General features: G+C 67.8%; 54 protein-coding genes, 1 tRNA gene and 1 pseudogene (1 of these 56 cut by a window edge). 26 read left to right on the plus strand and 30 right to left on the minus strand.

All coding sequences use genetic code 11. From position 1 onward, the window contains the following. Nucleotides 1–289: 289 nt before the first annotated feature. The gene (locus FMM06_RS14065; protein WP_144334970.1) at nucleotides 290–865 is read left to right on the plus strand and encodes a Uma2 family endonuclease; all 576 of its coding nucleotides are present in this window, start codon (nucleotides 290–292) and stop codon (nucleotides 863–865) included. A 596-nt stretch (nucleotides 866–1,461) separates the two neighbouring features. Further along, the gene (locus tag FMM06_RS14070; protein ID WP_144334971.1) at nucleotides 1,462–1,848 is read left to right on the plus strand and encodes a hypothetical protein; all 387 of its coding nucleotides are present in this window, start codon (nucleotides 1,462–1,464) and stop codon (nucleotides 1,846–1,848) included. Between the two features lie 184 nt (nucleotides 1,849–2,032). On the opposite strand, the gene FMM06_RS14075 is transcribed toward FMM06_RS14070, so the two are convergent. Next, on the minus strand, nucleotides 2,033–2,953 hold the full coding sequence (locus FMM06_RS14075; protein WP_144334972.1) for a DUF5655 domain-containing protein: 921 nt from the start codon (nucleotides 2,951–2,953) through the stop codon (nucleotides 2,033–2,035). Further along, entirely contained in the window at nucleotides 2,950–6,495 is a 3,546-nt protein-coding gene (locus tag FMM06_RS14080; RefSeq protein WP_144334973.1) for a class I SAM-dependent DNA methyltransferase, read from the minus strand. The genes FMM06_RS14075 and FMM06_RS14080 overlap by 4 nt, the downstream gene beginning before the upstream one ends. A gap of 434 nt (nucleotides 6,496–6,929) precedes the next feature. Here FMM06_RS14080 and FMM06_RS14090 point away from each other — a divergent pair, with 434 nt between their 5' ends. Further along, nucleotides 6,930–7,607: a hypothetical protein gene (locus FMM06_RS14090; protein ID WP_185965194.1), complete on the plus strand. Its 678-nt coding sequence runs from the start codon at nucleotides 6,930–6,932 to the stop codon at nucleotides 7,605–7,607. Then, a complete protein-coding gene (locus FMM06_RS14095; protein WP_144334975.1) occupies nucleotides 7,600–8,796 on the plus strand; it encodes a tyrosine-type recombinase/integrase in 1,197 nt (398 codons plus the stop codon). The genes FMM06_RS14090 and FMM06_RS14095 overlap by 8 nt, the downstream gene beginning before the upstream one ends. A 31-nt stretch (nucleotides 8,797–8,827) precedes the next feature. On the opposite strand, the gene FMM06_RS14100 is transcribed toward FMM06_RS14095, so the two are convergent. From FMM06_RS14100 to FMM06_RS14120, 5 genes are all read right to left on the minus strand, one after another. Further along, a tRNA-Phe gene (locus tag FMM06_RS14100) sits at nucleotides 8,828–8,902 on the minus strand. A 24-nt stretch (nucleotides 8,903–8,926) separates the two neighbouring features. Further along, nucleotides 8,927–9,109, minus strand: a complete 183-nt coding sequence (locus tag FMM06_RS14105) for a DNA gyrase inhibitor YacG (RefSeq protein ID WP_144334976.1) — start codon at nucleotides 9,107–9,109, stop codon at nucleotides 8,927–8,929. Beyond that, entirely contained in the window at nucleotides 9,093–10,097 is a 1,005-nt protein-coding gene (locus tag FMM06_RS14110) for a ribonuclease E/G (protein ID WP_144334977.1), read from the minus strand. The genes FMM06_RS14105 and FMM06_RS14110 overlap by 17 nt, the downstream gene beginning before the upstream one ends. Next, the gene (locus tag FMM06_RS14115; RefSeq protein ID WP_144334978.1) at nucleotides 10,090–10,656 is read right to left on the minus strand and encodes a Maf family protein; all 567 of its coding nucleotides are present in this window, start codon (nucleotides 10,654–10,656) and stop codon (nucleotides 10,090–10,092) included. The genes FMM06_RS14110 and FMM06_RS14115 overlap by 8 nt, the downstream gene beginning before the upstream one ends. Then, entirely contained in the window at nucleotides 10,647–11,675 is a 1,029-nt protein-coding gene (locus FMM06_RS14120; RefSeq protein WP_144334979.1) for a DUF2332 domain-containing protein, read from the minus strand. Before FMM06_RS14120 ends, FMM06_RS14115 begins: the two co-directional genes overlap by 10 nt. A 60-nt stretch (nucleotides 11,676–11,735) precedes the next feature. On the opposite strand from FMM06_RS14120, the gene hisG reads away from it, so the two are divergent. Next, the gene (gene hisG / locus FMM06_RS14125) at nucleotides 11,736–12,392 is read left to right on the plus strand and encodes an ATP phosphoribosyltransferase (protein WP_144334980.1); all 657 of its coding nucleotides are present in this window, start codon (nucleotides 11,736–11,738) and stop codon (nucleotides 12,390–12,392) included. Further along, nucleotides 12,379–13,650 (plus strand): histidinol dehydrogenase, encoded by a 1,272-nt coding sequence (gene hisD, locus FMM06_RS14130; protein WP_144334981.1) that lies wholly within the window; start codon nucleotides 12,379–12,381, stop codon nucleotides 13,648–13,650. The genes hisG and hisD overlap by 14 nt, the downstream gene beginning before the upstream one ends. A 96-nt stretch (nucleotides 13,651–13,746) precedes the next feature. Here hisD and secA read toward each other — a convergent pair whose 3' ends face one another. Further along, nucleotides 13,747–16,488 carry a preprotein translocase subunit SecA gene (gene secA, locus FMM06_RS14135; RefSeq protein ID WP_144334982.1) on the minus strand — a complete coding sequence of 914 codons (2,742 nt, stop codon included), beginning with the start codon at nucleotides 16,486–16,488 and terminating at the stop codon, nucleotides 13,747–13,749. 209 nt (nucleotides 16,489–16,697) lie between these two features. On the opposite strand from secA, the gene FMM06_RS14140 reads away from it, so the two are divergent. Continuing rightward, complete coding sequence (locus FMM06_RS14140) at nucleotides 16,698–16,883, plus strand: hypothetical protein (protein WP_144334983.1); 186 nt, start codon at nucleotides 16,698–16,700, stop codon at nucleotides 16,881–16,883. Here the strand turns inward: FMM06_RS14140 and FMM06_RS14145 are convergent. Next, entirely contained in the window at nucleotides 16,875–17,441 is a 567-nt protein-coding gene (locus FMM06_RS14145) for a thymidine kinase (RefSeq protein WP_144334984.1), read from the minus strand. The two genes, FMM06_RS14140 and FMM06_RS14145, sit on opposite strands and share 9 nt — an antisense overlap. Nucleotides 17,442–17,472: 31 nt before the next feature. Further along, on the minus strand, nucleotides 17,473–18,435 hold the full coding sequence (locus FMM06_RS14150) for a YihY/virulence factor BrkB family protein (RefSeq protein ID WP_235889326.1): 963 nt from the start codon (nucleotides 18,433–18,435) through the stop codon (nucleotides 17,473–17,475). A 98-nt stretch (nucleotides 18,436–18,533) separates the two neighbouring features. Between FMM06_RS14150 and argJ the strand changes: the two genes are divergently transcribed. From argJ to FMM06_RS14190, 8 genes are all read left to right on the plus strand, one after another. Then, nucleotides 18,534–19,757: a bifunctional glutamate N-acetyltransferase/amino-acid acetyltransferase ArgJ gene (gene argJ / locus FMM06_RS14155; protein WP_144334985.1), complete on the plus strand. Its 1,224-nt coding sequence runs from the start codon at nucleotides 18,534–18,536 to the stop codon at nucleotides 19,755–19,757. A 3-nt stretch (nucleotides 19,758–19,760) separates the two neighbouring features. Next, entirely contained in the window at nucleotides 19,761–20,675 is a 915-nt protein-coding gene (locus FMM06_RS14160) for a glutathione S-transferase family protein (RefSeq protein ID WP_144334986.1), read from the plus strand. A gap of 56 nt (nucleotides 20,676–20,731) precedes the next feature. Next, complete coding sequence (locus FMM06_RS14165) at nucleotides 20,732–21,481, plus strand: electron transfer flavoprotein subunit beta/FixA family protein (protein ID WP_144334987.1); 750 nt, start codon at nucleotides 20,732–20,734, stop codon at nucleotides 21,479–21,481. Further along, nucleotides 21,478–22,425 (plus strand): electron transfer flavoprotein subunit alpha/FixB family protein, encoded by a 948-nt coding sequence (locus FMM06_RS14170; protein ID WP_144334988.1) that lies wholly within the window; start codon nucleotides 21,478–21,480, stop codon nucleotides 22,423–22,425. The genes FMM06_RS14165 and FMM06_RS14170 overlap by 4 nt, the downstream gene beginning before the upstream one ends. Nucleotides 22,426–22,658: 233 nt before the next feature. Then, on the plus strand, nucleotides 22,659–23,252 hold the full coding sequence (locus FMM06_RS14175; RefSeq protein ID WP_144334989.1) for a LolA family protein: 594 nt from the start codon (nucleotides 22,659–22,661) through the stop codon (nucleotides 23,250–23,252). 230 nt (nucleotides 23,253–23,482) lie between these two features. Further along, nucleotides 23,483–24,274 (plus strand): exodeoxyribonuclease III, encoded by a 792-nt coding sequence (locus FMM06_RS14180; RefSeq protein WP_144334990.1) that lies wholly within the window; start codon nucleotides 23,483–23,485, stop codon nucleotides 24,272–24,274. After that, entirely contained in the window at nucleotides 24,271–25,389 is a 1,119-nt protein-coding gene (ribA, locus tag FMM06_RS14185; RefSeq protein ID WP_144334991.1) for a GTP cyclohydrolase II, read from the plus strand. The genes FMM06_RS14180 and ribA overlap by 4 nt, the downstream gene beginning before the upstream one ends. Next, the gene (locus FMM06_RS14190; protein WP_144334992.1) at nucleotides 25,386–25,883 is read left to right on the plus strand and encodes a L,D-transpeptidase family protein; all 498 of its coding nucleotides are present in this window, start codon (nucleotides 25,386–25,388) and stop codon (nucleotides 25,881–25,883) included. Before ribA ends, FMM06_RS14190 begins: the two co-directional genes overlap by 4 nt. 4 nt (nucleotides 25,884–25,887) lie before the next feature. Here FMM06_RS14190 and FMM06_RS14195 read toward each other — a convergent pair whose 3' ends face one another. The 6 genes from FMM06_RS14195 to argH all read right to left on the minus strand — a co-directional run bounded on the left by FMM06_RS14195 (nucleotide 25,888) and on the right by argH (nucleotide 30,833). Then, nucleotides 25,888–26,631 carry a precorrin-2 dehydrogenase/sirohydrochlorin ferrochelatase family protein gene (locus FMM06_RS14195; RefSeq protein WP_144334993.1) on the minus strand — a complete coding sequence of 248 codons (744 nt, stop codon included), beginning with the start codon at nucleotides 26,629–26,631 and terminating at the stop codon, nucleotides 25,888–25,890. 136 nt (nucleotides 26,632–26,767) lie between these two features. After that, complete coding sequence (locus FMM06_RS14200) at nucleotides 26,768–27,028, minus strand: plasmid stabilization protein (protein ID WP_144334994.1); 261 nt, start codon at nucleotides 27,026–27,028, stop codon at nucleotides 26,768–26,770. A 38-nt stretch (nucleotides 27,029–27,066) separates the two neighbouring features. Further along, on the minus strand, nucleotides 27,067–27,939 hold the full coding sequence (locus FMM06_RS14205; protein WP_144335490.1) for a UTP--glucose-1-phosphate uridylyltransferase: 873 nt from the start codon (nucleotides 27,937–27,939) through the stop codon (nucleotides 27,067–27,069). A 28-nt stretch (nucleotides 27,940–27,967) separates the two neighbouring features. Beyond that, nucleotides 27,968–29,236, minus strand: coding sequence for a diaminopimelate decarboxylase (gene lysA, locus FMM06_RS14210; RefSeq protein WP_144334995.1), 1,269 nt, complete (start codon nucleotides 29,234–29,236; stop codon nucleotides 27,968–27,970). Then, nucleotides 29,236–29,472: a hypothetical protein gene (locus tag FMM06_RS14215; RefSeq protein ID WP_144334996.1), complete on the minus strand. Its 237-nt coding sequence runs from the start codon at nucleotides 29,470–29,472 to the stop codon at nucleotides 29,236–29,238. The genes lysA and FMM06_RS14215 overlap by 1 nt, the downstream gene beginning before the upstream one ends. After that, nucleotides 29,469–30,833, minus strand: a complete 1,365-nt coding sequence (gene argH, locus FMM06_RS14220; RefSeq protein WP_144334997.1) for an argininosuccinate lyase — start codon at nucleotides 30,831–30,833, stop codon at nucleotides 29,469–29,471. Before argH ends, FMM06_RS14215 begins: the two co-directional genes overlap by 4 nt. A 10-nt stretch (nucleotides 30,834–30,843) precedes the next feature. Between argH and FMM06_RS14225 the strand changes: the two genes are divergently transcribed. After that, complete coding sequence (locus FMM06_RS14225) at nucleotides 30,844–31,383, plus strand: TlpA family protein disulfide reductase (protein ID WP_185965195.1); 540 nt, start codon at nucleotides 30,844–30,846, stop codon at nucleotides 31,381–31,383. On the opposite strand, the gene FMM06_RS14230 is transcribed toward FMM06_RS14225, so the two are convergent. From FMM06_RS14230 to FMM06_RS14250, 5 genes are read right to left on the minus strand one after another with little or no spacing between them, the layout of a single operon-like run. Further along, a complete protein-coding gene (locus tag FMM06_RS14230) occupies nucleotides 31,331–32,314 on the minus strand; it encodes a radical SAM protein (RefSeq protein WP_144334999.1) in 984 nt (327 codons plus the stop codon). The genes FMM06_RS14225 and FMM06_RS14230 overlap by 53 nt on opposite strands. 16 nt (nucleotides 32,315–32,330) lie before the next feature. Beyond that, nucleotides 32,331–33,530, minus strand: coding sequence for a c-type cytochrome biogenesis protein CcmI (gene ccmI / locus FMM06_RS14235; RefSeq protein WP_144335000.1), 1,200 nt, complete (start codon nucleotides 33,528–33,530; stop codon nucleotides 32,331–32,333). A 7-nt stretch (nucleotides 33,531–33,537) separates the two neighbouring features. Continuing rightward, a complete protein-coding gene (locus FMM06_RS14240; RefSeq protein WP_144335001.1) occupies nucleotides 33,538–33,987 on the minus strand; it encodes a cytochrome c-type biogenesis protein in 450 nt (149 codons plus the stop codon). Further along, complete coding sequence (locus tag FMM06_RS14245; RefSeq protein ID WP_144335002.1) at nucleotides 33,984–34,517, minus strand: DsbE family thiol:disulfide interchange protein; 534 nt, start codon at nucleotides 34,515–34,517, stop codon at nucleotides 33,984–33,986. The genes FMM06_RS14240 and FMM06_RS14245 overlap by 4 nt, the downstream gene beginning before the upstream one ends. Beyond that, a complete protein-coding gene (locus FMM06_RS14250) occupies nucleotides 34,514–36,481 on the minus strand; it encodes a heme lyase CcmF/NrfE family subunit (protein ID WP_144335003.1) in 1,968 nt (655 codons plus the stop codon). The genes FMM06_RS14245 and FMM06_RS14250 overlap by 4 nt, the downstream gene beginning before the upstream one ends. A gap of 88 nt (nucleotides 36,482–36,569) precedes the next feature. On the opposite strand from FMM06_RS14250, the gene FMM06_RS14255 reads away from it, so the two are divergent. From FMM06_RS14255 to FMM06_RS14265, 3 genes are read left to right on the plus strand one after another with little or no spacing between them, the layout of a single operon-like run. Next, a complete protein-coding gene (locus FMM06_RS14255) occupies nucleotides 36,570–39,017 on the plus strand; it encodes a cyclic nucleotide-binding domain-containing protein (RefSeq protein ID WP_144335004.1) in 2,448 nt (815 codons plus the stop codon). Then, nucleotides 39,017–39,877, plus strand: a complete 861-nt coding sequence (locus FMM06_RS14260; RefSeq protein WP_144335005.1) for a hypothetical protein — start codon at nucleotides 39,017–39,019, stop codon at nucleotides 39,875–39,877. Before FMM06_RS14255 ends, FMM06_RS14260 begins: the two co-directional genes overlap by 1 nt. A gap of 7 nt (nucleotides 39,878–39,884) precedes the next feature. Next, the gene (locus FMM06_RS14265; protein ID WP_144335006.1) at nucleotides 39,885–41,672 is read left to right on the plus strand and encodes a cytochrome c3 family protein; all 1,788 of its coding nucleotides are present in this window, start codon (nucleotides 39,885–39,887) and stop codon (nucleotides 41,670–41,672) included. Between the two features lie 26 nt (nucleotides 41,673–41,698). Here the strand turns inward: FMM06_RS14265 and FMM06_RS17440 are convergent, their stop codons facing one another. From FMM06_RS17440 to FMM06_RS14280, 3 genes are read right to left on the minus strand one after another with little or no spacing between them, the layout of a single operon-like run. Beyond that, nucleotides 41,699–42,091 carry a DUF6527 family protein gene (locus FMM06_RS17440; protein ID WP_144335007.1) on the minus strand — a complete coding sequence of 131 codons (393 nt, stop codon included), beginning with the start codon at nucleotides 42,089–42,091 and terminating at the stop codon, nucleotides 41,699–41,701. Then, complete coding sequence (locus FMM06_RS14275; protein WP_207790292.1) at nucleotides 42,081–43,235, minus strand: ThiF family adenylyltransferase; 1,155 nt, start codon at nucleotides 43,233–43,235, stop codon at nucleotides 42,081–42,083. Before FMM06_RS14275 ends, FMM06_RS17440 begins: the two co-directional genes overlap by 11 nt. A 13-nt stretch (nucleotides 43,236–43,248) precedes the next feature. After that, nucleotides 43,249–43,506, minus strand: coding sequence for a multiubiquitin domain-containing protein (locus FMM06_RS14280; RefSeq protein ID WP_144335009.1), 258 nt, complete (start codon nucleotides 43,504–43,506; stop codon nucleotides 43,249–43,251). Between the two features lie 247 nt (nucleotides 43,507–43,753). On the opposite strand from FMM06_RS14280, the gene FMM06_RS17445 reads away from it, so the two are divergent. The 3 genes from FMM06_RS17445 (at nucleotide 43,754) to FMM06_RS16865 (ending at nucleotide 45,471) form a co-directional block, all read left to right on the plus strand. Then, nucleotides 43,754–44,104: a helix-turn-helix domain-containing protein gene (locus FMM06_RS17445; protein ID WP_144335010.1), complete on the plus strand. Its 351-nt coding sequence runs from the start codon at nucleotides 43,754–43,756 to the stop codon at nucleotides 44,102–44,104. Between the two features lie 215 nt (nucleotides 44,105–44,319). Further along, nucleotides 44,320–44,664: an ImmA/IrrE family metallo-endopeptidase gene (locus FMM06_RS17450; RefSeq protein WP_407925207.1), complete on the plus strand. Its 345-nt coding sequence runs from the start codon at nucleotides 44,320–44,322 to the stop codon at nucleotides 44,662–44,664. Between the two features lie 198 nt (nucleotides 44,665–44,862). Then, nucleotides 44,863–45,471 (plus strand): hypothetical protein, encoded by a 609-nt coding sequence (locus FMM06_RS16865; RefSeq protein ID WP_185965197.1) that lies wholly within the window; start codon nucleotides 44,863–44,865, stop codon nucleotides 45,469–45,471. 22 nt (nucleotides 45,472–45,493) lie between these two features. Here FMM06_RS16865 and FMM06_RS14300 read toward each other — a convergent pair whose 3' ends face one another. From FMM06_RS14300 to FMM06_RS14315, 5 genes and pseudogenes are all read right to left on the minus strand, one after another. Then, on the minus strand, nucleotides 45,494–45,943 hold the full coding sequence (locus FMM06_RS14300; RefSeq protein WP_144335012.1) for a hypothetical protein: 450 nt from the start codon (nucleotides 45,941–45,943) through the stop codon (nucleotides 45,494–45,496). 58 nt (nucleotides 45,944–46,001) lie between these two features. Further along, nucleotides 46,002–46,382 carry a hypothetical protein gene (locus tag FMM06_RS14305; RefSeq protein ID WP_235889327.1) on the minus strand — a complete coding sequence of 127 codons (381 nt, stop codon included), beginning with the start codon at nucleotides 46,380–46,382 and terminating at the stop codon, nucleotides 46,002–46,004. A gap of 3 nt (nucleotides 46,383–46,385) precedes the next feature. After that, nucleotides 46,386–46,514 (minus strand): annotated as a pseudogene (locus FMM06_RS17455) (hypothetical protein); the annotation flags it as partial. After that, complete coding sequence (locus tag FMM06_RS14310) at nucleotides 46,502–47,437, minus strand: FecR family protein (RefSeq protein ID WP_144335014.1); 936 nt, start codon at nucleotides 47,435–47,437, stop codon at nucleotides 46,502–46,504. The gene FMM06_RS14310 and the pseudogene FMM06_RS17455, both read right to left, overlap by 13 nt. Nucleotides 47,438–47,439: 2 nt before the next feature. Continuing rightward, nucleotides 47,440–48,777 (minus strand): surface lipoprotein assembly modifier, encoded by a 1,338-nt coding sequence (locus FMM06_RS14315; protein WP_185965198.1) that lies wholly within the window; start codon nucleotides 48,775–48,777, stop codon nucleotides 47,440–47,442. 183 nt (nucleotides 48,778–48,960) lie between these two features. Between FMM06_RS14315 and FMM06_RS14320 the strand changes: the two genes are divergently transcribed. Further along, nucleotides 48,961–49,917 (plus strand): hypothetical protein, encoded by a 957-nt coding sequence (locus FMM06_RS14320; protein WP_144335016.1) that lies wholly within the window; start codon nucleotides 48,961–48,963, stop codon nucleotides 49,915–49,917. Here the strand turns inward: FMM06_RS14320 and FMM06_RS14325 are convergent. Further along, entirely contained in the window at nucleotides 49,892–50,518 is a 627-nt protein-coding gene (locus tag FMM06_RS14325) for a TetR/AcrR family transcriptional regulator (RefSeq protein WP_144335017.1), read from the minus strand. The genes FMM06_RS14320 and FMM06_RS14325 overlap by 26 nt on opposite strands. A 99-nt stretch (nucleotides 50,519–50,617) precedes the next feature. Between FMM06_RS14325 and FMM06_RS14330 the strand changes: the two genes are divergently transcribed. The 3 genes from FMM06_RS14330 to FMM06_RS14340 form a co-directional block, all read left to right on the plus strand. Next, nucleotides 50,618–52,966, plus strand: a complete 2,349-nt coding sequence (locus FMM06_RS14330) for a TonB-dependent receptor (RefSeq protein WP_144335018.1) — start codon at nucleotides 50,618–50,620, stop codon at nucleotides 52,964–52,966. Nucleotides 52,967–53,092: 126 nt separating this feature from the next. Next, nucleotides 53,093–54,322: a spinster family MFS transporter gene (locus FMM06_RS14335; RefSeq protein WP_144335019.1), complete on the plus strand. Its 1,230-nt coding sequence runs from the start codon at nucleotides 53,093–53,095 to the stop codon at nucleotides 54,320–54,322. Between the two features lie 33 nt (nucleotides 54,323–54,355). Then, on the plus strand, nucleotides 54,356–55,577 hold the 5' portion of the coding sequence (locus FMM06_RS14340) for a CHASE2 domain-containing protein (protein ID WP_144335020.1). 1,025 nt of this gene lie beyond the right edge of the window; only the first 1,222 of its 2,247 coding nucleotides appear in the window; the start codon lies at nucleotides 54,356–54,358; the stop codon falls past the right edge of the window.

Raw genomic sequence — 55,577 nt, forward strand, 5'->3', positions numbered from 1 at the left:
TCGATTTCTACGGCTACGCAGTGAGACGACAGCGCCGGCCAGCAGCGTTGGCTCCGGTTCCCGTGACCCTGAAGCCTGGATTGCATCCACCACCCCCTGGGGTGTCTCTGTCCGAGTGGAACCGTGCAACTGAGCAAGAGCGTAAGAGGTTGGTCGATCGAGCACGGTCATGAGGGTTCGGCATATGACCCGGGCGACGAACCGCAGACCGTGCGGCCTTCGGGCGACTTTCTTCATGATAACGCACGCCCGCCATTGAGCCGAATGCGATGGCGGATCATGATGCAGTATGAACGTCGCAGAGTTCCTGTCGCTTTATGCCGATCGAGACGATCGGGTTGAGCTTCTCGACGGCGTTCCCGTTGCCCTCCCCGTTCACACTGCCAGAATCTCTCGGATAGGCATGAACGTGACCACCCAGATACACAGGCGCCTAGAAGGACGCGGTTGTCAGGTCTTCGGCGAAAGCTTGTATCTTAGGATCGACGACCAGAATCTCTTAGCGCCGGACGCTGCAATCTATTGCAATCGTGCCGAACTCGGGGGGCCTGATGATGTCTATTTTTTCTGCAAGCCCAGCGTCATTTTCGTCATCTTGACGCCGCACGAAGGAGGCCGGGAAGCGACTAGACGCGCAAAATTCCAGGCTATCGAAAGCGTGTACACGATCGTTGTCATCGATCCAGCGGTGAAAACGTTCATTCAATATCAGCGGGATCCGGACGGCTGGAGTGTTGCTGAGAAGCCGTACGGATCGGCATTGGAGTTACAACATCCTGCGATCACGCTGGAGGCCAACGAAATGTTTCGACACACAGGACCGAGGACGCAAATCGACGCACATGCGACAAAAGGCGTTAATTGACGCCGGCAGCGATATTGCTCCCCGGTGTTCGATATCGCTCATAGCGATGCGCTGCCTGTACCTTAGCTCGGCGGATTTCAGCAGTGCCATCGCGCATTTCGCGGGCCCCGCCGCATCCGCAATTGGTAGAGACCAGGCGGGCCGCTTGTAGGCGCTGAAGTTGCAAGCGGCCCATCGTTCAGAATTGGCTGCTGACAGTTACGTCCTCAATTTCCGACGGTGCGATGGGACGGCGCCCTTTTCGAAAAGCTGACTCTTCCCTGCCTGCTCACCAGACACTTGGCGCAGGTAACGATGCTTTGTATCTCATTGAGCGTCGGTGCGTTATGAGACACGATGAGTGGCCCATACCCCTATCTTTGCGACGCGACCCCGGACGAAATTGAAGCTTCGTCCTGCTACAAGATCTCGTAGAGGCGGGTGTCATTAAGGTTATTGGCGGGTAGTATTCCGTTGCCAAATGGTAAGTGGGTCTTCAGTTTTTGATCCGGTAGTTTCCAGGATGTCGAGAAATTTTCTTTGGCTAAACGCGAATCATCCATTTAATGAAATGAATTAGACGTTGATGTAGCTACCATTTTAAATCAGGACTTTTTATGAGTGAAGATATTATTTTGACCGCTTTTGCAAATGCGGTTGGACTTTCAGAATATGACATGATTGAAATGCTTAAGTGCATAAGAGTTCTAGATGATGATCGCGTTCCATCGACTAATGATATTCGTTTGGTGGTCGTTGACGACCTTGAATTCGCAATTACCAATTCGCATAAAATCGTGGAAGATGTAAATACGGTGATCGCAGCGGGCGTGAATATCGAGTTAGGAGATAAATCATACCTCGAACGAGCGTACAAACTTGGCGAACTGCGTGAACGTATAGATTTGTTACCTGATAGTTCGCTAATCGCAATTTGGTCGTTTAGGCAAGGGTTTGAAGGCGGCCGTAGTTTCGAACGAGTAAACAAGAGTCTGGAGTATTAGTTATTCACGTCAAGCGGCGGGTGCTTTCTCCGAAGCAGGCACTCAGTAGAACTCTATGGGCGTCAGACGGCTCGTGGTTTTGTCGCGGTAATGCAGAGGTGAATTATTGGCCGAAGTTGGAACTGATCAAACAGCTTGGGACGCCCGAGATTGGGGCTGAGCGGTTCCAGCTACGATTGATGGCTTATCCATTCTGGTAGGCGGCATCGAACAGTGGCTTCGCCCTTTCGAAATCCGCCATCGACTGAATGGTGATTTCGAGGTCGCCCGTGCCGAAATGATTGATGTCCCGCATGTCTCGCGTGAATCCCGGCTCCATTTCCAAGGTCGCGGGATCGATCCGGACATAGGCCAGGATCTTGCTCAGCTGATTGCGCAGCTCGACGCATGCGAAATTCTTTAAGCGGCGAAACGCGATGTAGAAGTCGGTCGTCTTGACCTGCACATCATCGCCGGCGGCCTGCAGATGGTCCGACACCGCGTGGTACAGATCGAGCAACGCAGGCGATGCCTCAGCGATTTGCTGACTGACTGTCTTGTACTTCTTGCCCGACCCGTTGGGGGACGACAGCGTCGTCGCAGTCGCCGCGCCGACCGAGGGCTTCGCCGTCGTCGCGGTCAACTGCTCCAACAGCAGCAGGTCATCGCCGTAGCGGCGATACCGCACCAGATCGATCGTGCGATTCATCTGCTTGACCGCGTGCTCATCCCATTTCTGGAAGTCCCCGGCGACGCAGATCAGCCGCGAACCCGGCCAGTCGACCTTCTGCGCGACCTCCTTGCCCAGCCGCTCCATCACCAGCCATTCGAAGTCCTTGCGGTGACCCATCAGCCAGTCGAGGTAGAACAGCCCCTGGTTGATGACGTTCTCGTTCGACGCTCGCTTGTATTCGATCACGACCGGCGCGTTGTTCTCATCGATGCCGAGCGAATCCATCCTACCGCCTTCGTTGGTGATGAACTCGGAAGCGAGGAAGCGCACACCCAACAGCGCCTCAAGGTTCGCCTCGAAGAGCGTCTGAAGTGACTTTTCGAGCGCCATAGCGCCGCCGGAAATTTCCGCGACGCCCGAGGCGGTGGTGCGGAAAAGCTTCAGGTCGCTCATGCCGCGTATCTTCCGTCGTTCAGTCGCCGCGCCATGCCGAGACTGGCCAGCGCGTCGAGCACAGGACGCACCGTCGCGGCGCGCTTGCCCTTGAAGTTGCGGGCGATGTCGTTCGGCCCGAGCGGCCGTGGGGCGGCGGCGAGGATCGACTGCACCGCACCGACCTGATCGGGCAGGGCAGTTGGCCAGGGGATGACGTTGCTGACCGGCAGCGCCGCCGCCTCGCCCAGATCGAGCGTGCCCGAGACCGGGGCACGATAGCCTGGGTCCTGGAATTCGGGACGCAGATAGCGAATCAACCCTCGCGCTTCCTCGGTCGCGCGTTCCTTGTTGAGCGCGACAAGACGGGTGAGGATGGTCTCATCGTCGAGCGTCCCCGCGCGATACTCGGCCCCCCAGCCGTAGGCATCGGCCACGCCGTCATCGATCACGTCGTGATGCTGGCGGATCAGCGTGACGAGGCCGCGATCGTGAATGTCGCGCTCGGCGTCTGTGAGCGGCCGTCCGGCGCGGAGCGCTTCGAGCACATTGTAGAGCCTGGTCAGCGTAAGATCGGCATGTTTGGCAAGCACCTGTTTTCGCAAGGCATCAAGCGCCTCAGCTTGGGCACCGATGCGGGCTTTGACGGGTTCGGGTACGTCGGCAGGGAAGGGAAATGGATCGAAGCAGCGGGTTTTACTGTAGCGGGGATCGTCACCCATCCCCATTCTTCCCCCACTTCCGATTGCCCAAGGGCCGTGAATGCAACTCGACAGCACACCAAGGCTGAAGGCGTCTTGCAGTGCGATGCAAACGAGCATGTTATCCGGCAGCGTCGAGATCGGCAGAAACTGAAAAACACGGTGCTTCGCGGTCTCGATGGTAGCGATGTACCGGCGGACACCTGAAAGCGCCTTGCGAATTTCCGGTCGGGTTTTTCCAAACAACCACCATTCCTCGGCATACTGCCGGGCGTCTGCCGTGTTGCTGCGGGCCACCTGTCCGTCTCTCTGCGGCTTCACGACGGAGAGCAGATGTTGGAACACCGCTGGATACCGTGTGCGGACGTCCGTCTCGGACAATCCATACAGGTCGATCGCCATCACCCCTCGTGAGCGCGACGCCAAATCGCGTCCGTTGCGATAATCGAAGATCACTTGCGGCTCGATGCCCATGCCTGTGCGAACGTGCGGCGACTGGTTCGCCGTCTCGCCGCGCGCAATAGACAGCGACGTCGGGTCGAGCTGAGCGGCTTCATCTGGTTTCACGATGAAGCCGTCGCCGTGCAACTTGACGCCGGGCGAGCATATCCGGTCGTTTGCTTTGAGCGGGACAGTCGCGGTCAGGTCGGCGCCGACACGCAGGTCGCTGCCGATGAGGCCGCAGCGCTGAACGAACACGATCCGCTCCGGCGCCTCGTGCTCGTCGGCCACATCCAGCAGCTTTCCTTCCGCCGAGCTCTTCGCCGCCATCGTCATCGCGATGCGCACTGCCGCACCGTCCTTTTCGTCCACCCACGGGTGGTTCGGAATGGCAAAGCGCAGCGACAACCCGTCCTTGGCATCCAGATGCTTGGCGATCACGCGACGGCTGAACAGTTGCGTAATCGAATTGGTCGTGACGAACCCGAACTGCCGTGTGCCGCCCTTGCGCACGGCCACCGCCGCCTTGTCCCACCAGTGCATTACGAAATCGGCGCTTTCAGGAACATCGGTGGTACGGAACAGCGCGTCGAAATAGCCGTCCCCCAGCCGATCGCGGACGTCTTTTCCGCCAATGAAGGGTGGATTCCCAATGATGAAATCCGCCTTTGGCCACGCTGCCGCGCGCGGCTTTACGTAGCGATACACCTCGACCCGCACCGTCTCGTCGGGCACCGGCTTGCCGGTCACCGGATGCAGCTTCATCGTCTCCCCGTTCCAGCGCGTGACGGGCACCCCGCCCTCGTCCCGCTCCAGCACCTTGTCGTCATAAGCGATCAGCGCGTCGCAATTCTCGATCGTGCGGATGTTACGCAGGATCGGTTCGGGCGGGGCACGGTCCATGCCGTTGACGCGAAAATGCCATTGCAGATAGCCGATCCACAGCACGAGCTGCGCGATCTCGGCGGCACGCGGGTTGATCTCGATGCCCAGGAAGTTCTCGGGCGTGATGGTAAGGCCGGTCAGCTCGGCGACATATTGATCGTCGCCGAGGTCGACGAGCAGGTCGAGGACCTCGCCCTCCAGCTCCTTCATCCGCGCCATCGCGACATATAGGAAATTGCCGGTGCCGCAGGCGGGGTCGAGCACCCGCGTCGCGGCGAGCTGGCCATGAAACGTCTCGACGGTGCGGCGCGCCTCCTCCACCTTGCCCTGGTCGATCAGTTCGGCGGCGGCGACGCGCACGCCCGCCCAATCGGCGCGCAGCGGCTCGATGATTGTCGGGCCGACGAGCCGCTCGACATAGGCGCGTGGTGTGTAGTGCGCTCCGAGCTTGGCGCGCTCCTTGGGATTCAGCGCGCGTTCAAGCAAGGTGCCGAAGATGGCGGGCTCGACCTCGGTCCAGTCCTTGTTCGCCGCATCGATCAGCACCTTCAGCTCGTCGAGCTCCAAAGGGATGGCGGCGGTGTCTTTGAACAGATAACCGTTGAAGCGCTTCACCGGAATGCCGAGCGCGGGCGCGAACTCGCCCCGGTCCATCGCGGCCCACAACGCCGACAGTTGATGATGTAGATGCTCCGGGTGGTCGAGTTGCCCGCGCAGCAGCGTCTTGAAGCTGTCCTTGGGCAGCAGCACGCCGGTATCCTCGGCGAACATCGTGAACAGCACGCGCATCAGGAAGCCGCTGACCGCGTCGGCTGAATGGCCCCGCGCCTCGAGCCGGCGCGATACGGTGGCGAGCAGGTCGGCGATCTCGCGCGTGACCCTCGCCGCCTCGGTTGAGGGATCGAGCGTCTTAGGCGCAGTCCAGATCGCCGCAAGCCGCTTGCGCACGGCCTCATCGTGCAGGTCGTCGAGCATGATGCGGTAGCGCGACCGGTCGGGAAATTGCGCATAGGCCTTCCCGGTGCCGGTGAAATCAGCATACACCTCGATGCAGTAGCCAATGTCGGCGATGAGCAGGAACGGCGGCCAGCCGTGATCAACCGGCAAGGCCTTCGCATAGCGCTCGGCTTGCCCCTTGGCCTGCACCATCGCCTTGGCCCAACCGGGCGTACCGCGCCGTGCCGTACCGCGCTTCATCCGCGCGCTCGCGGTCTGGCCGAATAGGTCGAGATCGTCCTCGCCGCGCGTGGCGGCGGCACGGTCGGCATCGCTTCCCTGCTTCGCCTCGAGGATGAAGGAACCGCGCTTGTAGGCGTCGAGCCTCCCAAAGCTCGTCGTGCCGTCGCCGTTGTCCTGAAACACGCGGCGTTCGAACACATAGTCGTTGTGCGCATCGTCGGACCGGCTGCCATCGGGCGGCGCGACGCCGATCAGCGCGCACAGGCCATTGATGAAGCTCTGTGTGTTGGCGAGTTCGGATCCGCCGGTATCACGCCACTGCGCGATGAACGCGTCGACTGCAGTGTCCTCCCCCATGCCCCTTCATCGTTCATGACATCGGCGGTGGCAACGGTCGTCAGTCGCGCTTTTTGCCGCCTGCGAGTCGGATAGAGTGATAGCTGACAGGCTCGGCGAAAAGGGCATCATGCCGGTCTGCGTCACCTTAAGGTTGGCGCGCTCATACTGAAGCGAACTTTTGGATTTCGGCCCATCGATAGAAGATGCGACCTCCGACCTTGACCGGTGTCGGACCGATTTTCAGCCGGGCCCACGCGGACAAGGTTTTTGCACTTCGCCCTAGGGCAGATGCCGCGTTCTTCCGGTCCATCAAGCCGGACGGCAATACCTTAACCTCAACCAGTTTCACGCCGTCCACGACAATCCCTCCCCCGGTCCCAGATTTGGTCTTGTAGCATCCTCTATGTGTGCTATCAAGAGCCGGTCCCAGATTAGGGACTGAATGACAAGAGATGTCGATGCGCGCTCCAGACGGTCAATTGCCGCAGATCAAGGTTCGAGTCAGCGATGAACTGAGGTCGAAACTCGAGGCGTCAGCAAGAGACAAAGGGTGGCCGGTGAACCGCGAAATCAACGCGCGGCTCGAGGCTACATACTCGAACGAAGATAGGTTCGGATCGCGCGCCAACGCTGCGATTTTCCAAGTAATTGGACAGGCAATTCACGAGCTTGAACAGCGCGTCGGTCGGCGCTGGACCGGGGATTACGCTGTGTGGCGGGCTGCCCGCGACGTGGCCATCGCTTACGTCGATCAGCTCAGGCCGCCTCCCGATGAGGCCGCTAGAATTGCTGAACTGCGTCAATCCGAGCTGAATGCCGAAGCAGAACTCAGAAAAGCTGCAGAGGAATATAATCAGGAATATAGCCCTCTATTCGACGACAACTTCCAGCCGATATATCCATGGGATCAACAAATCGTGGCTGGGACATTTGAAAGTCAGCCTGGCGATGAAGGGCATCAGATCCAACGGACAGCCTATCGAAAAGTCTTCGACCTCAATGAGAATTTGATCGCGATTCGTCATCAGATCCAACGGATTACCATTCCTCAAGTAGAACAGCATAGGATGTATTCAAAGATAGCGCATGAGTTACTGGAAAATTTATTGAAGAAATCAGAAGATGGCTAACAAATATAAGACGCTTACTGCCAAACGACTCTCCGAACTTTCTGTCGGGAAGACGCTGATGGAGTCTGGTATCTCGGCAACCAAAACGCGCGATGGCGATGTCAGGTTTACGGTCAACGTCATGGTCGACGGTAACCGCATCCATAGAACCGTCGGGGTGCAGAGTGAAGGTGTAACTCGGAGCGATGCCGAAAGGCTGATTGAGCGACTTCGGACCGAGGCCCGGGAGGGGCGTCTCAAGCTTACGAAAAAGAGGAAGCTCGCGTTCAGTTTCGCAGCGGTGGCGGCGCTCTACGTTGCCCGTATGGAGGAGACTGGCGGTGCCAATCTCACGCGCAAGAAGCAGCATTTGAAAACGCACCTGTTACCGTGGTTTGGTGCCATGCGATCTGATGCGATTACCGAGGCAAAGGTCCTCGCGTTCGTGCATCACCTCACCGCGAAGCTGAAGCTTTCCCCCAAGACTGCAAACCGCTATCTCGCGACTCTGAGCCACATTTTCTCGATCGCGGCTGACGCCAAGACCGGATGGATTTCAAAGGAGGCGGTGCCTAAGATTGATTGGGCCCCTGAGCCACGCAGTCGCAGGGAAATCCTGTCAGGCGACGACCAGGCGCGACTGCTCAGGGCGGCATATCAGGATGTCGATCCGCAGCTCTATCTGTTCGTGCTCATGGGGCTGCAGTCAACAGGTCGACATGGTGAGATGGTTGCCCACAAGTGGGTTAACTTCTTCTCGGACCAACGGCGGATGCATATTCCAAATGCCAAGGCCGGCCCTAGGAGCCAGCCTCTCACCATCGAGTTGACAGCAGCTCTGATCGCCGAACGGGATCGCCAGCGGCTACAAGGTGGTGGTTCAGATGACGACTACGTTTTTCGTCCTGGCCCGGGTAGCAAAAAGCCGCACCGTGCCAGCTTCGCATCGGCCTTCAAACGGGCTGTCATCCGCGCTGGCTTGGATCCGACGCTCGTGACCCCACACGTGATGAGGCATACCTCTATCACCGCGCTGATCACATCGAATGTACCCCTGCCCATAGCCCAGAAGATCAGTGGGCATAAAACGCTGAAGATGCTCTTGCACTATCATCACGACAGCGATCCGAACATCGATGCGGCCGTTGACGTTTTATCGCCGCGAAAATCAGCGATTACACAGGATTTACACCAAGCCCCTGCCAACTGAACGTCAGATCAGCCTAAGCGCTTGAAAACGCTGGTGCCCGGGGGCGGAATCGAACCACCGACACGGGGATTTTCAATCCCCTGCTCTACCCCTGAGCTACCCGGGCGCGACGCGTCGCGAGGGCGGGGGATTAGTCGCGCGCGCTTTCGTTGTCCAGTGCCTCGTCGTCAACCGGGTCGCCGGGGATGGCGTAGCCGTCGCCGAGCCACTTGAGCAGGTCGCGGTCCTTGCAGCGCGGCGAGCAGAACGGCGCGTGCTCGGGCGACGCCGCGCGGCGGCACATCGGACAGGCGGGGCTAGAGAGCGGCGACATGGCCGCCGGATATGGCGAGGCCGGGGTCCGCCCGCAACCGCACCGCGCGGCCGCTGCGGGTGCGCAGGTCGTCGACGAGGTGCGGGCGCGCCTCGAGCCAGGCGACAACGGACGGGGCGGCGGCCAGTTCGCGCGTGCCGGCGCCTGGGGTGCGCACGGCGTGGCGCAATAGGGTCAGCGCGGCAGTCGGCACGGCGTCGAGGCGCAACCGCTCGACGAGTGAGGCGCGCAGGCGCGGGCGGACGATCTGGACGAAGCCGAAGCCGTTGACCGCGGTGCGCTCGAACGGGGCCGCCAGCGCCGCATCGAGCAGCTCGCCGAGCGCCGTCCGCGCCGCCTTGTCGCCCAATGTCGGGAAATCGATGCCGATCGAGCCCGCCAGGTCGAAGCAGCGGATGGCCTGCGCCGCCGCGACCGCCGCGGCTTCGGCAAGTGCGCGCGCCTCGCCCGCGCCGTCGACGTCGATCACCGTCATTGCGGGGGTCGGGCTGATCGTCAGCAGCCCGCCCGCGAAGGCGACATGGCCGCTGGCGGCGGCCTCGGCGACCTCGCCCCAGCCCGCCGGTTCGAGCGGGTCGTCGAGGGAATGGGTGACGTCGCGCACCTTGTGCCCCGCCGCCGACAGCCGCTCGGCGAGATCGGGGCCGTGCGCGATTCGCCCGGGGCCGTGCAGCGCCCCGGGCACCGCGCGGACCTTCGCGAGCTTCGCGCGCCCCGCCTCGGGCAGCGCTTCGCGCACCACCTCGACTCGCACCAGTCCGCCGCTGGTCAGCGCAGATGGCAGCGGTTCGAGCAGCGCTTCATGGCCGCCGCACTCGACGATGCCGCGCCGGCCCGGCACCAGGATGGTGACCAGCCGCGCCGCCCAGACGTCGCCGGCGCGCAGGCCGTCGTCGTCGCGCTCGACATGCGCCTCGACGATTTCACCGTCCTCGATCACGACGGCGCGCGTCTCGCCGATGCCGTGGTCGATGAGGGCTTCAGACATCGAGGCCAGCGCTTCGCAGCAGCGCGCGTGTCTCGAATAGCGGCAGGCCGACGATCCCCGACCACGACCCCGACAGGGCGCGCACGAAGGCCTCGGCGCGGCCCTGGATGGCGTAGCCGCCCGCCTTGCCGCGCCATTCGCCGGTCGCGATGTAGGCTTCGATCTCGGCTGCTTCGAAGCGCTTGAAGGTGACGATGCTCTCCGACAGGCGGTGGCGCCCGAGCCCGCTGGCGACGACCGTCACTCCGGTGAAGATGTGATGCCGCCGTCCCGAGAGCAGCGCGAGGCACGACCGCGCCTCGGCCTCGGTCTCGGCCTTGGGCAGCACGCGCCGCCCGACCGCGACGACGGTGTCGGCGGCGAGCACGATAGCGTCGGGGTGGCGCGACGCAACCGTCGCCGCCTTCAGCGCCGCGAGGCGCGCGGCGTGCGGCCCGGGCAGTTCGCCCGCGGCCCAACTCTCGTCGACTTCCGCCGGATCGACCGCATCGGGCACCACGCCGAGCCGCGCCAGCAGCTCGACCCGGCGCGGGCTGGCGGAGGCGAGGATCAGAGCCATTGCACGCTTGCGCCGTGGGGATGGGCGTGGGCGAGCAGGCGGTCCTCGCCGCCGGGCCAGAGCGTCAGGCGCAGGGTCGGCAGGGCGCCACTGGCGTCTTCGAGCTCGTAGCGCAGCCAGGCGAGGGGTGCCGTGGCAGTGGCGAGCGCGCCTTGCGCCGTCATGTGCGCGGCGATGCGCGCCTTTGTGGTGGCAGGGAAGTACTGGAAAGCGATGCTGTGCAGCACGACCCCGCAGCGGCCGTCCACGGGCGCGACGTGCGCCTCGACCCACGCCGCAGCGTCGCCGGCATCGATGGGGGCCGGGTCGGCAGCAGCGGCGGCCAGCGCAGCCTCGAGGCGGGCGACGCGCGCGGTCTGCTCGGGCCAGACATAGGCGAGCAGGCGGTCGCGCGCGGCGGGGTCGCGCACGTCGATCGGCGCGAGGTCGACGCCCCGGCGCGCGACGATCCGCACATCGGCGGCGGGCGGCGGCGGGCCCTGCCAGTCGGGAGCGAGGCGAACGGGGGCGTCCGCAGGCCCGAAGACGGCGCCGCCGAGATCGTAGCCATAGTGATCGAGGCGCAGGTTCAACCCCGCGCTGGCGCCGAGCTCGAACAACTCAAGCGCCAAGCCGGTAGCAGCCGCGATGGTCAGCAGCCCGGGCATCAGCACCCCCGAGCGGCCGACCTCGTTGGTCTGCGGCGCGCTCTCCAGCCACAGCAGCAGCCGGTCGTCGGAGAGGGCCGCGCGCAGCGCCGCGTCGAGCGCCGCATCGTCGCCCGCCTTGTTCGGCGGGTAGTGCGCCGCCAGCCCCGGCAGCGCGCCCGCCCGGACCAGCGCGTTGAGCCCGCCGGTGAGGCGCAGCATCAGCGCGTCGCCGAACGCGTCACCCGGCCAGCCGAGCACCGCCCGCCCGGTCGCCGAGCCATGGTCGAGCACCACCCCCAGCCGGTCGCACAGCCGCGCGGTGAAGGGCGCGCCGAGGCGGCGGTTCCAGTCGCCCTGCTGCGCGAAGGCAGCGCGGATATCGGCGTGCATGCCGGTCCTGTGACAGCCCGCCGCTGGACGCGCAACGCGCGCGCGGCTACCCCCCGCGCCGTGACCGAGCCATTGATCATCGCATTGCCCAAGGGGCGCATCCTGAAGGAGGCGCTGCCCGTGCTGGCGCGCGCCGGCATCGTGCCCGAGGCGGCGTTCAGCGACGAGGACAGCCGGGCGCTGCGCTTCACCACCAATCTGCCGGGCGTCGACCTGATTCGCGTGCGCGCGTTCGACGTCGCGACCTTCGTGGCGTTCGGCGCGGCGCAGCTCGGCATCGCGGGCAACGACGTGCTGATGGAGTTCGGCTTCACCGAGATCTACGCGCCGGTCGACCTGGGCATCGGGCGCTGCCGCCTGTCGGTCGCGGAGTCCTCGGCGCTTGCATCGGGCGACGATCCGCGCGCGTGGAGCCATGTCCGCGTCGCCACCAAATACCCGAACGTCGCGCGCGCGCACTTCGCGGCTCGCGGCGTGCAGGCCGAGTGCGTCAAGCTCAACGGCGCGATGGAGCTGGCACCGCTGCTCGGCCTCAGCCCCCGCATCGTCGACCTCGTCTCGACCGGGCGGACGCTCGCCGAGAACGGCCTCGTCGAGGTCGAGACGATCGCCGAGGTGAGTTCGCGGCTGATCGTCAACCGCGCGGCGTTCAAGACCGACGGGCGCGTCGTCGACTGGGTCGCGAAGTTCAGGAGTGCCGCCGATGCAGCGGCTTGACGCCCGCGACCCCGGCTTCGCGGCGGCGTTCGCCGCGCTGGTTGCCGACAAGCGCGACGACGATGCCGATGTCGCGGGCGATGTCGCGGCGATCCTGCGCGACGTGCGGGCACGCGGCGATGCGGCGGTCCATGAGCTGACATTGCGCTTCGACCGGGTCGACCTGTCGGCGACCGGCAGCCTGATCGACGCGGACGAGATCGCGGCTGCCCGCGTGCAGGTGCCGGCGGAGACGCTGGCGGCACTCGAGTTCGCCGCCGCGCGCATCCGTGCCTTCCACGCCGGGCAGCGGCCGACCGACCGCGACGCGACCGATGACACCGGTGTCCGCGCCGGGTGGCGCTGGTCGGCGGTCGCGGCCGCCGGGCTGTATGTGCCGGGCGGGCGCGCCTCCTATCCCTCGTCGGTCCTGATGAACGCCATTCCGGCCGCAGTCGCGGGCGTCGAGCGCGTCGTCATGGTGACGCCGGGGCCGACGCCGCTGGTGCTGGCGGCGGCCGCGCTGGCGGGCGTCACCGAGGTCCACCGCATCGGCGGTGCGCAGGCGGTCGCGGCGCTCGCCTATGGCACTGCCAGCATTGCGCCGGTCGACGTCGTCGTCGGTCCCGGCAATGCCTGGGTCGCGGAGGCCAAGCGCCAGCTCTACGGCACCGTCGGGATCGACATGGTCGCGGGGCCGTCGGAGATCGTCGTGGTCAGCGATCACGCCTCGAACCCCGACTGGGTGGCGATCGACCTGCTGAGCCAGGCCGAGCACGACCCCGCCGCGCAGTCGATCCTGATTACCGACGACGCAGGGTTCGGCGATGCGGTGGCGGCGGCCGTCGAGGCGCGGCTGAAGACGCTGGCGACCGAAGCGGCGGCGCGCGCCAGCTGGGACGCGCACGGGGCGATCATCGTCGTCGAGACGCTTGCCGATGCGGTGCCGCTGCTCGACGCACTGGCCGCGGAGCATGTCGAGCTGATGGTCGACGACCCGCACGTGCTGTTCTCGCGGATGCGCCACGCGGGATCGGTGTTCCTGGGCCGCCACACGCCGGAGGCGGCGGGGGATTATGTCGGCGGGCCCAACCATGTCCTGCCGACAGGACGCCGCGCGCGCTTCGCTAGCGGGCTGTCGGTCGCCGACTTCATGAAGCGTACGACGTTTCTGGAGTGCGGCCCGGTCGGGCTGCGCGCAATCGGGCCCGCGGCCGCGACGCTGGCCGACGCCGAGGGCCTGCCTGCCCACGCTGCGTCGGTGCGGGCGCGGCTCTAACTTTCTTATCGTCATCCCGGCGAAAGCCGGGACCCATCACCTGCGTTCGGGAGATGGGTCCCGGCTTTCGCCGGGATGACGACCGGAAGCGAAGACTTAAACCCGCGCCAGGTTTCCGTGGCAGTGCTTGAACTTGTTCCCCGACCCGCACGGGCACGTGGCGTTGCGCGACACGGTGCGGTTCCAGTCGGCCAGTTCTTCGTCCGACACTTCGGTCAGTGCCGCGGTCGCCGAGCCGGCGAAGGCGAGCGCGCCGGCGGGCAGGTTGCCGCGCGGACCGAAGGCATCGTTGCCGCCGGTCAGCGGGTCAATGTGCGTCGTCACGAAGTCGGGCAGCGGCGGATAATCCTCCTCCGCCTGCATGTTGAACTGCGCGTTCGCCAGCATCCGCGTGACGTCCTCGCGCACCGTGCCGAGCATGCGCTCGAACAGCGCGAAGGCCTCCGACTTATACTCGTTGAGCGGCGTCTTCTGCGCGTACGCCCGCAGGTGGATGACCTGACGCAGCGCGTCGAGGGTCGCCAGATGCTCCTTCCAGTGATGGTCGAGCGCCTGGAGCAGGAAGTTCTTCTCGATCTGGATCCACGTCTCGGGCGGCAGCGGCGCGGCCTTGGCGGCCATCGTGTCGTCCGCGGCCGCGATCAGCCGCTCGACGAGGATTTCCTGGTCGATCTTCTCTTCCGCGACCCACTCGGCGATCGGCACATCGACGCCCAGCGTGCCCTGCGTCGCCTCGGTCAGCGCGGCAACGTCCCATTGCTCGGGGTAGGTGCCCTCGGGGCACGACGTCGCGACGATCAAATTGACCGCCTCGTGCCGCATATCGACGACGACGTCGCCGACGGTGTCCGAATCCATGATGTCCTGGCGCTGGTCGTAGATGACCTTGCGCTGATCGTTCATGACGTTGTCGTATTCGAGCAGCTGCTTGCGGACGTCGTAGTTGCGCGCCTCGACCTTCTTCTGGGCGGTCTCGATCGCCTTGGAAATCCAGGGATGGACGATCGCCTCGCCCTCCTCGAGCCCCGAGTTCATCATGCGGCTCAGCATCGACTGCTGGCCGAAGATGCGCAGCAGGTCGTCGTCGAGGCTCAGGTAGAAGCGGCTGAAGCCCGGATCGCCCTGGCGGCCCGAGCGGCCGCGCAGCTGGTTGTCGATGCGCCGGCTCTCGTGGCGCTCGGTGCCCAGCACGAACAGTCCGCCCGCGGCGCGCACCGCCTCGCGCTCGGCCTGCACCTCGGCCTTGATACGTGCGATACCCGCCTCGCGCTCGAAGCCCTCGACGTCGCCCAGCTCGCGCTCGACGCGCGCGTCGAAATTGCCACCGAGCTGAATGTCGGTGCCGCGGCCGGCCATGTTGGTGGCGATCGTGACCGCACCCAGGCGGCCCGCCTGCTCGACGATATGCGCTTCCTGCTCGTGATAGCGCGCGTTCAGGACGACGTGCTCGACCTTCTCGGCCTTCAGGAACTCGCTGAGCATCTCCGACTTTTCGATCGACACGGTGCCGACCAGGATCGGCTGGCCCTTGGCTGAGGCCTCACGAATCGTCCGGACAATCGCCTTGAACTTCTCCTCGGCGTTCTTGTAAAATTCGTCGTCGACGTCGACGCGCTTGACCGGCAGGTTGGTCGGGATCGTCACGACGTTCAGCTTGTAGATGTCGAAGAACTCGGCCGCCTCGGTCGCCGCGGTGCCGGTCATGCCGCCCAGCTTCGGGTACATGCGGAAATAATTCTGGAAGGTGATCGACGCGAGCGTCTGGTTCTCGGGCTGGATCGCCTGGCCTTCCTTGGCCTCGACCGCCTGGTGCAGGCCGTCCGACCAGCGGCGTCCGTCCATCATGCGGCCGGTGAACTCGTCGATGATGATCACCTTGCCGCCGCGGACGATATAGTCGGTGTCGCGGCGGAAGATGACGTTGGCGCGCAGCGCCTGGTTCAGGTGGTGGACGACCTGAGTATTCTCGTAGTCGTAGAGGTTCTCGCCCTCGAGCATGCCCGCCGCCTCGAAGGCGCGCTCGCACTTCTCGGTGCCGTCCTCGGTCAGGATCACCGACTTCTGCTTCTCGTCGATCTCGTAATCCTCAGGGACCAGCGTCTTCACGACCGCGTCGACCTTCAGGTACAGTTCCGACTTGTCCTCGGTCGGGCCCGAGATGATCAGCGGCGTGCGCGCCTCGTCGACGAGCACCGAGTCGACCTCGTCGACGACGGCGAAGTTGAAGGGCCGCTGCACCATCTGCTCGCGGCTGTACTTCATGTTGTCGCGCAGATAGTCGAAGCCGTATTCGTTGTTGGTGCCGTAGGTGATGTCGGCGGCATAGGCCGCGCGGCGCGTGTCGTCGTCGATATTGGGGACGATGACCCCGACGGTCAGCCCCAGAAACTTGTAGACGCGGCCCATCCACTCGGCGTCGCGCGACGCGAGATAGTCGTTGACCGTGACGACGTGGACGCCCTTGCCGCTGAGCGCGTTCAGGTACACCGCGAGCGTCGCGACGAGCGTCTTGCCCTCGCCGGTCCGCATCTCGGCGATCTCGCCGCGGTGGAGGACGATGCCGCCGACCAGCTGCACGTCGTAGTGGCGCTGGCCGAGCGCGCGCTTTGCCGCCTCGCGGACCGTGGCGAACGCCTCGGGCAGCAGGTCGTCGAGCGTTGCGCCTTCGGCCAGCCGCGCGCGGAACTTGACCGTCTGCGCGGCGAGGTCCGCGTCCGACAAGGGTTCGATGGACGGCTCGAACGCGTTGATCTTGGCGACCAGCGGATTGAGACCCTTGACGTAACGGTCGTTCGACGAGCCGAACAGACGCTTGGCGATACCGCCGAATCCGAGCATGAAATTCCTGACGCGCTGAGGAACGGACGCGGTCCAACCTATGTGAATGCGCCCGATCCGAACCGGCGCGATGTAGGTTCGCAGGGGCCTTTAGTCAATTCGCCGCGCTGTTTCGGACTCGCAATCCAATCGTTAAGCGGTTATTAAAGTTACGGGGACGAACAGTGAAAACTGTTTTTCGCAGGCGCTGCGTTATCGAGGGTGTTGCGATGGGTGAGTATCGATTCTTCAAGGTCAATCCGGGTGGGATGATCGATTCGGGAACGCGCGAGCGCTTGCCCGACGACGATGCGGCGATCGCTCGCGCCCGTGCGCTTGCCGACAATGGCGGCGTCGAGGTCTGGGCCGGCAGCCGCCGCATCGCCAAGCTGCCGCCGCAGCGCATGTCAGCCTGAGCGCGCCGCCATGAAATGCTTGCGGCACAGCGCGACGTAAAGCTCGTTGCCGCCGATCGCCGTCTGCGCCCCTTCCGCCACCGCATTGCCAGCCGCATCGACGCGCAGGTTCATCGTCGCCTTGGCGCCGCACTTGCACACCGACTTGATCTCGCTGAGCACATCGGCAAGCGCCAGCAGCCATAACGACCCTTCGAACGGCACCCCCTGGAAGTCGGTCCGCAGCCCGTAGCACAGCACCGGTTTGCCCGCGTCCGCGACCCCCGCCAGCTGCCCGACCTGCGCGCGCGTCAGGAACTGCGCCTCGTCGACCAGCACGCACGCGAGCGGTCCTGCTGCGGCAGTCTCCATGGCAAGGTCGGTCGCGGCGGTGAAGGCGTGCGCCGGGCGGCTGAGCCCGATGCGCGAGGCGATCACCCCGACGCCGGCACGCGTATCGACAGCCGCAGTGAACAGCTTGGTCGCCATGCCGCGCTCGCGGTAGTTGAAGTCGGCCTGGAGCAGCAGCGTCGATTTTCCGGCGTTCATCGACGCGTAGTAGAAATACAGCTTGGCCATGCAGCGCGTGTCGTGCCGCAAGACGGCCGCGTCAATCGGCTGCCGCGGCCTGGTCCGCCATCACCGCGCCGCGCGTGCCCATCGGCTTGTCGCCGCCCGTCGTGGTGTCGCGCGCGGTCTGATGCTCGAGTTCCGAATTGAGTTCGGCGCCGAGCAGCAGGACATACGCCGACAGATACAGCCAGAACAGCAGCACGACGACCGCACCGAGCGAGCCGTAGGTCGCGTTGTAATCGCCGAAGCGCGCCGCGTAATAGCCGAAGCCGAGCGTGGCGACGACGAACCCGACGCAGGCGAATACCGACCCCGGCGTCAGCCATGTCCAGCGCGGCGAGCGCCGGGCGGGGGCGTAGCGATAGACTGCGGCGATCCCGAAGGTGGCGACGATCGCCGTGACAGCCCAGGCGCCGACCTTGATCGCCACCGCCGCGACCGACGACAGCTGCCCCGCCAGATCCTCGAGGAAAGCGCTCGCCGACGCCGCGGCGAGCAGCGCGACGGTAAGCAGCACCGCGCCGAGCGTCATCGCCAGCTGCAAGAGCGTGGTGCGGACGAAGCCGCGCGTCTCGGGCTGCTCATAGACGATGCCGAGCGCGGTGATCAGCGCGCCGGCACCCTTCATCGCGCCGTACAGCGCAAGCGCCAATGCGGCGGCAAGGCCCAGCCCCTTCTTCCCCGATGCGCTGTTGACGACATTGACGAGCTGCTCGTCGATCAGCTTCGCGGCTTCGGCCGGGATGACGCTGGCGATCGCCGAGATATGGCGCGTCACATCGGCAGGCTCGACGACGAGGCCGTAGGTCAGCACCAGCGCGCCGAGCAGCGGCACAAGCGCGAGGAAGCAGTAGAAGGCGACGCCAGCGGCAACCAGACCGAGATTGTCGTTGCCGGCCTCGGCATAGGTGCGGCGCAGGATCTGCCACCAGCCGCGCACCGGCATCTGGCCGGGCGTCGCCGCCTCGCGCCCGTGCCCGTGCGCATCTCGATCGGTCATGCGCGCGGCCTTGCTTTGAAAACGAGTGCGCTGAACGCGTCGCGGCAGCTTTGGTCGCACGCTCGACTTGGCAGCCGACGCGCGGCAAGGGGACGCGCATGACCGTTTCGCCCCTCGCCCGCCCCTTCCCCGAAATCGCAGCCGTCGCGGGGGTGCGCATCGGCACCGCCTGCGCGGGCTACAAGGCATGGACGCGCGCCGACACGACACTCGTCGCGTTCGACGCGGGCACGACGGTCGCCGGGGTGACGACGCGGTCGCTGTGCCCGTCGCCCGAGGTCGAGTGGTGCCGGGCGAACCTACCCGGCGGCGCAGCGCGCGGGCTGGTCGTCAATTCAGGGAATTCGAACGCCTTCACCGGTGCGGGGGGGGCGGCAGCGAGTCGCGCGCAGGTCGAGCAAGCGGCGGCCTTGCTCGGGTGCGGCGCGCACGAGGTGTTTGCCGCCTCGACGGGCGTGATCGGCGTGCCGCTGCCGCAGGACAAGGCGCTCGCGGGCGTCGCCGCCGCGAATGCTGCGCTGGGCGAGGCGAGCCTGCTCGACCTGACCAACGCCATCGGAACGACCGACACCTTCCCGAAGGCCGCGGTCGCGCACGCCGTCGTTCAGGGTCGCCGGATCACCATTGCGGGCGTCGTCAAGGGATCGGGGATGATCGCCCCCGACATGGCGACGATGCTCGGGTTCGTATTCACCGACGCCGCGATTGCTGCACCTTTGCTGCAGCAAATGCTGCGCAGCATTTGCGACGAGACGTTCAATGCGATCACGGTCGACAGCGACACTTCGACGTCCGACACGGTCCTCGCCTTCGCGACCGGCGCGGCCCGAAATGAAGTGCTGGATGCCCCCGATGCTCCGGGCGCGGACGCCTTCCACGCCGCACTACGCGCGGTCTGCCGCGATCTCGCGCATCTGGTCGTGCGCGACGGCGAAGGGGCGACCAAGTTCATCGAGGTGCGCGTCGCCGGTGCGGCCGACGACCGCGCCGCAAAGGTCGTGGCGCTCAGCATCGCCAACTCGCCGCTGGTCAAGACCGCCATCGCCGGCGGCGACGCCAACTGGGGCCGCGTCGTGATGGCGGTCGGCAAGGCGGGCGAGGTCGCCGACCGCGACCGGCTGAGCATCGCCTTCGGCGGCGTGCAGGTCGCAGCCCATGGTGCCGTCGTCCCCGGCTATGACGAGGCCCCCGTCGCCACGCACCTTGCAGGCAGCGAAATCGAGATCGACGTCGACCTGGGTCTCGGAGACGGCCGCGCGACGGTTTGGACGTGCGACCTGACGCACGGCTATATTTCGATCAACGCCGACTATCGGAGCTGAGCCATGGAAATCGTCCTCCACCACTATCCCATGTCGCCCTTCGCCGAACTGGCGCGCGTCGCGCATGGCCTGAAGGACCTCGACTATCGCTCGGTGATCATCCCCAGCATCATGCCCAAGCCCGGCCTCGTCGCGCTGACCGGGGGCTATGCCCGCACCCCGGTGCTGCAGATCGGCGCCGACCTCTATTGCGACACCGCGAAGATCATCGACGCGCTCGAGGCGCACACGCCGCGCCCCAGCCTGTACCCGGCGCCGCTCGGCGACCTGCACCGCATGCTCGCGGGCTGGGCAGGCGCGGCGCAGTTCACCGCGCATGTCGGGGCAGCGCTCGGCAGCCTGCCGCCTGGGGCGCTACCGCAGGCGTTCATCGACGACCGCAAGGCGCGCTTCGGCCTCGACATGGCGTCGCTGGCGCGTGCGACACCGCACCTCGCGAGCCAGGCGGTGACTGCCGCGACGTGGCTCGACGCCGTGCTTGCCGACGGGCGCGCCTTCGTCGGCGGCGACGCGGCCGGGCACGCCGACCTCGCCTTCTACTCCAACCTCTGGTTCGTCCGCGGGCGCGCCGCGGGCACGCCCGCCGAGCAGGCGATCGCCGCCCTCCCCAACCTGTCGGCGTGGTACGACCGCGTCGCAGCCTTCGGCCACGGCCGTCCGGTCGAGGCGAGTGCCGACGACGCCCTCGCGCTCGCCCGCGCCGCGACCCCCGACCTGGGTGAGGACGTCGACGCGTCGAGCGGCTTCACCGCGGGCCAGCGGGTCAAGGTCCGCACCGATGGGTCGGGCGATGCCCCTGTCGAGGGCCAGCTGCTGCGTCTGTCGCCGCGCGGCATCGCGGTGGTGCGCGACCTCGACGGCGGTGGCCATGTGGTGGTCAACTTCCCGCGCCTGGGGCAAATGGTCCTGCCCGCTTAGTTGACGCCCGCGCCCGGCTGTCGCAACACGCACTCAAACTTGGGCAGGAAACGCGCATGAAGGTCTTGGTCCCCGTCAAGCGGGTGGTCGATTACAACGTCAAGGTGCGGGTGAAGTCCGACGGCACCGGCGTCGAGCTCGCCAACGTCAAGATGAGCATGAATCCGTTCGACGAGATCGCCGTCGAGGAAGCCATTCGCCTGAAGGAAAAGGGCGTGGTGACCGAGATCGTCGCGGTGTCGATCGGCGTGCAGCAGAGCCAGGAAACGATCCGCACCGCGCTCGCGATGGGCGCCGATCGCGGCATCCTGGTGGTCACCGACCAGCCGACCGAGTCGCTGGCCGTCGCCAAGATCCTCGCCGCCATCGCCAAGGAAGAGGCGCCGCAGCTGATCATCCTCGGCAAGCAGGCGATCGACGACGACGCCAACCAGACCGGGCAGATGCTGTCGGGCCTGCTCGGCTGGCCGCAAGGCACCTTCGCGTCGAAGATCACCGCCGACGGCGCGATGGTCACCGTCGAGCGCGAGATCGACGGCGGTGCCGAGACGGTCGAGCTCAAGCTGCCCGCGGTGGTCACTACCGACCTGCGTCTCAACGAGCCGCGCTACGCCTCGCTGCCCAACATCATGAAGGCGAAGTCGAAGCCGATCGCCTCGAAGACCCCTGCCGACTACGGCGTCGACGCGACGCCGCGGCTGCAGATCCTGAAGGTCGTCGAGCCGTCGAAGCGGACGGCCGGCGTCAAGGTCAAGACGGTCGACGAGCTGGTCGACAAACTCAAGGTGCTGGGAGCGATCGGATGAGCAGCCTGGTTCTGGCCGAACACGACAACAAGGTCCTGAAGGACGCGACGCTGGCGACGATCACCGCCGCCGGGCAGCTGGGCGGTGAAGTCCATGTCCTCGTCGCCGGCGCCGGCGCGCAGGCCGTCGCCGATGCGGCCGCCAAGGTCGCGGGCGTCACCAAGGTGCTGCTGGCGGACGATGCCGCGTACGAGCATGCGCTCCCCGAGAACGTCGCGCCGCTCGTCGCCGGGCTGATGGCGAACTATGACGCGTTCGTCGCGCCCGCCACGTCGCGCGGCAAGAACATCGCGCCGCGCGTCGCCGCAGCGCTCGACGTCGTGCAGATCAGCGAGATCCTGTCGGTCGAAGCGCCCGACACCTTCACGCGCCCGATCTACGCCGGCAACGCCATCGCGACGGTCAAGTCGAGCGACGCCAAGCGCGTCATCACCGTGCGCGGCACCGCCTTCGCCAAGGCCGCGACCGAAGGCGGCAGCGCGTCGATCGAGCCCGTGTCGGGCACGGGCGATTCAGGCCTGTCGACCTTCAAGGGTGCCGAGCTGACGACGAGCGCTCGCCCCGAACTGACCGCGGCCAAGATCATCGTCTCGGGCGGCCGTGCACTGGGGTCGGGCGAGAAATTCCACGAGATCATGGAGCCGCTCGCCGATGCTCTCGGTGCCGGCCTCGGTGCCAGCCGCGCCGCGGTCGACGCCGGCTACGTCCCCAACGACTATCAGGTCGGCCAGACAGGCAAGATCGTCGCGCCCGAGCTCTACATGGCGGTCGGCATCTCGGGCGCGATCCAGCACCTCGCGGGGATGAAGGATTCGAAGATCATCGTCGCGATCAACAAGGACGACGACGCGCCGATCTTCCAGGTCGCCGACATCGGCCTCGTGGGCGACCTGTTCACGCTGGTCCCCGAGCTGACGAGCAAGCTGAACGCCGCGAAGGGCTAAGGCGCGCAAGCGCCGCCCCTTCCCCTGCGGGGAGGGGCGAGAGACGCGCGAGGCGCGGCCCGGGGGTGGGTCTAACCAAGGGCGGTGCGCTTGATGGGGAGCCCCCTTCGACACGCGCTGCGTGTACGACACTTCCCACCCCGGGGCCGGCTTCGCCGTATCCCCGACCCTCCCCGCAGGGGAGGGTGTTTCGTTCAGCTTGACGCAAAGCCGTGCCCGCTAGACAGCGCGGCATGATCCGCACCCTGCTCCTCGCGGCGCTTGTCGCCACGCCCGCCGTCGCCGCCCCGCTCGACGAGGTTGCGGCGGCGCTCGCCGCGACGACGTCGATGACCGCGCGCTTCACCCAGACTGCGTCCGACGGGCGCGTCGCGACCGGGCGGATGCAGCTCGTGCGGCCGGGCAAGATCCGCTTCGACTACGACAAGTCCAAGCTGCTGATCGTCGCCGACGGGCGCGCGCTGTCGATGATCGATTACAAGGTCGGGCAGGTGTCGCAGTGGCCGATCCGCAACTCGCCGCTCGCCGCGCTGCTCGATCCGGCCAAGGACCTCGCGCGCGTCGCACGCGTCGTCGAGGCACCCGCAGGTCAGGTGCGCATCGCGGCGCGCGACCCGAAGCGGCCCGACTACGGCACGCTGACGATGGTCTTCGTGCGCCGCGCCGATGCGCCCGGCGGGCTGGCACTCGCGGGCTGGACCGCGCTCGACGCGCAGAACAACCGGACCGAGGTCGTGCTGAATACGGTGCGGTCGAATGTCGCGATTCCGAAGTCGACCTTCACCTTCCGCGATCCACGCATCCGCACGCCCGGCAGGCCGGGCTGAATCGCCGACGAACGCCCCGGCGCGTGTACGCCCATTAATCCTGTTCAGGTCAGGGCAAGGTGCGCGCCCGTATTTCGAGCGGGCGGTCGGCGGCGTCGCTCGGGCTTTGCCCCCTGTTACCCGGGCACCATGCCGCAGATCGTTGCGTGACGAGCGCAAACCGGCCCCCGTTCCATGCCCCCGGAGCGGGGGCCAATTGCGTTCTGGGGATGGGCGTTTAGACCGGCACCATGCCATCGCTTTCCGTCGCCAGCTGGAACATCAATTCGGTGCGGTTCCGCCTCGACATCGTCGAGCGGTTCCTGACCGACCATGCCCCCGACATCCTGTGCCTGCAGGAAACCAAGGTCATCGACGACGGCTTTCCGCACGCCGCGTTCGAGGCGCTGGGGTACAAGTACCGCGTCGTCTGCGGCCAGAAGATGCACCACGGCGTCGCGACTTTGTCCAAGGTACCGCTGGTCGAGCAACGCCGCTTCGACTGGCAGGACAATGGCGAGGCTCGCCACATCGGCGCGCGCCTGCCCAACGGCGTGCTGCTGGAGAACGTCTACGTCCCTGCCGGCGGCGACATTCCCGACCCCGTCCTTAACCCCAAGTTCGCGCAGAAGCTGGCGTTCATCGACCGCATGACGCGCTGGTCCGAGGGCCTGCGTGACGACACGCTGATCGTCGGCGACTTCAACATCGCGCCGCTGGAATGCGACGTGTGGAGCCACAAGGCGCTGCTGAACGTCGTCAGCCACACGCCGATCGAGGTCGCCCGGCTGAACGGCCTGCAGGCGAGCCACGACTGGGTCGACCTGGGGCGCCACTTCATCCCGCCGCCCGAGCGGCTGTACACCTGGTGGAGCTACCGCAACGTCGACTGGACGGTCGGCGACCGCGGTCGGCGGCTCGATCACCTCTGGGCCTCGCCGGGGCTGGCGAAGCAGGCGACGGGCTTCGAGGTCATCGAGGACGCGCGCAACTGGGGCAAGCCGTCGGACCATGTCCCGCAGATCGTGCGGTTCGAATTATGACCGCCGATGTTTCACGTGAAACCTATTCGGTTAATCGGTCGGTTGCACGGGCGATCGACGAGCTGCGCCGCGGGGCGCCCGTGGTGGTCGAGTCGGATGGCGGCGCGCTGACCATCCTGGCGGTCGAGCTTGCCGACGAAGCATCGCTGGCGGCGCTCGAGGTGGACGGCCGCGCCGGGCTGATCGTCGCGCACCCGCGTGCGGCGCTGCTGAACATCACCAACCAGCGCGCGGCGGCCGCCAGCGACGCGGTGTGGATCGAGCGCGCGGCGTGGATGGACCTGCCCGCCAGCGTCGCCACCGCCGACCCGGTCCGCGACCTCGCGACGCCGTTCAAGGGGCCGTTCACGAGCCGCGATCCGGGGCCGCTGGCTGGCGCGGCGAATGCGGCGGTGCGGCTGGCGAAGCTGGGCGGGTTGCTACCTGCGGTGTTCGCGGTGCCTATGGCTGCTGGTCGTCATCGCGGCGAAAGCCGGGATGACGCTTTAAGGGTAGCCGCCACCGCCATCCTCGCCCACGACCCCGCCGCGACCCTCCGCCTCGTTACCCGCGCTACACTCCCCCTCGACGGCGCCCCGAACACCCAGGTCGTCGCGTTCCGCGCCACCGACGGTGGCCCCGAGCATCTCGCGCTGCTGATCGGCGACCCCCTGCTGTCCGAGCCGGTGCTGACGCGCCTCCACTCGGCGTGCCTGACCGGCGACGTGCTGGGCAGCCTGAAGTGCGACTGCGGCCCGCAGCTGCGCGGCGCGGTCGCGAGCATCGCGGCCGCCGGCGGCGGCATCCTGCTGTACCTGCAGCAGGAGGGGCGCGGCATCGGGCTGATCAACAAGCTGCGGGCGTACGCGCTGCAGGACCAGGGGTTCGACACCGTCGACGCCAATTTGCGCCTCGGCTTCGGTGCCGACGAGCGCGATTTCGCTCTGGCGGCGGCGATGCTGCGTCTGCTCGGCGTGGATGCGGTGCGCCTGCTGACCAACAATCCCGACAAGGTGGCTGGCCTCGAGGCGGGCGGCATCAGGGTGACCGAGCGCGTCCCCCACGCAATGCCCGCCAATCCGCACAACGCGCACTACCTCGACACCAAGCGCGCGCGGCAGGGCCACCTGCTGTGATCGTCGACACCGACGCCCTGACGCTGAGCGCCTTCGGCGAAGTCTGGCCGTGCGTGATCGGTCGCGGCGGCGTCGTGACGGCTGCGACGAAGCGCGAGGGCGACGGCGCGACCCCGCTGGGCGACTGGCCGCTGCGCATCGCGCTGCTGCGCCCCGACCGCAGCCTGACGCCGCCTCGCGCGCTGCCGTGGCGCTGGATTCGCCCGGCGGACGGCTGGTCCGACGACCCCGCCGACCCGGCGTACAACCGCCCGGTGGTTCACCCGCGCCGCTTCTCCGCCGAGCATCTGTGGCGCGACGATGCGGTGTACGACGTGGTCGTCGTCCTCGGCCACAACGACGCGCCGCCGGTGCCGGGCTTGGGCAGCGCGATCTTCCTCCACGCCACCCGCCCCGACCGCCGCCCCACCGAGGGCTGCGTCGCGGTCGATGCCCCGGTGCTCGCGGCGCTGCTGCCGCGGCTGGCTACGGGCATGACGCTGACGATCCGATAGGCCGTCAGCGCAGCCAAACCACCCGCCCCGACGGCAGCGGGTCAGGCAGCGCGTCCCCCACCACCCGATCAGCATCGCGCCGCGCGCGGTCGAGGATCGCCGGCGCCACTCCGGCAGGGTGAACGATCAGGTCGGCGGTGCCCAGCGCGCGGAGCTGGCGGATCGTCAGGTCGTCGGGGTCGGCCGACGCAAGCGCGATCTCGGTCAGCGAGTCCGCCGCGCGGACACCATCGAAGGGAATGTCGCCCGCCTCCCCGAACGGGTCGAGCGGCGCACCAGGCGCCATGGCGGCATCCCAGAAGCGCCGACGCGCGTCGACCGTTGGGTGCCGCGCCGCGACTTCGCCGCGTGCCGCGAAGACCCGCCGCGCGAGGTCCCCCAAAGTCGCGGGCAGCAGCGCTTCCAGCCGGGCCCGCAGCACCTTGGCGAGGCTCGCCGATGCACCGCCGGTGCCGATCGCGACGATCACCGGCGAGCGGTCGACGATCGCCGGCACGGTGAAATCGCACAGCGCTGGCTTGTCCACGACATTGACCAGACACCCGTCCGCCTTCAGCCGCGCGGCGATCGCGGCCGCCGCATCGGCATCGTCGAGCGCGACGAAGGCAATGCGGGCCATCGCGGGCTCGCGCACGATGACACCGCCAGCCCCTTCGATCAGCCGCGCCTTGGCATCGGCGGCAGGGCCTCCGCCGATCAGCAGCACGGGCTGGCCCGAGAGGCGTACGAAGATCGGCAGGCTGTCCATGGCTTCAGCCTTAGCGCGCGAAGTCGCGCGCACCCACCCCCGACCCCTCCCTGAAGAGGGAGGGAGGCAGAAGGAGCACGCGTTCCCCGCCCTTCTTCAGGGAGGGGTCAGGGGTGGGTGCGCGGCGCTTGCCGCGCTACCCCTTCGCCGCCGCGTTCCGCTTCCGCGTCGCCGCCGCCTTCTTCGCCGAGTCGGACCGCTGCGCGGCAGTGCGCGCCGCCGGCTGGCCGCGGCCCGATCCGGCCTTCTTGCCGCCGCCGTCCTGCTTGTTGACCGTCGCCCAGGCGCGCGCCTCGGCCTCCTTCGGCGAGGCGCCGGCGTCCTCGTAGCCTTGCTCGATGTGGGCGGCCTTGCGCTTCTGCTTGTCGGTGTAGGCGTCCTTGTCACCCTGTGGCATCGCGGCTCTCCTTCGAACCGTGAAAGCCGCTCGGGCGCCTACAGGTTCCGCGCCGCCAGCCACTCACGCACCTGCGGCCCGACATCCTCGCGCGCCAGCGCCAGCGCGATGTTCGCGGTGATGTGCCCTGCCTTGTCGCCGCAATCGAAGCGGTCACCGGTGAAGGTCATCGCGTGGAAGGGCTGGTGTCCGATCAGCTCGGCCATCGCGTCGGTCAGCTGAATCTCGCCGCCCGCGCCGCGCTTGTGCGCCGCCAGCTTGGTCATGCATTCGGGCTGCAGGATGTAGCGCCCGATCGCCGCAAGGCGCGACGGCGCGGTGCCCTGCGGCGGCTTCTCGACGAGGCCCCTCACTTGCGTGAGCAAGCCGTCGACGCTGCCCGGATCGACGATGCCGAAGCGGTTGGTATGCGCCTCCGGCACCTCGAGCACCGCGATGACATTGCCGCCGACGCGTTCGTACGCCTCGTTCATCTGCTTCAGGCAAGGGTTCTCAGGCGACCACAGCAGCTCGTCGGGGAGCAGCACCGCGAAGGGCTCGCCCGCGGTGATGAAGCGCGCGCACCACACGGCATGGCCCAGCCCCGCGGGTTCCTGCTGGCGGACGTACGCGATGCGCCCGGGTTCGAGCTGCGTCGTGTCCAGAACGGCGAGCTCGGCCGTCTTGCCCTTGGCCTTGAGGCTGGCGACGAGCTCGCCGGCGACGTCGAAATAATCCTCCAGCGCCGACTTGCCGCGCGCGGTCACGAAGACGAGCCGCTCGATGCCCGCGCTCAGGGCCTCGTCGACGGCATACTGCAGCAGCGGCTTGTCGACGACGGGGAGGAGTTCCTTGGGCACTGCCTTGGTCGCGGGCAGGAAGCGTGTGCCCTGTCCCCCCACTGGAAACACGGCGGTCTTGACGGGGCGGATGGTCATTCGGGCTCCTGTTTTGCGGGTTCTAAACCAGCCAGGGCGCGCGCGTATCCAGCGCCATCATGTCGGCCGCGACACGCCGCGCGCTGACCACGGCATGGTCGCTGCCCGACACCATGACCTCGGGCACGAGGTCGCGCGAGTTGTAGGTCGACGCCATCGTCGCGCCGTACGCCCCCGCGGTCATAAGCGCGACGAGGTCGCCGGCCTTGACCGTAGGCATCTCGCGGTCGTCGGCGAAGGTGTCGCCGCTCTCGCAGATCGGCCCGACGAGGGTCGCGGTGGTGCGTTCGTCGGTCGCGCGGACCGCCTGCACGTCGTGCCACGCGCCGTACAGCGACGGGCGCAGCAGGTCGTTCATCGCGGCGTCGATCACCACGAAGGCCTTGCCGACGCCCTGCTTCACCAGGATGACGCGGCTGAGCAGCACGCCTGCGTTGCCGGCAATCAGCCGCCCGGGCTCGAAGATCAGGCGCACGTCCCAGCCCTTGGTCGCGCGCGCGACCATCGCCCCGTAATCGGCGGGGCTGGGGGGCGCGGCCACGTCGGGGCGGTAGGGGACGCCGAGGCCACCGCCGAGATCGACGCGCTCGATGCTGTGGCCCGCAGCGCGCAAGCTCGCGACGAGGCCGCCCATCCGCCCGAAGGTAGCCTCCAGCGGGCCGAGATCGCTGAGCTGGCTGCCGATGTGCGCGGCGATGCCGACGGGGCGCAGCGAGGGGTGCGCCGCGGCCTGCGCGAAGGCTGCGCCCGCGCGTGACAGAGGAATGCCGAACTTGTTGTCGTCGCCGCCGGTCGAGATCTTGGCGTGGGTCTTGGCGTCGACGCCCGGATTGACGCGCACCGCGATGTCGACGCGCTTGCCCGCGGCCTGAGCCACCGCGGCGAGCATCTCGATCTCGGCCTCGGATTCGACGTTGAACTGCAGGATGCCCGCCTCGACACCCGCCTGCAGCTCGAACACCTGCTTGCCGACGCCCGAAAACACGATGCGGTTCGCCGGCACGCCTGCCGCGAGCGCGCGCGCCAGTTCGCCCGCCGAGACCACGTCGGCCCCGGCGCCGAGGCGCGCCAAGGTCGCCAGCACGCTGAGGTTGGGGTTGGCCTTGCACGCGAACGCGACCAGCGGGTCGCCGGTGCCGAGCCCCGCGACCGCAGCGGCGAAGACGCGGAAGTGCCGTTCCAGCGTGGCGGCCGAATAGACGTAGACCGGCGTGCCGACCTCCGCCGCCAGCGCGGCGAGATCGACGTCCTCGGCGTGGAGGACGCCGCCGCGATAGTCGAAATGGTCCATTACAATCCCGGGGGCGGCAGGTCGAAGCGGTCGTCGGCCCGCTCGCGCGACTTCTTGATGGGGTCGTCGACGCGATCGGGCGCGGCCTGGGGCGGCACGACGAGCTGCTGCTCGGGCGTCGGCGGCACGAGGGCGTTCAACGGCCGCGGCGGCGCGCGCTCGGGCGACACCGGCTGGAGCGGCCCCAGCTTGCCGCATCCGGCGAGGACGACCGCGAGGAGGATGACGCGCTTCATGATGCTTCCCGTGCTGCGGCGATCGCCTCGCGCACCCGCACCGGCGCGGTGCCGCCATGGCTCGTCCGGCTGGCGACCGAGGCATCGACCGAAAGAACGTCGAACACGCCCGCATCGATCCGCGCATCGACCGCCTGCAGGGTTTCGAGGCTGAGGTCCGCAAGGCCGACGCCCGCGGCTTCCGCCGCCGCGACCGCGCGCCCGGTGATGTGGTGCGCCTCGCGGAACGGCACGCCCACGACCCGTACCAGCCAGTCGGCGAGGTCGGTCGCGGTCGAGAATCCCAGCCCCGCGACGGCGCGCATGCGGTCGGTGCGAAACTCGACGCTGGCGACCATGCCCGTCATAGCGGCGATGCCCAGCGCCAGCAGGTCGTACGCCTCGAACACCGGCGGCTTGTCGTCCTGCATGTCCTTCGAATAGGCGAGCGGCAGGCCCTTCATCGTCCCCGCAAGGGCCACCAGGCAGCCGAGCAGGCGGCCCGAATGCCCGCGCACCAGCTCGGCGGCATCGGGGTTGCGCTTCTGCGGCATGATCGAGCTGCCCGTCGACCAGGCGTCGGGGAGCGCGATGAAGCCGAACGGCTGCGACGCCCAGATCACCATCTCCTCGGCGAGGCGCGACAGATGCAGCCCGGCCAGCGTCGCGGCGCTGAGGAATTCGAGCGCGAAGTCCCGGTCCGACACGCTGTCGAGCGAATTCGCCGTCGGCCGGTCGAAGCCCAGCTCGGCCGCAACCGCAAACCGGTCGACCGGGAAGCCCGTACCGGCAAGCGCCGCACTGCCCAGCGGGCATTCGTTCAGCCGGCGGCGGCAGTCGGCGAAACGCCCGCGGTCGCGGCGCACCATCTCGACATAGGCCATCAGGTGGTGCCCGAGCGTCACCGGCTGCGCGATCTGCAGGTGGGTGAAGCCCGGCATGACGCTCGCGGCATGCTCGTCGGCACGCACCAGCAGCGCCTGCGACAACGCATCCAGCTGCGCGTCGAGCGCGTCGATCGCGTCGCGCACCCACAGGCGGAAGTCGGTCGCGACCTGGTCGTTGCGCGACCGCGCGGTGTGCAGCCGCCCCGCCGCCGGGCCGATCAGCGCCGCCAGGCGCGTCTCGACGTGCATGTGGATGTCCTCGAGCGCCGCATCCTCGACCAGCCCGCCGGCCTCGTACTCGCCGGCAATCACGTCGAGCCCGCCGAGGATCGCATCGATGTCGGCGGCGTCGACGATGCCCTGCGCCGCCAGCATCCGGGCGTGCGCGCGGCTGCCCGCCAGGTCCTGCCGCCACAGCCGCTTGTCGAAGGAAATCGAGGCGTTTATGTCACGCATCACCGCCGCCGGCCCGCCGTCGAAGCGGCCGCCCCACAATGAATTGGACGTGTCCTTGCGCATCCTGGCTTCAGCGGTCCTGCTCGCGGCTCTGGCGCTCGCGCCGCTGGCGGTTACGGGAAAGCCCGCCGCGTCGCAAGCCGGGCGGCCCCTCGCGGCGAAGCTCGACCGCAGTCGCGCGGGCACGCTCGCGCCGCCGGTCAAGTTCACGACGCGCGACGGCGACGCGGCCACCGTCGCGAATTTCCGCGGCAAGCCGGTGCTGGTCAATTTGTGGGCGACGTGGTGCGCGCCGTGCATCGCCGAGCTGCCCGACCTCGACGAACTCGCCGAGAACCGCCGCGCCTCGCTGACCGTGCTGACGATCAGCCAGGACCTCGGCGGCTGGCGGGCGATCGACAAGTTCTGGACGACGGGCAAGTTCGAACGGATCGTCCCCCGCCTCGACGCGCAGGGCAATTACGCGCAGGCCGTCGGCGCGGCGGGCCTGCCGGTGTCGATCCTGTACGACGCGAAGGGGCGCGAGGTGTGGCGCATCAACGGCCCGGTGAAGTGGACCTCGGCAGAGGCCGCGGCGGCGCTGCGCTAGGGCTCGCTGCCGCCCGCGCCGCAATTGCGCACCCCCGGCACGGCGGCGGCACGACACCCCGCGCAAGCGCCTGCGCCAGCGCATCCCGCGCCGCGTCGATGGTCGCAACCGTGTCGTCCCCGATGCGCCCGAAGGCGTCGGCGGGGGCCTTCATGTAGCAACAGCCGCTTACCCGCCCGTCGATCGCGAGATACGCCCCGCCGTCGAGCCAGGCGCACCCGCCCGGGCGTCCGGCGGCGAACATCGCATGATAGAAGCTCGGTGCCCGTCCGCCGCGCGCGCCCAAGGTGCGGACGAGCTCGCCGTGATGGCGCTGCCAGAGCGCAGGCGTCAGCGCCTCGGCGGCAACACCCGCGTCGTAGTGATCGGCATAGGCGGGCATCGCCTGCAGCCCTTGCCAGACGATACCGCCGTCGAGGCCGAGGTCGTCGTAGAACTGCGCGATGGCCGGCGCATCGGCGATCGTCGAGGCGAGCAAAGTCACCGCGAGGCCGACCGCGGGATAGGCGGCGCCCAAGCGGTTGCGCGCGTCGACGAGGCGCTGGATGCCGTCCGCCACCTTGTCGAACAGCCCGCCGCGGATCGCCGCGAAGCGCGCCGGGTCGACCGTCTCCAGGCTGACATGGATCGTCCGCACGCCGCCCTCGACCAGCCGCGCGATGCGGGTTTCGCTCAGCAGGCTGCCGTTGACGATCATCGACACCGCGATGCCGCGTTCCCCGCATGTCGCGATCATGTCGAAGATGCGCGGATGCAGCAGCGGCTCGCCCTCCCCCTGCAACTCGACATGGGTCAGGGCGGGGTGCGCCGACAGGAACGCCGCGAAGGTTTCGAACGCCAGGTCGCCCTGCGCCATGTGCCGCCCGGCGCAGAAGCCGCAGGTGAAATTGCACCGCGTCGTCGGCTCGATCTGCGCGAAGCGGACGGTCATGGCACGGTTTGGCCTCCTACAACCCCAGCGCCGCCGCGCCCTGCGTCACCGTCGCGGTGCCCGCCGCGTCACCCGCCAGCGCAGCCTGCGCGTCCTTCTTCGCCGTCGCCGCCGCGGCGCGGTCGCCGAGGACGAGGCGGGCGCGCATCAGGCGGACCCAGCCTTCGGGGTCCTTCGGGTTGGCCTTGAGCTTGGCGGCGAGGCTATCGACCATGCCGCGGATCATCGCCTGCTGGTCCTGCTGCGGCAGGGCCTGCACCGCCTGGACCTGCTCGGCGGTCGGGTTCGGCGCGGTGGTGACGGGGCCGCCGGCTGCAGGCCCCGAGGCCGGCGCACCCACTTGGGCGCTGACGTCGCGGCCGTCGGCCTTGGCGGTTTCCAGGATGACGCGGCGAAGCTCCGGCGCCCAGGGGGCGTCGGCAGGCGATTCGCTCAGCAGCGCCAGCCAGTCGTCGACGGCGCCGCGGCGGTCGCCGCTCTCGGCCTTGGCGACGCCGAGGAAATAGCGCGCGCGCGCATCCTGCTTGTCGAGCAGGTTGGCGGCGCGGAACTGCGCCAGCGCCTCCTTGGTCATCTGGCCGCCTGCGGCTTGGACCAGCGCCTCGCCGTAGGCGCTCGCATAGCCCGGCGCGGCGGGGGTCAGCGCGACGGCCTTGCCGTAGGCGTCGGCCGATTCCTTGAAACGCGAGGTCTGGAAATAGCTCCAACCGAGCATGCGCCAGCCTTCGGCGTCGTTGGGGTTGTCCTTCATCCGTGTCTCGAGCTGCGTCACCATCGACGCGACATCGGCGTTGGCGGCGGCGGTGCTCGCGGCGTCGGGGGTGACGGCGGTATTGCCCGCCGTGGTCAGCGCCGGATCGGTCGCGAGATCGGGCCGGCCGAGGCGCGTATAGAGCAGGGTGCCCGCCACCGCGGTAACCACCGCGAGGCCGATCGCCAGCTTGCCGAGCGCCGACGGCCCGAGCGGCCGGGGGGCTGCCTCGGTGGTCGGGCTGGTCAGCATGCGGCGCTTGACCTCGGTGCGCAGCGCGTCGGCTTGGGTGGGGTCGATCGCCCCGCCCGCGACCTGCACGTCGATGTCGGCGAGCTGCTCGCCCAGGATGGTCAGCGCGGCGGCGCGCGCCGAGGGCCGCGCCTCGTAGCGGCGCACCAGCGGCACCGTGCACGCGACGGCGACGGCGACCGCGATGACGGTCAGGATAGCCCAGAGCAGCATGTGTGGATCAGTCCTTGGTGAGCGCGTCGAGGCGCGCCTGTTCCTGTGGCGTCAGCGCCGGGGTCTCGGCAACCCCGCGCCGGGCGCGCAGCCAGGCGATGACGAGGCCCGCACCCGCGAGCAGCACCGCGAACGGCCCCAGCCAGAGCAGCCAGGTGTCGTAGCGGAAGGGCGGGCGCAGCAGCACATAGCTGCCGTAGCGCGTCACCAGATACTCCTTCGCCTGCGCGTCGGTCTTGCCCAGCCGCAGCTGCTCGCGGACGATGACGCGCAGGTCGGCGGCGAGGGGTGCGTCGGAGTCGTCGATCGACTGGTTCTGGCAGACGACGCAGCGCAGCTCCTTGCTGATCTCGCGCGCGCGCGCCTCCAGCGCCGGGTCGGCAAGCTGTTCGGAGGGGAGGACGGCGTGCGCCGGGACGGCGATGGCGAGGAGCGTCGCCAGCAGGAAGCGGTTCAAGCCTCGGCCTCCAGCTTCGCGAGCATCGGCTTCAGGATGGTTGTCCAGACAACTTCGTCGATCGGCCCGATCTGCTTGTAGCGGACGCGGCCGCGCTTATCGACGACGAAGGTCTCCGGCACGCCGGTAACGCCGAGGTCGATGCCGGTGCGGGCGGCGGGGTCGCTGGCCACCTTGGTATAGGGATTGCCCCATTCGCTGAGCCACTTGGCCGAGTCGGCGGGCTGGTCCTTCCACGCCAAGCCATAGACAGGCACGCCCTCGCGCGCGATCTTGGTCAGCATCGGATGCTCCTGCGGGCACGCCGCGCACCACGACGCGAAGACGTTGAGGAGCAGCGGCTTGCCGGTCAGGTCCTTCGACCCGAAGCCCGGCGCGTCGGCGCTGAGCCCCGGCAGGTCGAATGCCGGCAGCGGCCGGTCGATCAGCTGCGACGGGATGACGCTCGGGTCCTTGGTCAGCCCGATGCCGAAGACGGCGGCGAGGACCAGGAACGCGGCGATCGGCAGTGCGAACAGCCAGCGGTTCATTCGGCGGGGACCCCAAACGCGCCCGGCATGGTCGGTGCCAGCGGCCGCGCCGACGCCCCGACGCCGATGCGGAAGCGCCGGTCCGACAGGCTGGCGATGCCGCCGAGCGCCATCAGCAGCGCGCCGCCCCAAATCCAGCCGACCAGCGGGTGATGGTAGATGCGCACCGTGATGCCGACCCCGCCGGGATCGGGCGCGCCGATCGCGACATAGACATTGCCCAGGATGCCGCCGCCGATGCCGGCCTCGGTCGTCTGGTTCTGACTGTTCGGGTAGAAGCGCCGCTCGCTGGTCAGGTCGCGGATGGTGTTGCCCTGCCGCACGCTGAACTGCGCGCGCTGTGCCTCGTAATTGGGGCCGCGCACCGCGTCGACTGCGCTCAAGGTGAAGCGCGCATCACGCAACGTCGCGGTGTCGCCGGGGCGCATCACCAGCACCTTCGACGTCTCGAAGCCCGACATGGCGGTGACGCCTGCGGTCATCACCCCCAGCCCGGCGTGCGCGATCACCATGCCGACGACGCTCATCGGCGTGGTGCGCAGCAGATGCCGCCGCCGCCACGGCACGATGAACGCCCCGACGATCAGCCACACCGCGAGCGCGAAGCCGATCCCCGCCAGCACCGACTTACCGCCCAGGAAGACGATCGCCGCGACGCCCGTGCCCAGCGCCACGATGGCGGGCCAGCGCACCTTACCGAACACCGACCTGAGGCTGTCGCGCTTCCACTGCAGCACCGGCCCGATGGTGACGAGCAGCAGCAGCGGGATCATCACCGGCGCGAAGGTCAGGTTGTAATAGGGCGGCCCGACCGAAATCTTGTCGCCGTTCACGGCCTCCATGATCACCGGGTAGAAGGTGCCGAGAAACACCACCGCGGTCGCCGCCATCAGGAACAGGTTGTTGAGGCTGAGGCCCGTCTCGCGGCTGACGCTGCCGAACAGCGCGCCCGACTTCATCGCGGGCGCGCGCCACGCGAACAGCCCCAGCGCACCGCCGGTCGCGCCGATGATCAGCGCGAGGATGAACACGCCGCGCTCGGGGTCGACCGCGAAGGCGTGGACCGAGGTCAGGATGCCCGACCGCACGAGGAAGGTGCCGATCAGCGACATCGAGAAGGTCAGCACCGCGAGCAGGATCGTCCAGCTGACCAGCGCGCCGCGACGCTCCAGCACCAGCGCCGAATGGAGCAGCGCGGTGCCCATCAGCCACGGCATCAGCGAGGCGTTCTCGACCGGGTCCCAGAACCACCAGCCGCCCCAGCCGAGCTCGTAGTAAGCCCAGAACGACCCCAGCGCGATGCCGGCGGTCAGGCAAACCCACGCCGCGAGGATCCACGGCCGCACCCAGCGTGCCCAGGCGGCATCGACCCGCCCCTCGATCAGCGCGGCAGCGGCGAACGAGAAGGCCACCGAGAAGCCGACATAGCCGAGGTAGAGCAGAGGCGGATGCAGGACGAGGCCGGGGTCCTGCAGCAGCGGGTTGAGCTCACGCCCGTCGAACGGAGCGGGGCTCAGGCGCTCGAACGGGTTCGAGGTGAACAGCAGGAAGGCGATGAACGCCGCGCCGATCATGCCCTGCACCGCAAGCGTCCGCGCCAGCAGCGCCTCGCGGATATTGCCCGGGAAGCGCGCCAGCCCTGCGCCGAACACTGCAAGGATCAGCACCCACAGCAGCATCGAGCCTTCGTGATTGCCCCAGGTCGCGGCGAAGCGATAAATCCCGGGCTGGGTCGCGTTGCTGTGCCCCGCCACCAACGCCACCGAGAAGTCGCCCGCGACGAAGCTGTTCGCCAGCGCGACGAAGGAAACGGCGATCAGCAGCGCCTGCAACTGTGCGGCAGTTCGGCCGAAGCCGATCAGCGCGCTGTCGCCGCGATGCGCACCCCACATCGGCACGCTGGCCTGCAAACACGAGAGCAGCAGCGCCAGAATAAGCGCGAAATGTCCGATCTCGGCGGTCAACGGCAAACATCCCCAAGCGAAACGGTTTCCTATACTAGCCGTTTGCGGGGACTTTGGTAGAGTGAGCGCGGTCGCACGGGGGGCGTCAGTGTCGGAAAGCTTTCGCGTCGCGATCATCGGCTCGGGGCCTGCGGGTCTCAGCGCCGCTGCGCATGCTGCAAAGCTGGGCCTGCGCCACGTCCTGATCGAGAAGACCGACCATCTGTCGGACACCATCTTTCGCTATCAGCGCGGCAAGCATGTCATGGCGACGCCGTCGCAACTGGTGCTGCGCTCCGATGTCGCATTCGACGCGGGCAAGCGCGAGGCGGTGCTCGGCCGCTGGGACGAGGATGCGCGGTCCGCGGGCGTCAACCTGCTGCTCAATACCGAGGTCAAGGCGATCGCGGGCGCGGCTGGGGCCTTCACGCTGACGCTGTCGGGCGGCAAGACGATTCAGGCCGAGACGGTGGTGCTGGCGATCGGCACGCAGGGCAATCCCAACACGATGCGCTGCGAGGGCGGCAATTCCCCGTGGGTGCAATACTCGCTCGACGATCCTGCCGAATATGTCGACGAGCATATCATCGTCATCGGCGCGGGCGACGCGGGCATCGAGAACGCCATCGGCCTCGCGGCCGACCCCGAGCAGCGCAACACGGTGACGATCCTCAACCGCTCGGCGGATTTCGCGCGCGCCAAGGACGCCAACGTCAAGGGGCTGAACGCCGCCCGCGATGCCGGCCGCCTGTCGATCCTGCTCGAATCGTCGCCGACGAAGATCGAGCCCGGCTTCATGACCGTCGAGACCCGCGACGGCGAGGCGCGACTGCCGTGCAACCGGGTCATCGCGCGCATGGGGTCGTCGCCGCCGCGCAAGTTCATCGAATCGTGCGGGGTCCAGTTCTCGAGCGACGACCGCGAGGCCTTCCCGACGCTGTCGCCGACCTTCGAATCGACGACGCCGGGCCTGTACGTCATCGGCGCGCTGGCGGGTTATCCGCTGATCAAGCACTGCATGAACCAGGGCTATGACGTTATCGAGTTCATCGCCGGCAACATCGCGCTGAAGCCCGCCGACGAGCCGATCCTCGAGAAAAAGCTCACCGGGCTGCCGGGGCGGCGCTCGGTCGCGGAGTGGCTCGACTTCCTGCGTGAGCGCGTCGAGATCCTGAACGACCTGTCGCCGCTGCAGATGCGCGAGTTCCTGCTCGATTCGGACGTGCGCGCCTATGCCCGCGGCGAGGTCGTTTTCCAGCGCAACGACGCGGGCTCGTCGCTGTTCGGCATTGCTGCCGGCTCGGTGCTCGTCGAGGTGTCGGCGACCGACCCGTCGATCACCGTGCCGATCGCGCAGGGGTCGATCTTCGGCGAGGTCGGCCTGATCTCCGGCCGCCGCCGCGGCGCGACGATCCGCGCGGCGGAAGACTGCATCCTGGTCGAGGTGTCGCGCCTCGCCGCGCTCAAGCTGATGGCGTCGGTGCCCGCCGCCAAGCGCGCGATCAACCGCATCACTACCGAGCGCCTGCTGCTCCAGATGTTCGGCTCCGGCCTGCGCAAGGAGGATCTGGGGCCGCTGGTCGCGTCGGCCGAGGTGATGACGGTGCGCAAGGGCGACTGCATCATCAAAGAGGGCGAGGAAGGCAGCGATATCTTCGCGATCCGCTCGGGGTCGATGGTCATCGAGAAGCTGATCGGCGGCAAGCCGGTGTTCCTGAGCTACCTGCCCGCCGGCAGCTACGTCGGCGAGATGGCGCTGATCGACAACAGCCGCCGCACCGCGACGGTCCGCGCCGCGATCAAGTCCGACGTCATCAAGCTCGACGGCAATGCCTTCCGCTGGCTGTTGTCGGTGCAGCCCGAGCTGCTCGCCAAGGCCAAGCGCGACATGGCGGCGCGGCGCGACCTGAACGGCTTCATCGAATCGAAGAAGGACAGCTTCGGCGGCGTCATCGACCTGTATTCGAGCGTCGCGACCTTTCTGGTCGAGCAGGGCGTCGGCGAAGCCACCGACGTGCTGCTGATCGACGAGACCCTGTGCGTCGGCTGCGACAATTGCGAAAAGGCGTGCGCCGACAGCCATGACGGGCTCTCGCGCCTCGACCGCGAGGCCGGGCGCACCTACGCGCACCTCCACGTGCCGACGTCGTGCCGCCACTGCGAGCATCCGCACTGCATGGCCGACTGCCCGCCCAACGCGATCCATCGCGGCCCGGACGGCGAGGTGTTCATCGACGACAGCTGCATCGGCTGCGGCAATTGCGAGCGCAACTGCCCCTATGGCGTGATCCGCATGGACAAGGTGCCGCCGAAGAAACCGTCGCTGCTCAGCTGGCTGACGTTGGGCCTCGGGCCCGGCCCCGGCGAACCGTCGAAGGCCTGGTCGTACAAGCATGCGAAGTCCGCCGAGGCGCCGAAGAAGGCGATAAAATGTGACATGTGTGCCGGGCAGTCGGGCGGTCCTGCCTGTGTGCGGGCGTGTCCTACCGGGGCGGCGATCCGGGTCAGTCCGGAGGATTTCCTGTCGATCGCGCTGCTTGACCGGTCGGGGGGCTGATGGCGTCGCGTGCTGCCAACCGGGGGGCCCTGCACGAGGGATTCCTGCGTCATAACGGGTTTCGCTGGCTCAAGATTGCCAGCGTGTTGTGCATCACGGCGCTCGCGGCGTACCTGCTGGTCGATGCCGAGCCGCGGCCCAACGGGGGCACGGCGGTGGGCTACGCGCTCGGCACCATCGGCGCGCTGCTGATCCTGTGGCTGACCATGCTGGGCCTGCGCAAGCGCGTGATCTCGCGCGGGCGTTACTCGCTGAAGGCGTGGACGAGCGCGCACGTCTATCTCGGCCTGTCGCTGATCACCATCGTCACCCTGCACACCGGCTTCCAGCTCGGCTGGAACGTCCACACCCTCGCCTATGCCCTGATGATGATCGTCGTCCTGTCGGGCATTTGGGGGGTGATCGCCTACGGCACGCTGCCCCGCACCCTGTCGGCCAATCGCGGCGAGGCGACGCAAGGGCAGATGCTCGAGGGCCTGCGCCTGCTCGACCGCCAGCTCCACGACGCCGCGCAGCCGCTGCTGCCGCGCCAGTCGGAGATGGTGCGCGAATCCCTCGAGAACTGCTCGGTCGGCGGCGGCCTCTACGCCCGCCTCACCGGGCGCCACCGCCGCTGCGGCAATGCCCGCGCGCTCACGGCGGTCAAAGCCGAGCTGCGCGCCGGCCGCCCCGACCCCGGGCAGCGCCTGTCGCTGATCGTCTCCCTGCTCGAGCGCAAGGAGGCCGCGCTCGGCCAGGCGCGCCGCCACATCCGCACCCGCGCGCTGCTCGAGGTCTGGCTGTACATCCACGTGCCCGCGACCTTCGCGCTGATTGCCGCGCTGACCGCGCATATCGTCAGCGTCTTCTACTACTGGTGACGCGCCCGTGAGCATCATCCTCCGCCAGATCACGCGGCGCGCCGGGGGCGGCGAGATCGCGCGCACGTCGACCCTCGACAAGACCGAGGTGCTGATCGGCCGCGGCACCGACTGCGACGTCCAGATCCCCGACCTCGCGGTCATGCTGCGCCACGCCCGCCTGCACCGCCTCGCCTCGGGCCGCGTCGCGCTCGACGCACTGGGCGGCGTGCCGCTCAACATCGGCGGACGCTTCGTCGAGCGCGGCGAGATCGACCCCGCCAGCGGCGCCCGCGTCGTACTGGGCAGCCACGTCCTGACCATCGCCGCGGGCGACACGGCGGACGACATCGTCGTCACCGTCGAGCGCACCGACGCCCCCGGCGACGCGGCGGCAGCGCGCGACGAGGCACGCACCTTCGGCCTCGACGCGGTCATGCCCGGCAAGCGCCCGATGGTCTGGCTGTCGCTGGTCGCGGTGCTCGCGGTGTTCCTCGCCTGGCCGATCTGGGCGTCACTCCAGCCCCGCCCCGCCGCGACCCCGGCGACGCCGACCGTCCAGCGCGTCAATTTCGCCCCCGACCAGCTGTGGACCAGCGGCCCCCTGAGCGCCGCCCACGCCAACCTGTCGAACGACTGCGGCGCGTGCCACGACAAGGCGTTCGTCTCGGTCCGCGACGAGACCTGCCGCGCCTGCCACGACAAGCTCCCTGACCACGCCCCGCTGAACCGCATGCAGGCCGCCCGCGCCGCCCCCGCCGGCCTGTTCGGCGAAGCCAAGGCCAAGCTCGACGCCGCGACGCACCTCACCGTCGGGCGCTGCGCGTCGTGCCACAAGGAGCACGAGGGGCCGGACGGCGCGCTGATGGTCGCCTCCACCTTCTGCAGCGACTGCCACGCCGGGCTGAAGGGCCGCTTGAACACTGCCTTAAGCAACGTCGCCGGCTTCGACACCCACCCGCAGTTCCGCGCCACCATCGTCAGCACGCCCGCCGCCAAGAACCCGCTGCTGACCCGCGTCTCGCTCGACGCGAAACCGCGCGAGAATTCGGGCCTCAAGTTCCCGCACAAGCTCCACCTCGCCGCCGACGGCGGCGTCGCGCGCATGGCGAGCGAGCAGGGCCAGGGTGCAAGGCTCGACTGCGCCGACTGCCACACCCCCGACGCCGACGGGGTGCGCTTTGTGGGCGTAGACATGGAGAAGAACTGCGCGTCGTGCCACGACCTGGCGTTCGCGCGCGACCGCTCGGGCGTTGTCCGGACATTGCCCCACGGCCGGCCCGAGCAGGTCGTCGGCATCATGCGCGATTTTTACCGCGCGCAAGGCGGCCCCTCGACCTTCGTCGACCGGCGTCGCCCCGGAATCGTGCGGACGGTCGCGGGCGGCAGCGCGGGCGCGCGCGGCGACGCGGCGGTGCGCGCGGTCTTCTCGCGCGGCGGCGCATGCTTCGACTGCCACGCGGTCACCCCGCCGTCGCGCGCCGGAGCCCTCGACTTCGGCATCGCCCCCGTCAGCCTGGCCGACCACTACCTCCCCAAGGGCCAGTTCCCGCACAAGCGCCACACCGCGGTCAAATGCGAATCGTGCCACGCCGCAGCCACGAGCAGCACCGCGAGCGACGTCCTCCTCCCCGGCGTCGCCAGCTGCCGCGAATGCCACGGCAAGGTCACCGCAGGCGCGACGGTGCCCGCGACCTGCGACACCTGCCACGGGTATCACGAGGGCCCCGCGACGGGGGCGCTGCCGGTGGGGCATCCGCTGCCGAAGCCGGTGAAGGTCGCGGCGCGCGAGGTACGGCGGCGGGGGGCGGCGTAGGGAAGAATGAGCGCAGATTGCTGCTCTCAACGCCGAAGCGATCCAAGAAAATTCCACAGTCGCTGCCACCATGGGGCGCGTACCAAGGCAGTATAATATACGTCGCGGCGGCGAACTTCTGCGGCACGTCCGGCTTCAATTTGTTGGGGTGTCCATTGGGCGGACCACTCGACCGTGCCGCGGTCGATCCAATAGTGTGCTTGGCAGGGGCGCTGCCAGTTGCCCACTGAGGGGTCAAGAGAAGGGCCATCTGGGTGATCCGCAAACGTCCATTCCGTCGCCCCGAGCGGTGTGCGAACCTTCGAGCCGCATCCGCAGGCACACAGATGTGCCGCTGTGTCGAACTCCTCTGATACATACAGCACGCCCGGCTGCAGTTGGGCCGGCATCGCGCGAACGCGCTCCAGCCTAAACCTCATCGGTATAGCTCTCACCAACAAGGTGCAGGTCGCTTATGCCGAACAGAAGGTGCTTGAACCCTTCGGTGTCGCGATAGAACCCACGGATCTGCTTGTAACGGACTATGGCAAGGCACGCATTCAGTGCGTTAAGTTCACCGACCTGGATGTTCGCCCGGTAAAGACCATCCGGCGTATCCACAGTCTCAGCTAGGTTGCGGTCGCGCATCTCGCGCGCATCTTGGGCGCCGAACAGCGTCGCGCGCATCATGCCATCAAGCGGTCCGTGCTTACGATTCAGGCCCATTCCGACGTCGATGAACGGAATGCCCTTATCAATCAGAACATCGAAAATGCCCGAGCGCGAGCTACCCTTGTCAACGCAAACGAACGCGAAGGTGACACCGTCGAGGAGGTGCGCGGTCCCTGCGTCAATGTGCGCTGTCTGAACGCTGAGTCCTTGCCGGAAGTTGTCATAACGCCCGGCATAGACCTCGGCCTTGCTCCTGCCGAACTCGGCTGGATCAAGTCGGCCCGGCGAGCGAAAGGCCGTGTGCACGTGATAGAGGTCGGAATCGAACGCCAGCACTTCCGGAAGCGGCGTACGCACGAGCATGTCCAAAAGATAAGCGCCGGTACCACCTAGGCCGATGACCGCCACGCGCTCGCTAGCAAAATTGGCGTTGAGATCGCCGATCTGGGCACGGGATGTCATTGTGTCTTGGAATTTAAAAATCGGATCGCCGTCGGCCGCTTCAACGCTGCGGAAGGTGTGTGGGCTAATGCCGAAGCGTTCGATCGCGGGACCCGAAATGATCGAAACGTAGCTCTCGATCTTATCGGCGAAGTCATCGAATTTGCCCTTCGGCATCGGCTTGTTCGAAAACGAGCGTTGCACGACGATATCTGAACACCGCTCGGTCAACTGAATGGTAGTTTCGCCGCCCCCCAAGTTACCGATCGGCGTGCCATCGAGCTGATAGGGCAAGCTGCCGGCGAAGTAGATTTGATGATCATCCTGCTCGACGCGCGTCTCGTCCACGAACACCAGCTTGGCGACGATTGCACCCAACTGAAGTTGGCCTGCCGCGTCGATGTAGGGGATGTCACGAACAAGCAGGCAGTTGCTGTCGAACGCGACCGCGAAGCCGCGCTCAACCAACAAGGCTAGGTCCGGATTACGACTGACCAGTTTCCGAAACATTGAAGATCATCCCCTCTCTAACCTTAACGCTTGCCCCCGGCACGAGAACACCTTCGGGCTTGTTCCCTTGGCCGCGCTTATAGCGAACCGAGTAAGTGATCTCGGGATGCTGGGCGTAGTCCGGCACCTCGAGCGTCACGACTTCGGCATAGGAGATCTCACCGTTCGGCCATTCATGCTCGGTGCCTTCAACGATGATCTTGACCGGCTTCGTCGGCTCAATGCTTGTCATGTGCTCGTTCCTTACGTCTTACGGTTGGGACGCTGCGTGAGCGCCGAAGCTGCAGCCGTCTTTGCCGCAGCACTCGATTTGGGGTTCCGGAGAACTTTACCCGCTGCCGATGCCGCCTTCGCGCTCGTGACCTCTTTGTTGCCTGCCATTGCACTTCATCCTCTGTTGCACTAACGGTTTGGCGTTGCGAGAATGCAACGTCGCAGGGGAGATTGCATATGCCGAACGCCATTGCAAGAGTCGAATTATGACCGCGGTCGAATTTGACACGGATGGATTCATTGGCACGTTGGACACTACGCGGCAGGCACGCCGGTTGACCTGGCGCAAGGTAGCGGATCAGGCGGGCGTCAGTGCGTCCACGCTAACCCGTCTATCGCAAGGTAAGCGACCAGATGTGGATAGCCTGGGAGCGCTCGCTCACTGGGCGGGAGTTCGAACCGACACATTTTATCGGGCGGACGGTGTTCCACTTCCTACCGAACCCCTGGCGCAAGCGATGGGGTATTTGCGCGCTGATCCTAATCTGGGAGAAGAAGGCGCAAGTGCGTTAGAAGCAATTATACGAGTTACCTACGAACAACTGCGAAAGAAGTAGAGATGGCTTTGAGGCGAGGCTTCAGGACTGAAGCGAACTCTTACGCTAGAGAGGTTCGCACTGAGCTTGGCCTCGCTTTGGATGCACCATTGTGTCCATTTATGACGGCGGACCACTTAGCCGTCCCTATCCTGAAATTGTCGTCGTTTGCCACTGTGCTCCCTGATCAGACCGCTTATCTCAGCCGCACGGGCAGCGGTGTCGGGTTCTCGGCGATGACAGCATGTTTCCCACGGCAACACGCAATTATTTATAACGACTGTCTACCTCTGACGCGGTCACATGCGGATATTATGCATGAGATTAGCCACTTGATGCTGCTTCACCCGCCGCACCGGCTTCGCGCCGATACTGGCGGTCGCCACTACGATAGCGACCTTGAAGATGAAGCCAACTGGCTTGGTCCAGCGCTCCTTGTTTCCGAGGAAGCAGCACTCGCCATTGCTCAGCGAGGGTGGAGCGCTGGTCAGGCTGCCAAGATTTACAATGTAAGTCCTAGCCTAATGCAGATGCGCCTGAATGTTACCGGGGCAATGAAGCGCGTGGCTCGCGCGGCTTGATACACCACCGCACCTTCGCCGATCTCGCCATCGATTAAGTGTAGGGATGACAAGGCTCGGTTCGGGGGCAGGGAGCGAATGGGACGGGCATTCCCGCAATAGTGGTCGTATGCCCGGTCTGCGTTGCAGAGGCGTCGGAACAATCCGCTTGACAAATGCGTCCATATTGGTTATCGGAAAGTCTCAATGGAGGCGCATATGGCACGTGGCGATCCCGGCCTGTTCAACGACAAGGGCGTGCGGCAGGACTTTCTCGATCATCTGGCGCGCGGAGACAGCGTGCTCGCGGCGTGCCGGGCGCTGCGCATCCAGCCGTCGTCGGCGTATGAGGCGCGGCGGTGCATCGCCGGGTTCGCGGAAAGCTGGGACGCGCGCCGGCCGCCGGTGCGCTCGCGGCAGAAGGCGCCGCTGCGCGGCGGGCGCGGCGGGTGGCATAAGGTGTTCCTCGACCATTACCGTGAGACCGCCAACGTCACGAGCGCGGCGCGCGCCGCCGGGGTGGCGCCGGCGACGGCGTATCGGCAGTGCACCATCGACGCCGATTTCAACCTGGCCTTCATCCACGCGCGCGCGGAGGCGGGCGACATGATCACGGGGCGGCTGCTGTACCAGTGCATCAACGGTTTCGAATCGACCGTCACGAAGAACGGCGTGACGACCCATATCAACGATCCGCGTCCCGACCTGGTGCTGAAGATCCTCGACCTCGTGGAGAGTGGCGCGCGGACGCAGCGGCGCGGTCGGCACGGCCTGCCCGCTAGGATTCCGGCGGCGCCCCGCGTGACCATCCCGCGCTGCTTCGCCTGAGCGCGGGGCCGCTCGACCGGGGCTAGCGCAGCGCCGGCTGCGCGTCGGGCGTGCCGCCGCGCAGCACCCCGCTGCGCCATACCGGCAGCAGATAGGCCGCGAGCAGCACGAAGTTCGACAAGGCGTTGCGCTCGAACCCCGTCGCGGCCGACAGGCTCGAGTCGATGACGAACCAGCCGACGACGCTGAGCGTCAGCAGCCGCCACACCGGCCGGCCGGCGTCGCCGAGCGTCCAGGCGCCGCGCAGCGCCGCGACCAGCGTGCCCGCCCAGCCCGTCGTCACCGCGCCGCACAGCGCCCAGGCGAAGCGTTCGGACTGCGCCATCGCCATGCCGTCCTGGCCCGCGATCCACGCCAGCAGGGTTCGGAAGGGGCCCTCCGTCGCCGGGAAGGCGGTGCCCATCAGCGCGATGCCGAAGACCGCGACCGATGCCGCCCAGACCATCAGCCAGTTGCGCCAAAACCCCGTCATCGACCGTCTCCCTGCCTGCACGACGCCCGTGTAACAGGTTTTTGTAGCGGTCGCTACATCATTCGATGCCGACCGCGCGCAGGACGATTGCGCCGTCGGTCAGGCGCAGCAGGCGGAGCGCCGCGGCGTCGCGCTCGGCGGGGTCGGGGATCGCCAGCCGCTCGGCGATCCAGCCGAGGAAGCCGCGCGCCACCTGCTCCCCGACCGCGCGGAGCAGCGGGTCGCCGCGCGCCGCGCGGGCCGCGACGTCGATCCACAGCCGCATGTAGGGCGCGAGATCGGGGCTGGCGGTGATGCTCAGCAGCTCGATCTCGAGGGCCTGAGGGTCGCGCGGGGTCGCGTCGGACAACGCGCTCAGCTGCCCCGCCAGGCGGAGGCCCGCGTTCGCCAGCACCGCCGCGAGGATCGCCTGCCGGTCGGCGAAATAATAGAGCAGCATGCGGTCGCTCGTCCCTGCCGCCGCCGCGAGCGGGCGCAGGCTGGCGGCGTCGAGGCCGTGCGTCAGGATGAAGTCGGTCAGCTGCTCGACGATGGCCGCGCGGCGGGCGTCGGCCTTTCCTAGAACGGGCAGAACTTGCCCCCGCCGCCGCCGTCACCCCCGCCGCCCGGGCCGGGATCGCAGGGCACGCCGAGCTGGTCCGACGGCACGATCGGGAAATCGGTGAACACGGGGTCGTAGACGACGCTGGCGCCGAACAACGCGTCGCGCAGGATCTCCCCGCTCGCGACGCCCGCGGCGGCGACCTCGACCGGGCCGTCGTCGTTGGCGCCGCCGGTCGGCACGCCGCGCAGCAGCATGCTCATCCGCTCGAACGCGGCGTTCGACAGCAGGAAAGGGCCGATCGGCGGCAGGTTCGGGCCGGGCACCAGCACCGCATAGCCGGGCCGGTCGATGGTGACGGTGACGCCGCCCGCGGTCACGTCGATCGCACCGGGCTTGTCGAGCCCGTCGGTGCGGCTGCCGGGGCCGCGCAGCACGATCAGCGTCGCTGTCTCCGGATCGCCGCCGGGGGGCACCCCGGGCTCACCCGCCGCGGTCGACAGCGCGTCCTCGCCGACGACGCCCTCCAGGATCGTGCCGCGCACGCCGATCGAGGCGACGGGCGTCTTGACCGCTGCCGACCCGCCGGTGCGGCTGAGCCCGCGGCCCGACATGAAGCGGAACGCCCCCTTGGCGACCGACGCCGCGACGTCGCCGGTGGCGCGCGCGGGGTCGTAGACGAAGCGGTCGATGGTCATCCGCGCGTTGGCGCCGACGGTGAACACCGATCGGTCGCGCAGCAGCACCTGCAGCGCGCTCGCCGGCCCCGAGCTGACCTGATCCCCCAGCCGCACCGATTCGCGCAGCACGGCGGGCCGCGGCGCGGTGTCGGCGGCGGTCTTCATGCTGACCTGGTTCTTGATCGCGGCGTTGATGCCGATCGCGGCATTGGCTGCAGGACTCTGGGCCGCCGCCGGGGCGGCGATCAGCAGGGCGAGAAGAGCCAAGCGCATCGTCACCCTCCGAACCGGTAGATCAGCCGCGTCTCGGCACCGACGCTGTCGTAATCGAGATACGGCAGGCGCGCATCGCGGCGGTTGTAGTTGATCGCGCCCTCCAGCAGCAGCCGCTCGCGGAAGTCGCTGGTCACGCCGCTCGCGGTGAAGGCCGACAACGGTGCGCCGAGGGCTGCCCTGAAGAAGCTGCGCGTGTCGCGGCGCTTGACCGGCGAGATCAGCAGGTCGGCCGCGCGGTAGTTGTAGCGCCGCACCTGTGCGCTGAGGCTCGCATAACCGCCGCGCCCGAGCAGCGCCGCATAGGCCGCGCTGGCGTGCGGCCCGCGATAGGCGAACGGCAGGTAATCGGCGTCCTTGTCGTCGTAGCCGACCTCGAAACTCAACGTCTGGCGCGCGGTCAGGCGCGTCGAGATGCCGATGCTGCCGTCGATGCGCGTGCCGTCGCGCCCGTCGCCGAGGCCCGGCAGCGCGAAGCCCGCGTTGTCGTAGTCCTGGTCGACGACTTCGAGCGACGCGTTGAGCGCGGTGCGCGTGCCCAGCCGGCGGCTCAGCTCGACACGGCCGCCATAGTCGAACTGGTAATGATCGCCGAAGATCGACACGTCGCGCGCCACCGCCGCGACACGCACGCCGACCCCGCCCGCCGCGAAGCCGACGCCGATCTGCGCGTCGCCGCGCACATAGCGCTGGTCGGGGCCCGACACGTCGCTCTTCGACAGGCCGCTGATCTGCGCGAACAACTCGGCACCGCTGCCGATGCGGGTCGCGCCGCTGAGGCTGGCGGACGCGACCACCGACAGGCCGTCGTCCTCGATCGGGATACCCGCACCCAGGTTGACCGCGTTCGCCAGACTGCCGACGGCGTTGCTGTCATAGGCGACGCCGAGCGCGACCTGCCCCGACAGGCGCGAGCCCGCGTCGCGGCGTTCGGACTGGCGGGTGTATTTCGCGACCTCCGCGGTCTGCTCAGGCGTCAGCTGGACATCCTTGAGCAGCGCCAGCTCGCGCCGCGCCGCCTGCAGATCGTCGAGGCGGATCAGCACGGCGGCGTAGAACAGCCGCGCCGCATGCCAGTTGGGCCGGTTGAGCAGCAGCCGTTCGAGCGCCGCCGCAGCCCCCACCAGATCGCCCGCCGACGCCCGGCTGCGCGCGTACGCCAGGTTGAATTCGACATCGTCGGGGGCGACCAGGACCTTGCCGTAGTCGGGGTCGCTCGCCACCGGCGGGCTGTCGGCGAAATCGGGATTGATGCTCGCGCGGCCGTCGGCGGACAAATAGATCGGCGTCTGCGCCGCCGCCGCACCCGCGCCGAGCAGCATGACTGCACCGAGCGACACGACCGCTCCGCCTGCCCAAGCCCCCGCCTTCATCGCTACTCACCCCGTTGCCTGACGCGCGACCGAAAGGCTTGTCGTTACGCGCCAGCATAGGGGCGTCGCGCCCCACAGGCAAGCCGACGCCCGGCTTGCGCGCGCGCGCCGCCGCGGTCATCATTCCGGCACCGGACCCGGAGGGCAGCGATGATCGAAGTCGTGGAACGCATCGGCAAGATCATCGCGCTGGTCGCGGCGATCATCGCGGCGGGCATTTCGGCCAACACCCTGTTGTCGAACCGGGTCAAGGACCGGCAGCTGCAGTACAGCGCCTTCCGTACCGCAGTGACCGCCGAAGAGGCCTATTACCGGGCGCTCTACGCCGATTACATGCTGTTGTTCGCGAAGGACCTCGACGGTCAGCAGGACCTGAAGCTCGCGAAGCTGCGCGGGCTGATCGCCTTCGCCAACCGCAAGGTGCCGAGCTTCGTCGAGTTCGACGTCGCGGATGCGGAGAAGCTGGAGGCGACCGCGCGGCTGAAGCAGATGCAGGCGACCGTGCTCAACAGCCTGGGCGAGGTCGAGGTCGCCGACCCCGAGAAGCAGGCGCAGATCACCCAGCTGCTGTTCAGCGGCAAGGTGTCCAAGATCGCGACGGTGACCGAGGCGAGCGCCGCGGCGACGCAGAAACCGGCGACCGATGCCGAGCCCCCGGTACGTGCCGCCAAGGGCGAGGCGATCGTGCGCCTGTCGCCGGTCAGCCAGACCGGGTGGGACGTCGACCTGTTCTGGTGTTCCGGCCCCGACGGCGCGGTCAACGCCGAGATCGCGAAAAAGCTGGGCGCCAGCCTCTCCGAACCGGCGAAGAGCGGGCGGGCGATTGCACCCGGCGTGACGCTCGGCCAGATCCGCGTGCGGTCGGTGTCGGCGACCTATCCGGCGGCGGGTGCACAGGCCGGGCGGCGGGTGGTTTACGACAGCGGCCCCGGCGAAGGCGACGCCGCAACCGCGATCGGCACCAGCCTGAACGCCGCGCTGGGCAGCGAGAACGGGGCGCCCTTCACGCTGGTCGAGGCCAGCCGGCGGCGCACCCAGTGGTACATCAGCGCCTTCGTCTGCGCGCCGCGTGCCGCCCCGGTCAGTCGCGCCGCGCCAGCCCCCTGACCAGCAGGTCGTTGGCGATTTGCGCCACTTCCCCGGCGGGCGTGTCGGTTGCCCAGACGCCGTAGCGCAGCCCCAGGAAGACGTTCATCCCGACGATCGCCCAGGCGTGGACCTCGCCGACATCGCTCCGCACCTCGCCGCGTGCGGCGGCGGCGGTCAGGCTGGCGACATAGCCCTGGACGGTGGTTTCGTAATGCGCGCGCCAGCTGGCTGCGTCGACGAATTCGGCTTCGTCGAGGATGCGGTACAGCGCCTGGTGTGTCCGGACAAATTCGAGAAAAGCCTGCAATCCCAGCCGCTCGCCGGTCAGCCGGTCGGGCGCGTCGAGGATGTGCGGGCCGACGTGCGCGCGCACCTGCCCCGACATGTCGCGGACCAGCGCGGTGAACACCGCCTCCTTCGAGTCGAAATAGGTGTAGAAGCTGCCCAACGCGACGCCGGCGCGCGCCGTGATCCGCGCGATCGCGGCGTCGTGAAAGCCGTGCTCGCCGAACTCCTGCGCCGCGGCGTCGAGGATGGCGCGCAGCGTCCGCCGCCCGCGCTCGGTCCGCGGCGTCTTGGCGTCGTCCCCTGTTGCCGGCGCGCCACGCGCTTCGCTCATCCGATCATCCCCTCGTTTCCGAGTTGAAACCCGGTTCAGGTTTCAGTACACGGGCGGTCAAGCGGTCGCAAGCCGCACGCATCCTTTGGGGGAACGACCATGATCCACAACCGATTCGACCTGCGCGCGCTCGCCCTCGCCGGTGTCGCGCTTGCCGCACTGACGGCACCCGCCACGGCGCAGACCCCCGACACCGCGGCGCCTGCCGCCGCCGCCACCCCCGACGAGGAGATCGTCGTCACCGCCCGCCGCCGCAACGAGACGCTGCTGGAAGTGCCGATCGCGGTCACGGCGTTCAGCGGCGCGCAGTTGGAGGCAGCCGGCATCCAGGACATCACCCAGCTGGCGCAGGTCGTTCCCAACGTCACCTTCGAGCCGACGCGCGGGTCGAACACCACCGTCGCTGCCTTCATCCGCGGGGTCGGCCAGCAGGACCCGGTGGCGGGCTTCGAGGCGGGCGTCGGCATCTATCTCGACGACGTCTATCTGAACCGCCCGCAGGCGTCGGTGCTCGACGTGTTCGATGTCGAGCGCATCGAGATCCTGCGCGGGCCGCAGGGCACGCTGTACGGCCGCAACACCATCGGCGGCGCGATCAAGTACGTCACCAAGCGCCTGTCGGACGAGGCCGAGCTCAACGTCCGCGTGACCGGCGGCATGTACAAGGAAGCCGATGCGATCGTCAGCGGCTCGGTGCCGTTGTCGTCGACCTTCCGCGTCGGCGGCGCGGTGGCGCGGCTGAGCCGCGGCGGCTTCGGCGACAACCTGACGCTGCCGAACCGCGAGAACTACAACAAGGACGTCTGGGCAACGCGCTTCAGCGCCGAGTTCGACCCCGACCCCGCGCTCAGCCTGCGCGTCACCGCCGACTATGTCCGCGACGACAGCGACCCCAAGCAGGGCCACCGCCTGACCATTGGCGCGGTGTCGGGCGCGCCGATCCTGCGCGACGTCTACGACACGCGCTCGGGCCTCGACACGCCCGAGCAGAAGGTCGAGGCGTACGGCTTCAGCTTCACCGCCGCGTGGAAGCTGTCCGACGCCTTCACGCTGAAGAACATCCTGGCGTATCGCCGCGACCGCACCGACACGCCGATCGATTTCGACAGCCTGCCCGCGCAGGACGTCGACGTGCCGGCGATCTACAAGAACAAGCAGACGTCGGAGGAGCTGCAGCTGCTGTACAGCAGCGACAAGCTCAACGGCCTGCTCGGCTTCTATTATCTCGACGCCAACGCCTTCAACATCTTCGACGTGATCCTGGGCACCACCGGCGCGGTGCTCGGCCTCCCGGGCTTCACGGCGTCGACCTTCGGCGATGTCGACACCAAGACCTACAGCTTCTTCGGCGACTTCACCTATGATTTCACCGAGCAGTTCAGCCTGTCGGTCGGCGGGCGCTACACCAACGACAAGCGCAATTCGGTGATCATCCGCAAGAACCTGATCGGCGGCGCGTCGCCCGAACTCGGCGGTGCGGGCGTCCAGCTCGGCGCGCTGACCTCCAACTTCAACGGCGAGGCGACCTTCAAGGAGTTCACGCCGCGCGCCTCGATCAGCTTCAAGCCGACGCCCGACCACAACCTGTACGCAAGCTATTCGAAGGGCTTCAAGGGCGGCGGCTTCGACCCGCGCGGCCTGTCCACGGCGGCCCCCGACACCAACAAGAACGGCGTGCGCGACCCGAACGAGATCTACGACTTCCTGTCGTTCGATCCCGAAACCGTCGACAGCTACGAGCTGGGCTACAAGGCGAGCCTGTTCGACCGCCGCCTCTCCTTGAGCATCGCGGCGTTCCATGCCGACTACAAGGACGTCCAGGTGCCGGGTTCGTTCGGGTTCGATTCGAACGGCGACGGCATCAACGACACCTTCGTCGGGGTCACCTCGAATGCCGGCAAGGCGAAGATCGACGGCCTCGAGATCGAGGGGCTGGCACGCCTCGCGCCGGAGTTCGCGGGTGCGGGGTCGAACGTCAACCTGGGCTTCTCGTTCGGCTATATCGACGCGAAGTATAAGCAGTTCATCGGGCCGACGGGCACCGATGTGGCGAAACAGCGCGTGTTCCAGAACACGCCGAAGTATACCGCGAGCCTGGGCCTGACGGTGTCGGTGCCGCTCAGCCTGATGGGTGACGGCATCGTCGATATCGCGCCCGCGCTGTCGTACAAGTCGAAGACCTCGCAGTTCGAGATCGCCGGCCCGCTCGATCAGAAGGCGTACACTTTGCTCGACGCGAGCCTCGTCTGGCGCTCCGACGACGACCGCTGGTCGGTCGGCGTGCACGGCAAGAACCTGACCGACAAGCGCTACAAGACCAGCGGCTATGTCTTCGGCGCGTTCAACGCTGCGGGTGCCTTCGTGCCGTCGCTGGGGCGCGAGGGCGTTCTGACGGCCTATTACGGCGCGCCGCGGCAAGTGTATGCGACGGTGGGCATGAAGTTCTGAGCGCAGGTTCGTCATCCCCGCGAAGGCGGGGACCCATAATCACCACCGCTGGGGTGAGAGGCTTTCTCCTCCCGAAGGTCTTGGCTTATGGGTCCCCGCCTTCGCGGGGATGACGAAAGAGATTAGATGTTAACCCGCCGCAACCTGACCCTCGCCGCCCTCCTCCTCGTCTACATCTTCAATTTCGTCGACCGCCAGATCCTCGGCATCCTCGCCGGGCCGATCAAGGCGGAGCTGCAGCTGAGCGACACGCAGCTCGGGCTGCTCGGCGGCATCGCCTTCGCTTTGCTCTATTCGACGCTGGCGGTGCCGCTCGCGGTGCTGGCCGACCGCACGGGGCGGGTGCGCGTCATCGCCATTTCGCTCGCGGTGTGGAGCGGGTTTACCGCGCTGTGCGGCTTCGCAGGCTCGTACGTGCAGCTGTTTCTGTGCCGGCTCGGCGTCGGGGTCGGCGAGGCGGGCGGCGTCGCGCCGTCGTACGCGGTGATCGCCGACAGTTTTCCGCCCAAACAGCGCGCCCGGGCGCTCAGCATCTATTCGCTCGGCATCCCGTTCGGCTCGGCGATCGGCGTGCTGTTCGGCGGCTATGTGGCGAGCCTCGTCGACTGGCGCACCGCCTTCATCGCCGTCGGCGTCGCGGGCGCGGTGCTCGCGCCCTTGTTCGGCTGGTTCGTGCGCGAGCCCGCCGCGGTCGCCGTGGCCGCACCGAAGGTCCGCTTCGCCCCCGTCGCGCGCCGCCTCGCGCGCAAGTCGAGCTTCTGGCTGCTGGCGCTGGGCGCGGCGTCGAGTTCGACGCTCGGCTACGGCCTCGCCTTCTGGCTGCCGTCGCTGCTCCAGCGCAGCCTCGGCCTCGACCTTATCGAGACGTCGCGCTTCTTCGGCGCGGTGCTGCTGATCGGCGGCACCGCCGGCGTGCTGGCGGGCGGCTGGATCGGCGACCGCGTCGGTGCGGCCGACCGCGGCGGCTATGCGAAATTGCCGGCGATCGCCTTCGTCGCCGCGGTGCCGCTCTTCGCCGCCGGTGCCCTGTCGGGATCGGCGGGCCTCGCCTTCGTGCTGTTCCTGATCCCCCAGGCGCTGGCGTACGTCTGGCTCGCGCCGGTCATCACCGCGGTCCAGCACCTCGTCCCCGCCGCCGAGCGCGCGACGGCGTCGGCGTGCTTCCTGCTGATCAACAACCTGATCGGGCTGGGGGCGGGCACGCTGATCCTCGGCAATCTCGCCGACCGGCTGACGCCGCTGTACGGCAACGAGGCGCTGCGCATGGCGGTGGTCTTCGGCCTCGGCTTCTACCTGCTCGCCGCCGTGCTGATGGCGTGCGCGATCCGGCCGTTACGGCGTGACTGGATAGACTGACCGCCCGGCGCTATCGTCGCCGCCGGGGGTAGGATGGCGCGAACGCTGCGATCACGGCTGCGCGACCTGTGGACGGGCAAGGCAGTGCTCGCGCTGCCCGGCATCGCCGCGACACTCGTCCTGCTCGCGCTCCACGTCGCCGAGGTGCCGGTGCTGCGCCAGCTCGGCAATCTGCTGTTCGACACCTATCAGCGCGCGGCTCCTCGCCCCTACGAGCCCGCCCCGGTCAAGGTCGTCGACATCGACGACGAGACGCTCCAGCGCCTCGGCCAATGGCCCTGGCCGCGCACCGATGTTGCACGATTGACCAAATTGCTGACCGACGCCGGTGCCGCCGCGATCGCCTTCGATATCGTGTTCTCGGAAAGCGACCGCACGTCGCCGTCGCGCGTCGCGAAGATGCTCGCTGCCAGCCCCGACGCGCGGGGCGACTATGCCGATGTCGCGCGCATGGCCGATCACGATGCGCTGTTCGGCCAGGCGCTCGGCACCGCGCCGTCGATCCCGGGCTTCTTCATGACCCGCGACGCCAACCCGGCGCGGCCCGAGCAGAAGGCCGGGGTCGCGGTCCTCGGCTCCCCCATCGATGCCGCGCTGCCGGCGTTCGCGGGCGCGATCGTGCCGCTGCCGGTGCTGGCGAAGTCGGCAGCCGGCGCGGGCTTCGTGTCGATCGTCGGCGACAGCGACGGCATCATCCGCCGCGCGCCCCTGCTCGCCCGCGTCGGCGACCAGATCGTCCCCTCGCTCAGCCTCGAGGCGCTGCGGGTCGCGCAACAGGCGGGGGCACTCGTCATCCGCGGTACCGACGGCAGCGGCGAGATGGGCGGCGGCGAGGCGGGGGTCGTCAAGATCAAGGTCGGCGACTTCGAGATTCCGACGACGCCGGCGGGCGAGCTGTGGATGAACTACACCGAGCCGCGCCCCGACCGCATCGTGCCCGCGTGGAAGATCCTGACCGGCGCGTACAGCCCGGCGCAGCTGCAGGCGCTGTTCGCAGGGAACATCGTCTTCATCGGCACGGGCGCGGCGGGCCTGCGCGACCTCGTCGCGACGCCGGTGCGCGAGCGCGAGCTGGGGGTCATCGTCCACGCCCAGGCGGTCGAGCAGATGATCCTGGGCAGGTTCGTGGTGCGGCCCGACTGGGCGCCGGGGGTCGAGCGGCTGCTGCTCGTCGTCTTCGGCCTGACGCTGTCGCTGGCACTGCCGCGGCTCGGTGCGACGCGCGGCGGCGTGCTGTTCTTCCTCATGGTCGGCG

It is taken from the genome of Glacieibacterium frigidum (assembly GCF_007097155.1).
Lineage (GTDB): Bacteria > Pseudomonadota > Alphaproteobacteria > Sphingomonadales > Sphingomonadaceae > Glacieibacterium > Glacieibacterium frigidum.

Bases quoted from the DNA above. Each gene is read 5' to 3' on its own strand.
- FMM06_RS14180 (WP_144334990.1), top strand. From the start codon at position 23,483: ATGCCATCGCTTTCCGTCGCCAGCTGGAACATCAATTCGGTGCGGTTC.
- FMM06_RS16865 (WP_185965197.1), top strand. From the start codon at position 44,863: ATGGCACGTGGCGATCCCGGCCTGTTCAACGACAAGGGCGTGCGGCAG.
- FMM06_RS14115 (WP_144334978.1), bottom strand. From the start codon at position 10,656: ATGGCTCTGATCCTCGCCTCCGCCAGCCCGCGCCGGGTCGAGCTGCTG.
- FMM06_RS14075 (WP_144334972.1), bottom strand. From the start codon at position 2,953: ATGAGCGACCTGAAGCTTTTCCGCACCACCGCCTCGGGCGTCGCGGAA.
- FMM06_RS14070 (WP_144334971.1), top strand. From the start codon at position 1,462: ATGAGTGAAGATATTATTTTGACCGCTTTTGCAAATGCGGTTGGACTT.
- ccmI (WP_144335000.1), bottom strand. From the start codon at position 33,530: ATGCTGCTCTGGGCTATCCTGACCGTCATCGCGGTCGCCGTCGCCGTC.
- FMM06_RS14200 (WP_144334994.1), bottom strand. From the start codon at position 27,028: ATGCCACAGGGTGACAAGGACGCCTACACCGACAAGCAGAAGCGCAAG.
- FMM06_RS14080 (WP_144334973.1), bottom strand. From the start codon at position 6,495: ATGGGGGAGGACACTGCAGTCGACGCGTTCATCGCGCAGTGGCGTGAT.
- FMM06_RS14320 (WP_144335016.1), top strand. From the start codon at position 48,961: ATGATCGAAGTCGTGGAACGCATCGGCAAGATCATCGCGCTGGTCGCG.
- FMM06_RS14280 (WP_144335009.1), bottom strand. From the start codon at position 43,506: ATGACAAGCATTGAGCCGACGAAGCCGGTCAAGATCATCGTTGAAGGC.
- lysA (WP_144334995.1), bottom strand. From the start codon at position 29,236: ATGGACCATTTCGACTATCGCGGCGGCGTCCTCCACGCCGAGGACGTC.
- FMM06_RS14140 (WP_144334983.1), top strand. From the start codon at position 16,698: ATGGGTGAGTATCGATTCTTCAAGGTCAATCCGGGTGGGATGATCGAT.
- FMM06_RS14160 (WP_144334986.1), top strand. From the start codon at position 19,761: ATGGAAATCGTCCTCCACCACTATCCCATGTCGCCCTTCGCCGAACTG.
- FMM06_RS17440 (WP_144335007.1), bottom strand. From the start codon at position 42,091: ATGAGGTTTAGGCTGGAGCGCGTTCGCGCGATGCCGGCCCAACTGCAG.
- FMM06_RS14170 (WP_144334988.1), top strand. From the start codon at position 21,478: ATGAGCAGCCTGGTTCTGGCCGAACACGACAACAAGGTCCTGAAGGAC.
- FMM06_RS17445 (WP_144335010.1), top strand. From the start codon at position 43,754: ATGACCGCGGTCGAATTTGACACGGATGGATTCATTGGCACGTTGGAC.
- FMM06_RS14105 (WP_144334976.1), bottom strand. From the start codon at position 9,109: ATGTCGCCGCTCTCTAGCCCCGCCTGTCCGATGTGCCGCCGCGCGGCG.
- FMM06_RS14065 (WP_144334970.1), top strand. From the start codon at position 290: ATGAACGTCGCAGAGTTCCTGTCGCTTTATGCCGATCGAGACGATCGG.
- FMM06_RS14090 (WP_185965194.1), top strand. From the start codon at position 6,930: ATGTCGATGCGCGCTCCAGACGGTCAATTGCCGCAGATCAAGGTTCGA.
- ribA (WP_144334991.1), top strand. From the start codon at position 24,271: ATGACCGCCGATGTTTCACGTGAAACCTATTCGGTTAATCGGTCGGTT.
- hisD (WP_144334981.1), top strand. From the start codon at position 12,379: ATGCAGCGGCTTGACGCCCGCGACCCCGGCTTCGCGGCGGCGTTCGCC.
- FMM06_RS14335 (WP_144335019.1), top strand. From the start codon at position 53,093: ATGTTAACCCGCCGCAACCTGACCCTCGCCGCCCTCCTCCTCGTCTAC.
- FMM06_RS14165 (WP_144334987.1), top strand. From the start codon at position 20,732: ATGAAGGTCTTGGTCCCCGTCAAGCGGGTGGTCGATTACAACGTCAAG.
- FMM06_RS14300 (WP_144335012.1), bottom strand. From the start codon at position 45,943: ATGACGGGGTTTTGGCGCAACTGGCTGATGGTCTGGGCGGCATCGGTC.
- FMM06_RS14215 (WP_144334996.1), bottom strand. From the start codon at position 29,472: ATGAAGCGCGTCATCCTCCTCGCGGTCGTCCTCGCCGGATGCGGCAAG.
- FMM06_RS14325 (WP_144335017.1), bottom strand. From the start codon at position 50,518: ATGAGCGAAGCGCGTGGCGCGCCGGCAACAGGGGACGACGCCAAGACG.
- FMM06_RS14330 (WP_144335018.1), top strand. From the start codon at position 50,618: ATGATCCACAACCGATTCGACCTGCGCGCGCTCGCCCTCGCCGGTGTC.
- FMM06_RS14230 (WP_144334999.1), bottom strand. From the start codon at position 32,314: ATGACCGTCCGCTTCGCGCAGATCGAGCCGACGACGCGGTGCAATTTC.
- FMM06_RS14305 (WP_235889327.1), bottom strand. From the start codon at position 46,382: ATGCTGCTCTATTATTTCGCCGACCGGCAGGCGATCCTCGCGGCGGTG.
- FMM06_RS17450 (WP_407925207.1), top strand. From the start codon at position 44,320: ATGACAGCATGTTTCCCACGGCAACACGCAATTATTTATAACGACTGT.
- FMM06_RS14110 (WP_144334977.1), bottom strand. From the start codon at position 10,097: ATGTCTGAAGCCCTCATCGACCACGGCATCGGCGAGACGCGCGCCGTC.
- FMM06_RS14260 (WP_144335005.1), top strand. From the start codon at position 39,017: ATGGCGTCGCGTGCTGCCAACCGGGGGGCCCTGCACGAGGGATTCCTG.
- FMM06_RS14150 (WP_235889326.1), bottom strand. From the start codon at position 18,435: ATGACCGATCGAGATGCGCACGGGCACGGGCGCGAGGCGGCGACGCCC.
- FMM06_RS14095 (WP_144334975.1), top strand. From the start codon at position 7,600: ATGGCTAACAAATATAAGACGCTTACTGCCAAACGACTCTCCGAACTT.
- FMM06_RS14175 (WP_144334989.1), top strand. From the start codon at position 22,659: ATGATCCGCACCCTGCTCCTCGCGGCGCTTGTCGCCACGCCCGCCGTC.
- FMM06_RS14120 (WP_144334979.1), bottom strand. From the start codon at position 11,675: ATGCACGCCGATATCCGCGCTGCCTTCGCGCAGCAGGGCGACTGGAAC.
- FMM06_RS14195 (WP_144334993.1), bottom strand. From the start codon at position 26,631: ATGGACAGCCTGCCGATCTTCGTACGCCTCTCGGGCCAGCCCGTGCTG.
- secA (WP_144334982.1), bottom strand. From the start codon at position 16,488: ATGCTCGGATTCGGCGGTATCGCCAAGCGTCTGTTCGGCTCGTCGAAC.
- argJ (WP_144334985.1), top strand. From the start codon at position 18,534: ATGACCGTTTCGCCCCTCGCCCGCCCCTTCCCCGAAATCGCAGCCGTC.
- FMM06_RS14310 (WP_144335014.1), bottom strand. From the start codon at position 47,437: ATGCGCTTGGCTCTTCTCGCCCTGCTGATCGCCGCCCCGGCGGCGGCC.
- FMM06_RS14245 (WP_144335002.1), bottom strand. From the start codon at position 34,517: ATGAACCGCTGGCTGTTCGCACTGCCGATCGCCGCGTTCCTGGTCCTC.
- FMM06_RS14145 (WP_144334984.1), bottom strand. From the start codon at position 17,441: ATGGCCAAGCTGTATTTCTACTACGCGTCGATGAACGCCGGAAAATCG.